This is a genomic window from Nostoc sp., assembly GCF_036917535.1.
Taxonomy (GTDB): Bacteria; Cyanobacteriota; Cyanobacteriia; order Cyanobacteriales; family Nostocaceae; genus Nostoc.
This window is the reverse complement of record NZ_JBALDA010000081.1, coordinates 1-57671: the sequence shown is the minus strand read 5'-3', so window position 1 is coordinate 57671 and position 57671 is coordinate 1. Positions and strand designations below refer to the sequence as shown.

Annotated in this window: 42 protein-coding genes; 22 read left to right on the top strand and 20 right to left on the bottom strand. The window is 39.8% G+C overall.

What is annotated here, in order from left to right; genetic code table 11:
- Positions 1-425 precede the first annotated feature (425 nt).
- From V7K56_RS25870 to V7K56_RS25850, 5 genes are all read left to right on the top strand, one after another.
- Positions 426-2162 carry an iron uptake porin gene (locus V7K56_RS25870; protein ID WP_334914983.1) on the top strand — a complete coding sequence of 579 codons (1737 nt, stop codon included), beginning with the start codon at positions 426-428 and terminating at the stop codon, positions 2160-2162.
- A gap of 381 nt (positions 2163-2543) precedes the next feature.
- A complete protein-coding gene (locus tag V7K56_RS25865; protein WP_334914981.1) occupies positions 2544-2981 on the top strand; it encodes an RrF2 family transcriptional regulator in 438 nt (145 codons plus the stop codon).
- Positions 2982-3183: 202 nt separating this feature from the next.
- On the top strand, positions 3184-4146 hold the full coding sequence (gene cysK / locus V7K56_RS25860) for a cysteine synthase A (protein ID WP_334914978.1): 963 nt from the start codon (positions 3184-3186) through the stop codon (positions 4144-4146).
- Positions 4147-4161: 15 nt separating this feature from the next.
- The gene (locus tag V7K56_RS25855) at positions 4162-4863 is read left to right on the top strand and encodes a J domain-containing protein (RefSeq protein ID WP_334914976.1); all 702 of its coding nucleotides are present in this window, start codon (positions 4162-4164) and stop codon (positions 4861-4863) included.
- Positions 4864-5005: 142 nt separating this feature from the next.
- A complete protein-coding gene (locus tag V7K56_RS25850; protein ID WP_334914974.1) occupies positions 5006-5878 on the top strand; it encodes a 6-carboxytetrahydropterin synthase in 873 nt (290 codons plus the stop codon).
- Positions 5879-5938: 60 nt separating this feature from the next.
- Here V7K56_RS25850 and V7K56_RS25845 read toward each other — a convergent pair whose 3' ends face one another.
- The 3 genes from V7K56_RS25845 to V7K56_RS25835 are packed head-to-tail and all read right to left on the bottom strand — an operon-like array spanning position 5939 to position 8425.
- The gene (locus V7K56_RS25845; protein ID WP_334914972.1) at positions 5939-6496 is read right to left on the bottom strand and encodes a Uma2 family endonuclease; all 558 of its coding nucleotides are present in this window, start codon (positions 6494-6496) and stop codon (positions 5939-5941) included.
- Positions 6497-6537: 41 nt separating this feature from the next.
- Positions 6538-7512, bottom strand: coding sequence for a PrsW family intramembrane metalloprotease (locus V7K56_RS25840; protein WP_334914970.1), 975 nt, complete (start codon positions 7510-7512; stop codon positions 6538-6540).
- Entirely contained in the window at positions 7505-8425 is a 921-nt protein-coding gene (locus V7K56_RS25835) for a class I SAM-dependent methyltransferase (protein WP_334914968.1), read from the bottom strand. The genes V7K56_RS25840 and V7K56_RS25835 overlap by 8 nt, the downstream gene beginning before the upstream one ends.
- A gap of 316 nt (positions 8426-8741) precedes the next feature.
- On the opposite strand from V7K56_RS25835, the gene mscL reads away from it, so the two are divergent.
- The gene (mscL, locus tag V7K56_RS25830; RefSeq protein WP_334914966.1) at positions 8742-9173 is read left to right on the top strand and encodes a large conductance mechanosensitive channel protein MscL; all 432 of its coding nucleotides are present in this window, start codon (positions 8742-8744) and stop codon (positions 9171-9173) included.
- 189 nt (positions 9174-9362) lie between these two features.
- Here mscL and V7K56_RS25825 read toward each other — a convergent pair whose 3' ends face one another.
- Positions 9363-11039 (bottom strand): DUF3352 domain-containing protein, encoded by a 1677-nt coding sequence (locus V7K56_RS25825; protein WP_334914964.1) that lies wholly within the window; start codon positions 11037-11039, stop codon positions 9363-9365.
- Positions 11040-12411: 1372 nt separating this feature from the next.
- On the opposite strand from V7K56_RS25825, the gene V7K56_RS25820 reads away from it, so the two are divergent.
- The 3 genes from V7K56_RS25820 (at position 12412) to V7K56_RS25810 (ending at position 17789) form a co-directional block, all read left to right on the top strand.
- The gene (locus V7K56_RS25820; RefSeq protein WP_334914963.1) at positions 12412-15033 is read left to right on the top strand and encodes a M1 family metallopeptidase; all 2622 of its coding nucleotides are present in this window, start codon (positions 12412-12414) and stop codon (positions 15031-15033) included.
- 500 nt (positions 15034-15533) lie between these two features.
- A complete protein-coding gene (locus V7K56_RS25815) occupies positions 15534-17300 on the top strand; it encodes an ABC1 kinase family protein (RefSeq protein WP_334914962.1) in 1767 nt (588 codons plus the stop codon).
- A 114-nt stretch (positions 17301-17414) separates the two neighbouring features.
- Entirely contained in the window at positions 17415-17789 is a 375-nt protein-coding gene (locus tag V7K56_RS25810) for a hypothetical protein (protein WP_334914960.1), read from the top strand.
- A 207-nt stretch (positions 17790-17996) separates the two neighbouring features.
- Here V7K56_RS25810 and V7K56_RS25805 read toward each other — a convergent pair whose 3' ends face one another.
- From V7K56_RS25805 to V7K56_RS25770, 8 genes are all read right to left on the bottom strand, one after another.
- Positions 17997-19031: an Npun_R2821/Npun_R2822 family protein gene (locus tag V7K56_RS25805; RefSeq protein WP_334914958.1), complete on the bottom strand. Its 1035-nt coding sequence runs from the start codon at positions 19029-19031 to the stop codon at positions 17997-17999.
- Between the two features lie 16 nt (positions 19032-19047).
- Positions 19048-19938: an Npun_R2821/Npun_R2822 family protein gene (locus V7K56_RS25800; protein WP_334914956.1), complete on the bottom strand. Its 891-nt coding sequence runs from the start codon at positions 19936-19938 to the stop codon at positions 19048-19050.
- A 3-nt stretch (positions 19939-19941) separates the two neighbouring features.
- On the bottom strand, positions 19942-20922 hold the full coding sequence (locus tag V7K56_RS25795; protein ID WP_334914954.1) for an Npun_R2821/Npun_R2822 family protein: 981 nt from the start codon (positions 20920-20922) through the stop codon (positions 19942-19944).
- A 3-nt stretch (positions 20923-20925) separates the two neighbouring features.
- Entirely contained in the window at positions 20926-21885 is a 960-nt protein-coding gene (locus tag V7K56_RS25790) for a glycosyltransferase family 10 domain-containing protein (protein ID WP_334914951.1), read from the bottom strand.
- A gap of 42 nt (positions 21886-21927) precedes the next feature.
- Entirely contained in the window at positions 21928-23145 is a 1218-nt protein-coding gene (locus V7K56_RS25785) for a glycosyltransferase family 4 protein (protein WP_334914949.1), read from the bottom strand.
- Between the two features lie 66 nt (positions 23146-23211).
- A complete protein-coding gene (locus V7K56_RS25780; protein WP_334914947.1) occupies positions 23212-25449 on the bottom strand; it encodes an ATP-binding cassette domain-containing protein in 2238 nt (745 codons plus the stop codon).
- 91 nt (positions 25450-25540) lie between these two features.
- Positions 25541-26713 carry a glycosyltransferase family 4 protein gene (locus V7K56_RS25775; protein WP_334914946.1) on the bottom strand — a complete coding sequence of 391 codons (1173 nt, stop codon included), beginning with the start codon at positions 26711-26713 and terminating at the stop codon, positions 25541-25543.
- A 21-nt stretch (positions 26714-26734) separates the two neighbouring features.
- A complete protein-coding gene (locus tag V7K56_RS25770; RefSeq protein ID WP_334914945.1) occupies positions 26735-28099 on the bottom strand; it encodes a glycosyltransferase in 1365 nt (454 codons plus the stop codon).
- Positions 28100-28520: 421 nt separating this feature from the next.
- Here V7K56_RS25770 and gloB point away from each other — a divergent pair, with 421 nt between their 5' ends.
- From gloB to V7K56_RS25755, 3 genes are all read left to right on the top strand, one after another.
- Positions 28521-29294: a hydroxyacylglutathione hydrolase gene (gloB, locus tag V7K56_RS25765; protein ID WP_334914944.1), complete on the top strand. Its 774-nt coding sequence runs from the start codon at positions 28521-28523 to the stop codon at positions 29292-29294.
- Positions 29295-29694: 400 nt separating this feature from the next.
- Complete coding sequence (gene rplI / locus V7K56_RS25760; RefSeq protein WP_334820240.1) at positions 29695-30153, top strand: 50S ribosomal protein L9; 459 nt, start codon at positions 29695-29697, stop codon at positions 30151-30153.
- Positions 30154-30279: 126 nt separating this feature from the next.
- Positions 30280-32244: a replicative DNA helicase gene (locus V7K56_RS25755; protein WP_334914942.1), complete on the top strand. Its 1965-nt coding sequence runs from the start codon at positions 30280-30282 to the stop codon at positions 32242-32244.
- Between the two features lie 75 nt (positions 32245-32319).
- Here V7K56_RS25755 and V7K56_RS25750 read toward each other — a convergent pair whose 3' ends face one another.
- From V7K56_RS25750 to V7K56_RS25740, 3 genes are all read right to left on the bottom strand, one after another.
- Positions 32320-32841, bottom strand: coding sequence for an FKBP-type peptidyl-prolyl cis-trans isomerase (locus tag V7K56_RS25750; protein WP_334914940.1), 522 nt, complete (start codon positions 32839-32841; stop codon positions 32320-32322).
- A 78-nt stretch (positions 32842-32919) separates the two neighbouring features.
- Positions 32920-33243 carry a phasin family protein gene (locus V7K56_RS25745; protein ID WP_273769398.1) on the bottom strand — a complete coding sequence of 108 codons (324 nt, stop codon included), beginning with the start codon at positions 33241-33243 and terminating at the stop codon, positions 32920-32922.
- 334 nt (positions 33244-33577) lie between these two features.
- The gene (locus V7K56_RS25740) at positions 33578-34015 is read right to left on the bottom strand and encodes a 2TM domain-containing protein (protein WP_334914937.1); all 438 of its coding nucleotides are present in this window, start codon (positions 34013-34015) and stop codon (positions 33578-33580) included.
- A 1115-nt stretch (positions 34016-35130) separates the two neighbouring features.
- On the opposite strand from V7K56_RS25740, the gene V7K56_RS25735 reads away from it, so the two are divergent.
- The 4 genes from V7K56_RS25735 to V7K56_RS25720 all read left to right on the top strand — a co-directional run bounded on the left by V7K56_RS25735 (position 35131) and on the right by V7K56_RS25720 (position 42335).
- A complete protein-coding gene (locus V7K56_RS25735; RefSeq protein WP_334914935.1) occupies positions 35131-35727 on the top strand; it encodes a hypothetical protein in 597 nt (198 codons plus the stop codon).
- 48 nt (positions 35728-35775) lie between these two features.
- Positions 35776-37587 carry a group II intron reverse transcriptase/maturase gene (ltrA, locus tag V7K56_RS25730; RefSeq protein WP_334914933.1) on the top strand — a complete coding sequence of 604 codons (1812 nt, stop codon included), beginning with the start codon at positions 35776-35778 and terminating at the stop codon, positions 37585-37587.
- A 71-nt stretch (positions 37588-37658) separates the two neighbouring features.
- Positions 37659-38510, top strand: coding sequence for a ParA family protein (locus V7K56_RS25725; RefSeq protein ID WP_334914990.1), 852 nt, complete (start codon positions 37659-37661; stop codon positions 38508-38510).
- Between the two features lie 420 nt (positions 38511-38930).
- Positions 38931-42335, top strand: a complete 3405-nt coding sequence (locus V7K56_RS25720; protein WP_334914931.1) for an EAL domain-containing protein — start codon at positions 38931-38933, stop codon at positions 42333-42335.
- Positions 42336-42409: 74 nt separating this feature from the next.
- Here the strand turns inward: V7K56_RS25720 and V7K56_RS25715 are convergent, their stop codons facing one another.
- The 4 genes from V7K56_RS25715 to V7K56_RS25700 all read right to left on the bottom strand — a co-directional run bounded on the left by V7K56_RS25715 (position 42410) and on the right by V7K56_RS25700 (position 48452).
- Complete coding sequence (locus V7K56_RS25715) at positions 42410-43561, bottom strand: histidine decarboxylase (RefSeq protein WP_334914929.1); 1152 nt, start codon at positions 43559-43561, stop codon at positions 42410-42412.
- 720 nt (positions 43562-44281) lie between these two features.
- Entirely contained in the window at positions 44282-44455 is a 174-nt protein-coding gene (locus V7K56_RS25710; protein ID WP_334914927.1) for a hypothetical protein, read from the bottom strand.
- Positions 44456-44687: 232 nt separating this feature from the next.
- Entirely contained in the window at positions 44688-47570 is a 2883-nt protein-coding gene (ileS, locus tag V7K56_RS25705; protein ID WP_334914987.1) for an isoleucine--tRNA ligase, read from the bottom strand.
- A 444-nt stretch (positions 47571-48014) separates the two neighbouring features.
- Complete coding sequence (locus V7K56_RS25700) at positions 48015-48452, bottom strand: hypothetical protein (RefSeq protein WP_334914925.1); 438 nt, start codon at positions 48450-48452, stop codon at positions 48015-48017.
- 177 nt (positions 48453-48629) lie between these two features.
- On the opposite strand from V7K56_RS25700, the gene V7K56_RS25695 reads away from it, so the two are divergent.
- Positions 48630-48878 (top strand): hypothetical protein, encoded by a 249-nt coding sequence (locus tag V7K56_RS25695; protein WP_334914923.1) that lies wholly within the window; start codon positions 48630-48632, stop codon positions 48876-48878.
- A gap of 221 nt (positions 48879-49099) precedes the next feature.
- Here the strand turns inward: V7K56_RS25695 and V7K56_RS25690 are convergent, their stop codons facing one another.
- On the bottom strand, positions 49100-49402 hold the full coding sequence (locus V7K56_RS25690) for an endonuclease domain-containing protein (protein WP_334914921.1): 303 nt from the start codon (positions 49400-49402) through the stop codon (positions 49100-49102).
- Positions 49403-49741: 339 nt separating this feature from the next.
- On the opposite strand from V7K56_RS25690, the gene V7K56_RS25685 reads away from it, so the two are divergent.
- The 5 genes from V7K56_RS25685 (at position 49742) to V7K56_RS25665 (ending at position 57430) form a co-directional block, all read left to right on the top strand.
- Positions 49742-52972: a CHAT domain-containing protein gene (locus V7K56_RS25685; RefSeq protein ID WP_334914919.1), complete on the top strand. Its 3231-nt coding sequence runs from the start codon at positions 49742-49744 to the stop codon at positions 52970-52972.
- 3 nt (positions 52973-52975) lie between these two features.
- Positions 52976-53350 (top strand): hypothetical protein, encoded by a 375-nt coding sequence (locus tag V7K56_RS25680; protein WP_334914917.1) that lies wholly within the window; start codon positions 52976-52978, stop codon positions 53348-53350.
- On the top strand, positions 53350-54723 hold the full coding sequence (locus V7K56_RS25675; RefSeq protein ID WP_334914915.1) for a hypothetical protein: 1374 nt from the start codon (positions 53350-53352) through the stop codon (positions 54721-54723). The genes V7K56_RS25680 and V7K56_RS25675 overlap by 1 nt, the downstream gene beginning before the upstream one ends.
- A gap of 625 nt (positions 54724-55348) precedes the next feature.
- Complete coding sequence (locus V7K56_RS25670) at positions 55349-57043, top strand: multicopper oxidase family protein (RefSeq protein WP_334914913.1); 1695 nt, start codon at positions 55349-55351, stop codon at positions 57041-57043.
- Positions 57044-57064: 21 nt separating this feature from the next.
- A complete protein-coding gene (locus tag V7K56_RS25665) occupies positions 57065-57430 on the top strand; it encodes a Lin0512 family protein (RefSeq protein ID WP_334914911.1) in 366 nt (121 codons plus the stop codon).
- Positions 57431-57671: the final 241 nt, after the last annotated feature.

Genomic DNA, 57671 nt, shown 5'->3' with positions numbered 1-57671 from the left:
GAGCCAGTGTGTTCTAACTAGCATGAGATTTATACTAGGGGTAAGTGGAAGAAGCGATTTTTGATGGCAAACTGCTAAGTGTCTAAAGTCTTCAGCAATTTAGCCTGTGTAGAGAGCGAATGACCCAAACCCTACTCCCTGCTTAGATATTTAGATAAGTATGTGTGACAGTTATTAAGGCGATCGCTCCAATCTTGCCATCTAGATCGGATGTTTTATAATGTTATGATATAAAGATATGTTTTTGCATAAGTTAATCACATAAGTTTTTAACCCAAAGTTAATCGTTTATTAGCTTTGCAAAAACTAAAATTGTAGTAGTGGCAACTATGTCTCATCCACAGGTTTGAATGAGATGTCACATTTTCGAGAATTAGGTGCAACAAAATCAATTATCTAAACAAGGTGTGAGGAGTAAGGTAAAAATGTCTAATCTGTTGTGGAAATCCTTAGTGGTTAGTCCAGCAGTTTTGGGAGCAACGTTGTTAGTTTCGACCGCAGCAATGGCGGCTCCAAACCCAACCACAGAAGTATCATCAGCTAAACAACTAGGTGTAACCGAAGTTGCCCAACAGCCAGAAGTATTGGCTCAAACAACCATAGATCAAGTTAACCGCTATAGTAACGAAGGTAATCAAAATAACTCTCAGTCCCAAGTAACATCAGTTTCTCAATTTTCCGACGTACAACCCACTGACTGGGCATTCCAAGCATTGCAGTCCTTGGTTGAGCGCTATGGTTGTATTGCAGGTTATCCAAATTCTACTTATCGCGGTAATCGTGCTTTGACCCGTTATGAATTTGCCGCTGGTTTGAATGCTTGTTTGGATCGGGTTAACGAATTGATAGCCACAGCAACAGCGGACTTGGTGACAAAACAAGATTTAGCTACCTTACAGCGGCTACAAGAAGAATTTTCCGCAGAATTGGCAACCCTACGAGGTCGCGTAGATTCTTTAGAAGCGCGGACTGCTGAATTGGAAGCGAATCAGTTCTCCACTACCACAAAATTAGTTGGTGAAGCCGTTTTTGCCGTTAGTGATGCGTTTGGAAGTAACACTGGTGACAACAACAACACTGTCTTCCAAGATCGGGTACGTTTAGACTTGCAAACCAGCTTCACTGGTAGAGATGTTTTACATACTCGTCTAGCAGCAGGTAATGCACAAGCCTTTTCACTAAGGGATAACGCTAATAATAATCTCAGTGCTCTCGGTGATGCGGAAGGCACACAAACATTTCAAATTGGTGCTGGTGATGGTAACAATAGTGTCAAAATAGACCGCTTGACCTATGAAGTTCCCATCGGTCCAGCCCAAGTTTACTTAGCAGCTAGTGGCGGTCGGCACAGCCATTATGCACCTGTCAATAATCCTTACTTTTTTGATCAAACTGACGGTGGTAACGGCGCTATATCTACCTTTGCTTCTGAAAGTCCTATCTATCGGATTGGTGGCGGTGCAGGTATAGCGATCAATCTACCCCTTGGTAAGAGTGGTGGCATCCTGGGAAATAGTTCGATTACTGGGGGTTACTTAGCATCACAAGCTAATGATCCTGGTGTTATTGATCTTAGTTCAGGTCTGATCGACGGCAGTTATGCTGCTTTAGGACAGTTAAACTTTAGTGTTGGCAATCGTTTAGCTTTAGCTGCTACTTACGTCCACAGTTATAATGCAGCTGGCGGTGCTTTATTTAACTCGGGTTCAACTTCAAACCCAGAGCTTGTTGCAGTAGGTACTAGACAAGGTAACACTTTACTAAATGCAGGTTCTAGTAACTCTTACGGTGTGTCGGCTGCGTTTAGACCCAGCGATAAGTTTTCAGTTAGTGGCTTCATTTCTTACCATGATGTCACAGGCTTTGGTGCTGATGATGATTATGAAGCTTGGAGCTATGGTGCTGGGGTTGCTTTAGTTGATTTTGGTAAACAGGGTAACGTCTTGGGTCTTTTTGCTGGTGTAGAACCCTATTCCCGTAACCGAGCAGTTTTTGCTGGTACTGGTAACGATGTACCTTATCATTTTGAAGGCTTCTACAAGTATCGCGTGTCAGATAACGTCTCCATCACCCCTGGTGTCATCTGGTTAACCTCTCCTGATCAAAATAGCGATAATGATGATGCATTTATTGGTACGCTCAGAACAACTTTTACCTTCTAGAGTGTTAACTATCCACTGACAATTTTGAACTCTATTTCTCCCCGCCATCAGGCGGGGTTTTTTGTTTTCAGTAGCAATAATCGATAAACCCCAGTAGCTAACCGGAGTATACTAGAAAAGTTAGGAGTTATGAGTTATGGCAGGTTTTATATAAATAGACCAGAGTAATGCCTACTCTACAAGTGACTTACGCCGTGAGTAGCTTTTTCTGAGCGGGCTTTTTTAGTAGAAGTTGGCGATATAAAGCTATATATTGCGTAAGATCTGAACTCTGCCAATTTGAGATTTTAAATTTTGGATTTGAGATTGAAGGAAAAATATCAAATCCAAATTGACTAACTTTTAATTCCTAATTCCTAACCCCTAACCTTATTGCTGCTTGTGGAACTATCCTGTAAATCGGAATACGCAATTCTCGCCTTATTAGAGATGGCCGCTCATTACGAAAGCGGCGAACCGCTGCAAATTCGACAAATTGCAGCACAACAAAACATACCCGATCGCTATCTAGAACAGCTACTAGCAACTTTGAGGCGTGGCGGTATAGTTAAAAGTCAGCGTGGGTCAAAAGGTGGCTATCTGTTAACGCGAGAACCCCGAAAAATCATCCTTTTTGAGATTTTGGAATGTTTAGAAGGCTTAGAAGCACAAGTTGGTGAAGAAAACGTTAATTCCAAAAGCACAGACAGTTCAGTTATAGAAGAAATTTGGCAAGAAGCAAGTCGCGCGGCAAATTCCGTCTTGCAAAAATATACCCTCCAGGATCTTTGTGAAAAACGAGATTCGCGGCATCAATCATATATTATGTACTACATTTAGTCAAGAGCAATTTGTCATTTTTTGATGACTAATGACCAATAGCTAATAACTAAATAATTCAAGTAGGAAGACACAAATAAACTTAACTATATCAGTCAAGGGCAAAATAGCTAAAAACCTCTTCCCTCCTGCCCTCCTGCCTCCTGCCTTGTCCTAATTACAATTATTTATGTCACTCTACTTAATAATTAAGGACTAATTTATGCGAATAGCTCGTAACATTACAGAACTGGTTGGTCGTACTCCTCTAGTACAGTTGAACCGTATTCCTCAAACAGAAGGATGTGTTGCAGAAATTTTGGTGAAACTGGAAAGTCTGAACCCATCAGCATCAGTTAAAGACCGGATTGGGGTAAGTATGATTAACGCTGCTGAAGAGGAGGGGCTAATTACTCCTTTTAAGACAGTATTGGTAGAACCCACTTCTGGAAACACCGGAATTGCCCTAGCAATGGCAGCAGCAGCTAAGGGTTATCGATTAATTTTGACAATGCCAGAGACGATGAGTGGAGAGCGTCGGGCAATGTTGCGAGCATACGGGGCAGAACTGGAACTAACACCCGGAATGGAAGGCATGAGTGGGGCAATTCAACGAGCGCAGCAAATAGTTAATACTACACTAAATACCTATATGTTGCAGCAGTTTCGCAATCCAGCTAATGCAAAAGTGCATCGGGAAACTACAGCAGAGGAAATCTGGGAAGATACCGATGGACAAGTCGATATAATTGTGGCAGGAGTAGGTACAGGTGGTACGATCACTGGTGTAGCAGAAGTGATTAAAGCACGCAAGCCTAACACTAAGGCGATCGCAGTTGAACCAGCTAATAGCCCAGTTTTATCTGGGGGACGACCAGGATCCCACAAAATCCAGGGAATTGGTGCTGGATTTATTCCTCAAGTATTAAAGATAAAATTGATTGATGAAGTAATTACTGTCACCGATGAAGAAGCGATCGCCTACAGTCGGCGTTTGGCAAAAGAAGAAGGGCTACTATCTGGTATTTCCAGTGGAGCCGCTTTATGTGCAGCAATTCGCGTTGCCCAACGTCAAGAAAATCAGGGACGTTTAATTGTAATGATTCAGCCCAGTTTTGGTGAGAGGTATTTGAGTACACCGTTGTTTCAAGACCTGGAGGCAAGATTGGCCGCTAGCGTCAGTTAACGATACATTGAATTAATGGTCAATTCTAAGCACGTTTTTAACCATTACGAAACTCTCAAAGTTAGTCCAAGTGCCAGCCAAGCGGAGATTAAGCAAGCTTATCGCCGCTTGGTTAAATTGTTTCATCCTGACAGTAATCAGGAAACAGCTGATCGCGAACAGATTATCCGCATCAATGCAGCTTATGAGGTCTTAGGCGACAACCAAAATCGCCGCAATTATGATCAAGAACTGCAAGATGACTCCCAAAAATTAAATAGCGATCGCCAACAGCGTACAGCATCAGCCCAACAGCATTACCAGACAAGACGAAAAACTGGACGAGATGTTGACGAGCAAGTTGAAGAATGGCTGCGCCAAGTTTATCAACCAGTTAATCGCTTGCTTTGTACCATTCTTTATTCGTTAGAAGAACAAATGGAACAATTAGCTGCCGATCCCTTTGATGATGAGTTGTTAGATGAATTTCAGGAATACTTAAAAACCTGTCGAGATGACCTCAAGCAGGCACAAACTACTTTTCGCTCCCTGCCAAATCCGCCTAGTTTAGCAAGAACAGCCGCTCACCTTTACTACAGCCTCGATCAAGTAGCAGATGGACTTGATGAATTAGGTTATTTTCCTTTGAACTACGATGAGCGTTATTTACACACAGGTCATGAACTATTCCGCATAGCTACGAGATTGCACTGTGAGGCACAAGCGTCTGTTACATAGTTATTGGGCATTGGGCATGGGTCAATATTGCTGGATATCAAAGGACAAATGACAAATGACAAATGACACATAACTTAGGAATTAGTTTATGCTGTAAACAGAAAAAGATTAAGAAATTTTAAATTCTGCTCATAGTGTACTCATGCCATGTATCGTTAATCGCCGCGCCCAGTTTGCAGCAAGTCATCGTTATTGGTTGCCAGAACTGAGTGAAGCCGAGAATATTGAGAAATTTGGTGCTGGTTCTAGATTTCCGGGACACGGACATAACTATGTTTTATTCATCTCCCTAGCTGGAGAATTGAATGAATATGGCATGGTGCTGAACTTGTCTAATGTGAAACACGTAATTAAACGAGAAGTTACCAGTCAATTGGACTTTTCTTATCTCAACGATGTGTGGGCAGAATTTCAACAAACTCTGCCCACGACTGAGAATATTGCACGGATTATCTGGCAGCGGCTAGCACCTCATTTGCCTCTAGTCCGCGTACAGTTATTTGAACATCCTGAACTTTGGGCAGATTATATGGGAAACGCAATGGAAGCCTACCTCACCATCAGTACTCACTTTAGCGCCGCCCATCGGCTAGCTCATCCTAACCTTAGTAATGAAGAAAACACTGAGATTTATGGTAAATGCGCTCGTCCCAACGGTCACGGACACAACTACCAGCTAGAAGTCACTGTCAAAGGGAAAATTGACCCACGTACTGGCATGATTATTGATTTAGGTGCCCTGAATCAAGTGGTAGAAGATTATGTGCTAGAGCCATTCGATCACACCTTTTTAAACAAAGATATTCCCTATTTTGCCGAAGTTGTACCCACTGCTGAAAATATCGCACTTTACATTAGTAATTTACTGCGATCACCTATTAAGGAATTGGGAGCTAAACTTTACAAAGTTAAACTGATTGAAAGTCCCAATAACTCCTGCGAAATCTACTGTACGGACTCTGAATCTGATTCAGTCAGCGTAACCGAGAATCAGCCAGTATTAGCACGAGTTTAGCCAATTGAAAATTAGGTATAGGACATAGGGAATATCTATCATCCCATGCCCAATGCCCACCTAGAAAAGTTTACTTACTAAGCAATTAAAACCTGGTAGCAAAGGACTTGTCAGTTCATCTTGATTAAATAAAGTAGCTGCTAACTTTAATGCAGCCTGTTCGCGTCGATAAACCTCAACTTTCTTCTGTACAGAATCGCAAATCCAATATTCCTGAACCCCTTGCACTGAGTACAGCTTTAGCTTTGTTTCCTTATCGCGTTTCTCGTTTTTTTCGCCGGGTGACAAAACCTCTACCACTAACTCTGGTGCGCCCGTGAGGTGTCCAGCTTCATCTAGCAAGTTTTTTAAGCGTTCATGACTTGCCAATACCACATCAGGGATCACATTGTCAGAATCTGAGAAAATAATTCCAGGTGCGATCGCAGCTTTACCTAAATCAGTTTCATCTGACCAAATATTAAGAACTGTAACAATATTGCCACAACTTGATTGATGATCCCAACTAGGTGATTTAGTCACAAATAGTTCTCCATCAATAATCTCATAGCGATTTCTGTGATCGCTAGCAAATAGCTCTAGGTCAGCAGTCGTCCAACGCACTGGAGTTGTTTGCATAGAAACCCCCTAGTTTTTCTTAAATGATACTTTTAAAAATACTAACGACGGGCGGAATGTCGCAAATAGCGATAAATGCCCCACGCTAAAACTCCAAAAAAGAGATTTAGTAAAAAGCGACTAAATATAAACCACAAAATATCACTGTCAAAAAGCTTTGATGGACTCAAAGGACTAACAGTCCTGACTAAGAGAAACAGCCCAAAAATAGCATTTCCACCTAGCATAAGAGCAAACAACACTAAACTCCTCTGCCAGTAACGGCGCTGGGGTGTACGATCCCAAATCAGGGTAATTACAGGTTTACCTTGCACTTTTCGCAGTAATTGTTCCAGTCGCCAAAACATCCACAACAAAAACGGGAATAAACCATAACTCAGGAAACGTAGGGGTAATGAGTAACCCCAAGCATTAGATAGGATATTAACTAAAGCATGACAGATTACAGAATTTAGCCAAGCCCTAAAAATAAACTTATTGTCTCTATTGAAGTTGTCTCTATTGAAGCGATTTTTAGAGGAAATATAGATTCCTAAAGCATATCCCCAAGGTGCAGAGAACATAGCATGGACTGGCGTGCCGATAGTACGTTCAAAAATTGATGCTGTACCGTGGAAAAGGTAAATCCAGTTCTCTTCGGCAGTAAATCCAAGGGCAACGGCTATGGTGAAGAGGAAAACCGTAGAGTGAAGTAATCGATACTTGCGTTGCAGATAGAAGGTTAGCATAAAAACCGCAGCCAACTTGCAGCCTTCTTCAATTGGGCCTATTTCAACAAGCTGCTGCAAGGCTGTACCAGGAAGCGATCGCTTAATCTGATGCCAGTCTACAAAAGAGTTCGCTACAATTTCAAAATCCCATTCGAGTCTAAGGGCTAAAAAACCAGATATTGCCCCAATGATAAAGAACATCAGTAACTTTAACACAGGTGGGGCAAATGGCATCCGACAGTAGTAGTAGCCTAGCAGCAGCAAGGGTGGTATTGCTGCCCACAACACTAGAGATAAATCAACCACTCACCTGAGCAATTGCTGTACGGTGACGGTGGGTATTGTTGGTGATAGTGGGAGTTTGGAAACCCGCCTCAACAATAGCCTGCTTAATGTCCAAAGCAAAATATTCATCTAAATACGGTTCAGTACTTTTGAGCAAAGTCAAAATGTAGGCTGGCATTTTTTTGTATACTTCAGATTTGGGATTCATATCCATGATTGCCAAGTAGCCACCCGGACGCAGCACGCGCCGCATTTCAGCTAAAATCTGTCGAGTTACTGATTGGGGTAATTCGTGGCACATCAGGAAAATGGAAACTAAATCAAAAGAGGCATCAGGTAGCCCGGTAGATTCAGCTTGGGCATGAAGCCAGTTAATTTTAGCTTGACGTTGTTGGGCACGGTAATTGGCAACAGCTAAAAAGTAGGGAGATAAGTCTAAGCCTGTAATTTTGGCATGGGGATAAATTTCTTGCATGGTAAATGTACTCAAACCCACACCACAGGCCAAATCTAGGATGTCTTGGGGTTGATTGGGGATTTGTACTTTGAGGATATCGTGGTAACTTTGGCGCAGTTTAGCATCTCCTTGTGCTCCGGCATCTGGCCAAATTCCGGCATGGACAGTATGAGCAGCAACTTCTAACTCGCAAGCAGCTTTCCAACTGAGGTTTCCACCTTCGTAGGCATGGAATGCCCGCAAATAGTATTCTGGGTAGGAAAGCTGAGGATTTTCTACTTGAGCTAGATCATCCTTCCAATCAAGCGCTTGTAGTGTTTCGACTTCTTGCGTCCAAGGCACACCAATTCTCTCAGCACGTTTAATCATCATTTGTCTAGCTTGATGCTTGGCTAGGTTAGCTAAAGGTTGGATTGCCAGTATGCCATTCACCAAGCGGGAAGCTAAACCAGGATTATTGTTTACAGCAACGGTCATAAATCAGTTTGCATTTAACAGCCTTTTCTACTTATGACATACTTGCTGGACGGCAGTCTAGAAATGAATTGAATTGTATAACGGCAGTCTGCCTCCTTTCGCTTGCCCCAAGCAACAAATATTATAGAAGGTTGACATTTGCAGAGTAGCAAAGTTCTGAAAAAATGAGAATTATGCTGGTTTACATTTTGTATTTATCAGAGAATTTTATTCAAAACTGGTAAAATTTTCATACTTAGCAGCATTTGTCTCAACAGGGATAGCAAAAAGCTGAGTGCCATTTATATACAGTAAGTTAAGCTTATTGGAGTCAAATATGGCCAGAGCAAGAAGAAGAGCAAGTGGCTTTTTAAAAGATTTTCAAGATTTTGCCCTTAAAGGCAATGTAGTTGACTTGGCGATCGCTGTCATCATTGGTGGTGCTTTTGGTAAGATTGTCACTTCCTTTGTTGAAGATGTGATCATGCCATTGATTAATCCCTTGGTTAGTTTTGCTGGCAAAGACTGGAGAACAATCGCCATTGGCCCGGGAATCAAGATTGGTCACTTTCTTGGCGCAATAGTTGACTTTGTAATCATTGCCTTAGTTTTATTTGTGGCAATTCGAGTTTTACAAAAATTCAAGAGACAAGAAGAAGTCGCCGATGAACCCTTGCCAGATCCTAACCTTGTAGCCCAAGAAAGATTGACTGGCGCGTTGGATAGACTCAACCAAACCTTGGAAACTCGGAATAATCAAGTTTTGTAAGTGAGGAGTGGGGGGACGAGGGAGAAATCAATTCAAAATTCAAGTTGCGCTTCTAGCGCACCAAAGGTGCGACTCAAAATTCAAAATTGAAGATTCAATGCCCAATGCCCCATGCCCAATGCCCTGCAAAAGCCTTGATATACAAAACTTTTGACTTTTGACTTCCGCCTTGCGGTAATGCCCAATGCCCTACTTTGCAGTCGGCTTGAGAGCTAACAACATTTCTAATTCACTAGTAGATTTATCAGGACTAATAGCGGTAAAACCAATACCACGAATGGAATTCAAAATGGTGATGGTATCGGCGTTAGACGATACAAAACTATTGATTAGGGGCACAGTTTTAGTTTTATCCATATCAAGGTAGAAATAGCCGCCGTTGGGCTTTTGCAAAGAACCAGTAACGGCTTTGAAGGCGTCGCTAGTGTCGAGAGATGGATTCTTGCGATCACTAACTGTGTCAGCAATCGGGCCACCAAGAGCTATAAATACAGTATCTTGATCTAGCCAACCATGTGCCAATAAAGCTCCTTGCCGGGGAATTTGCCATTCAGTTACGTCTTTACCACCGATATTTCTGTTGGCGACGTTGATTTGTTGAGTTTTGGCAAGAGTATCCAATTTGGTTAAGGTGGCTTCGGCAGTTTTGCGATCGCTAGTATCAAATACTAAAGCACCTCCAAAACCAACATTCGCTAACACTCCTTGATTTGATGGAATCGCACCAAAGGCGAATTCCCCATTCATCCAGCCAAAAATATCCTTATCTAAGTCTAGATCGGCGAATTTCAGTTGTCCTCGCGCTTGTTCTAGAGCTTGCTTCATTTCTGGATAATCTTTTGACTGTTCTACTAGCACTTCCCAACCACGGCTGATGCCATTTCCGCTAATCAGAGCAAAGGTATCGGCAGGAAATTGCCCAACTATATTCCCAGGACTTGATTGATACTGAAATTTATTTAATTGCGGATCTAAATTAGCGATCGCTTTTACCCGCACTCCCCCATCATCAACACCAACACCGACTACCACAGATTTTATCTGCTTCAGTTGTGTAAGGGTTTGTGGGGGTAACTGCTTTGCCTGCGGATTTCCAGCAGTTAATTGCTGTATCATCCCGGCATAGTCTGGTACATAAATTTGGGCGAGGCTGTTTTTAACATCCACTCCTTTAAGAATACTGCTAGCACCTTCTTTACTGGTAAAAGAAGACTGTCCCTTAAATGTATCAATTGCTTTTTCTACAGCTTGCTTTTCGGGGGCTAATACCAACTGACTATCATTTAAAACTACGCTATATGTCGGCTTGCCATTTTGTGTAGTTTCGACAATTTTTTGACCTTGATAGTCAGATTCCTGTAATTTCACTCCTTTTTGTGACTTCAATTTGTTAGCAAAATTCAAGGCGCTGAGTTTGTCCTTGATTCCCACCACTATCAGGATATTTGATTCCTGCTGTAAATTTGTTGGTACATTAGGTCCCCCAGAGGGTACCTTTAACTGTGCTGGTTTTACAGGATTTGGTGGCAATACAGCAATCATCACACCATCAGCCCAAGGCTTTATGTCTTTTTCATAAGAAACGTTACTGTCACTGAACATTTGCTGATTGAAATTTTCCAGACCTTTTGCCACTAACTTTTGTGCTTCTGGAGTGCCAAACTGCTGTAATTTTGCCCAGGCTTCAGAGTCAGTAGTAATATAAGTTGCCATCAGTGCTGCTGAAGGTACTACTTTAGCACTGTCTAGAGCGTCCGAACTACCTCCTGGTGAGCCTTTAAAGTACATATAAGCCGCTATACTTCCGGCGACAACAACAGCAGCACCAACAGCAGGAATGAGAAATTTTGATTTACTTTCTGGCATTTTATTATCCTCTTTTTGCTCAGATTGTCACCGAGATTTATACAAGTGTCACTGTAGAGTTTTCGGATTTATTAGTAATTTCCGCTAATCCATCGCTACTGGAGTTTAGACTAACCCATGACCAAAGGATTTAGCAGCATACTTGTTGACAAACTGCACATCTACCTCTGATTTGCTGAAAATTGTTGCTTTTGATATGCATCATTAATTGGAGCTTAATCAGAAAAATTCTCAATTAAATATGATGTTCAATCAGTAAATATCCAACTTAAAAGTGATTTTTCACTACAAATAGTGTTTCTGCACATTAAATACATATCGCTCTTCTATCACTTTCTCCAGAGTAAAAAACAATAATCCCTGCTAAATAAGACTTTCAGGTAAAACTGATGATTTTAGCCATAATGTCAGAAAACAAAGCTCCAAACCTAGTTTCTGTCTATTGTTTAAAAGTTGGCTGAGATTTTTATTTGACCAGAGTGATAAAAGAGCGATTAGCAATTTTATCTGATTTATAAAAATTGCAAGGCTAAGATTCCTGACTTCTCTAGAAAGTTGGGAATCTCGTTGTTTACGAATGATTTCAGATTGCTATAGCACTTGGATCTTGCAGTCCATCTATACAGCAAACAAGCTAGTACAACACGGCGTAAATAAACATACCATTCAAAATGAAGCGAAAGCCCGGAATATAAGACTTTTGACTTTTGACTTTTGACTTTTGCACAGCGGTACTAGCTATCGCTGATTTGTTAAAGAAGTTAAGAGGATTTGGAAAGCGCAACGTCAATCTACAAGCGTTTCCTTTGAGCGACTTTTGCAGGCACTCGCCAGTATGGGAGTTTTTACGGAGACACAAAATCAGTTATTGTACTCTCACACAACTGGTATTCTGCATTTAGTTTCAACTCCAGTTGGTATTTACTGATAAAATTAGTAATCCTATAAATTAGTGATCTAAAATTACTCTCAAAAATACTTCAACCAGATGAGGAGCGGATCTGCAAATGATATGCTGTTCATTTTAAACAAAGTAGCGTGTTTAGCAGCAAGCTATCCTAAGTTATAAAAATAATTAGGAGTATTTGTACTTAATGAGAATCTATCGAGGTGCAAGAGACTCTTGACTCAATGCCAAAAAAGTGCAAAACATCAAAAAAAGTAAATGCAGGATGGATGTGGAAAAAACCCAAGGATCGGTAGCCGAGCTTGGGAAGTTCGGGTGAGATTAATTTTTATCCCCCAATCCCAAGGGGGAGTTCTCACCTCCATAATGCCCTGTTGATTTGGGAAATACATCAAACACCGCTATTTTTCTTAACTACATTCAACCAAGCCAGACTTTTCAGGATTACAAGGTCATTAAGCATCAATGTCGCAGTCTTATTTTGATACAGATAATAACGGACACAAACCTTTTGAGTTACCGGGAGCAAGACCACACTACAACCCCGATCGCCCCGGACAGGTAGAGCATATTTTCCTCGATCTCAGCTTGGATATTCCCAAGCAAAGCTATCAGGGCAGTTGTAGCATTCGCCTCTTGCCAATCCGTAATGGTATTGATCGCTTGACTTTGGATGCTGTCAACCTAAATATCGAGTCTGTGCAGGTGGACGAAGTGCCACAAAATTTTGACTATGACGGGGAACAGCTTTCCATCCAACTTTCTCAGGCAACCCAAATTGGTCAACGCTTGCTGATTGCGATCGCTTACTCGGTAACAAAACCGCAACGTGGTATTTATTTTATTCAACCAGATAAGCACTACCCAAACAAACCCACCCAAGTTTGGACTCAGGGAGAAGACGAAGACTCTCGCTTTTGGTTCCCCTGCTTTGACTATCCAGGACAACTGTCTACTTCGGAAATTCGTGTCCGCGTTCCCAACCCTCTCGTGGCGATTTCCAACGGCGAATTGATTAACACCACAGAAGAAGGTGATTACAAAATCTACCATTGGTTACAGCAACAAGTTCATCCTACCTATTTAATGACTTTGGCAATAGGTGACTTTGCCGAAATTCAGGATGAATGGAATGGTAAACCAGTTACCTACTACGTAGAAAAGGGACGTGAGGAAGATGCTAAACGCAGCATGGAAAAAACTCCCCGCATGATCGAATTTTTGAGCCAAAAGTATGGTTATCCATATCCTTTTCCGAAATACGCCCAAGTTTGCGTCGATGACTTCATCTTTGGCGGTATGGAAAATACCTCCACAACACTGTTAACAGATAGATGTTTACTGGATGAACGCGCTGCCTTAGATAACCGCAACACTGAAGCTTTAGTCGTTCACGAACTCGCGCACCAGTGGTTTGGTGATTTGGTGGTGATTAAGCATTGGTCTCATGCTTGGATTAAAGAAGGGATGGCTTCTTACTCTGAGGTGATGTGGACAGAACAAGAATATAGTCTAGAAGAAGCAGCTTACTATCGTTTATTGGAAGCTCGTCGTTACTTAAGCGAAGATAGCAGCCGTTATCGCCGTCCAATGGTAACGCACGTTTACCGAGAAGCTATTGAACTTTATGATCGCCACATCTACGAAAAAGGATCTTGTGTTTATCACATGATTCGGGCCGAATTGGGAGATGAGTTGTTCTGGCGGGCAATTCAAACATTTGTCCAAGATAATGCTCATAAAACCGTAGAAACAATAGACTTACTCAGGGCGATTGAAAAGGTAACCGGACGTAATCTTTTGTTCCTCTTTGACCAATACGTTTATCGTGGTGGTCATCCCGATTTTAAAGTAGCTTACTCTTGGGATGGGGATGCTAATTTAGCAAAAATTACAGTAACTCAAACCCAAGCTGCTGAAGGTACAAATGGCAGTAAAGATTTGTTTGATTTAAAAATACCTATTGGTTTTGGCTATACCCAGCAAGAAGAAGTCAGGAGTAACGGAAAACTCAGCACTTCATTCTCAACACTCAAAACTTTCACCGTCCGGGTAAATGAACGCGAACAAAGCTTCTACTTTCCCCTAGAAAATAAGCCGCAATTTATTAGCTTTGATGTTGGAAATAATTACCTAAAAACAGTAGCATTGGAATATCCAATCGCAGAGTTAAAAGCACAGTTAGAATTCGATCCCGACCCGATTTCGCGTAGTTATGCAGCAGCAGCTTTGGCGAAAAAAGGTGGGTTAGAAGCAATCAAAGCACTGTCTGCATCGCTAAAAAATGACCCATTGTGGGGTGTGCGTGTGGAAGTAGCAAAACAACTAGGCCAAATCAATTTAGATCAAGCCTTTGATGGCTTAATTGCTGGGTTAAAAGATAAAAATGCTTATGTGCGACGAGCTGTAGTAGAAGCACTGACTCAATTCAAAACTGCTGAAAGCTATAAAGCTGTAAGAGGGTTAGTGCAAAAGGGCGATCCCAGTTATTACGTGGAAGCAGCAGCTTCTTATGTTATCGGGGCAATTGCATCGGCAAACTTGGAAGAAAAACCCAAGGAAGACAAGATATTAAAGCTGCTGAAATCCGTTTTAGAAGAAAAGGCAGGTTGGAATGAAGTCGTGCGGAGTGGGGCTATTGCTGGTTTAGCTGAATTCAAAACCTCAGAAGCAGCTTTAAATCTACTGATCGAATACACCAAACTTGGTGTACCACAACCACTACGTTTAGCCACAATTCGCGCTTTAGGAAAGATTTCTGTTGGTCAAAGTCCAGTTAATTTGGAACGGATTTTAGAAAAATTAACAGAACTAGCCAAGGAAACCTTCTTTTTAACACAAATAGCGGTAGCCTCAGCATTAGGACAAATGGAAATACTTAAAGCAGCTGGGATTTTGCGATCGCTAGCTGAACAAACAGCTGATGGGCGTGTACGTCGCTATGCTGAAGAAGAAATTTCCAGAGTGCAAAAGAATATTGGTTCAGAAAAAAACCTGCGTCAATTGCGTGAAGATTTCGACCAACTCAAACAACAAAACCAGGAATTGAGAAGCCGTTTAGAAAACTTGGAGGCCAAATCTAAATAGCACTACACGACAATTAAAAGCAGGTAATTGGTAATTGTGGCAAAGCTATTAACAATTACCAAGGTTTTAGTTGATACTGTAATTTTATTGTGGACACATAAAATATTTTATTTTCCACTTAAGTCACAGGTATAAATAAACATAACATAAGATCCCCGACTTCTAAGAGAAGTCGGGGATCTTATGTTATGAGCGATTACTGAGTTTCAATTTGCATATATAGGTACTTATATTTGTATTTATATAAATTAAACTTAATAAAAGATAAAATCATCTAAAACTTGTCCAAGTAGTTGTAGTTTTATAAAGTATAATTAAGAAAAAGATAAACAAATCTAGGCAGTAACAGATGCTAAAATCGCCTCGAACACTATTCCTAAAGGGTAGAGTTCTAGTTGTTTTAGATAAAAGACTACCGCTATCCTGAATTTGCAACTAACTTGTGAGTCAGGAGAAAAACAATCATTGTAAATTTTTCAGTTGAAGAGGCAAAAAAAGGCGTGGGTCAGTATCAACCTGCTCAACTAAAACTCTATAATCCAGATGCGATCGCTCGCTACTATAGTTATCGTCCTTGGCTAGCCTGGAGACGACTGCTGAGAATTATCTACTCCTTTGCAGGATTTATACTCAGTCTGAAGTGGGACGAGTGGCAAGATCGAGTTGAGCAGAACAAGGGTAAACGAGCTATCCAGTTGCGAGAACTGCTCACCCGCCTCGGCCCGACTTTTATTAAAGTTGGTCAAGCCCTCTCCACCAGACCAGACCTGATACGCAAAGATTTCTTAGAAGAACTGATAAAGTTACAAGACCAGTTACCACCTTTCGATAATGCGATCGCTTACCAGATTATTGAAAGTGAACTAGACCGTCCGATTAGCGAAACCTTTAGCGAACTGTCACCTAACCCAGTCGCTGCTGCTAGCTTGGGTCAAGTATATCGGGGTCGGCTCCTTAGCGGTGAAGAAGTCGCCGTGAAAGTGCAACGTCCCAACTTACATCCGGTAATTACACGCGATTTATATCTAATGCGTTGGGCAGCAGGTTGGCTAGCTCCTTGGTTGCCTTTAAATCTCGGTCACGACCTAACTTTAATTGTGGACGAGTTTGGCACGAAGTTATTTGAAGAAATTGACTATATTAATGAAGGTTGCAACGCCGAGAAATTTGCTAGCAACTTCCACAATGACCCACAAGTAAAAGTTCCAGCTATTTACTGGCGTTATACAAATACCCATGTTTTAACCCTAGAATGGATTAACGGCTTTAAGCTGACGGATACTCAACACATCCGCGAAACAGGTTTAGACCCAGAAGCAATCATCCAAATTGGCGTGACATCAGGATTGCAACAGCTTTTAGAATATGGCTTCTTCCATGCTGATCCTCATCCTGGCAATTTGTTTGCTGTACCCGATGGTCGTATGGCTTATATTGACTTCGGTATGATGGATCAGTTAGAAGAAAGCACCAAAGAAGCGCTGGTAGATGCGCTAGTGCATTTGGTAAATAAAGACTATACCGACTTAGCCGAAGACTTTGTAAAATTAGGGTTTCTGACTCCAGATACGAATATTTGCCCGATCGTGCCAGCATTAGAAGCGGTGCTAGGAAACGCTATTGGTAAAAATGTCAAGGATTTTAACTTCAAAACTATTACCGATGAGTTTTCGGAATTGATGTATGAATATCCTTTCCGAGTCCCAGCAAAGTTTGCTTTGATTATTCGTTCCCTAGTTACCCAAGAAGGTATTGCCCTTAGCCTCAACCCCAATTTCAAAATTGTTGAAGTGGGTTATCCCTATATAGCACGGCGGTTGCTGACAGGGGAATCGCCGGAATTACGACGGCGATTATTGAATGTGTTGTTCAAAGATGGTAAATTTCAGTGGCAGCGGTTAGAGAATTTAATTGCGATCGCTCGTACCGATAACAACTTTGATGTATTGCCCACAGCTCAGATGGGGTTCCAATACTTAATGTCGGCAGAAGGTAAGTTTCTGAGGCGACAGTTGGTGCTTGCTCTTACCGAAGATGACCGCCTGCACACCGAAGATGTGCAACGCTTGTGGAACCTGGTTAAAGATGACTTAAAACCGGATCGTTTATTAAATGTAGCGATCGGGATTTTAACAGAATTATCCAGAGAAGGTACAGCCGCTATTCTGCCAAAAGCGACATTACTTGGGTCTTTTGCTGAGAACCAGTCAACAATTAACAATTCAAAATTAAAGACATTTTCAGACAGGAATTTAAACCCCGACTGAAACTGACCGGAGGCGGAGTGGCTCCGACTCTGCGTTACATGTTTTGGTTGGGGTCTTAAACTCCTTGATTTACGATAAAAAATAAAAAATCTTTAATAGAAATTAGGAGTTTTTATGTACTATTTTCCTATGCAACCGCCTTATTTTCTTTTACTTGTTGGCTTTTTGAGTGCATTAACATCTGGTTTGGCATTATCTGGCACTTTGAAAGTAATTGTGCAGAACTGGCCAAGCGAACGAGCAGAAAATACTCAGCCACGTTCTTCACTAAAACAATTACTTGTACCATTTATCGGCATAACAGGCGGTACTTGTCTATTTATGTTTTCAGGTTTAGAGATATTTGGCTTTCCCTCATCCTTGGCTTTAGGAGTCGGTCTACCAATTAGTCTGTTTACTTGTTTGCTAGTTTGGTTGCAGTTAGGAAGTATGATGACCTTTATAGAACGCGAAGGTATGCAATCTTTAGATTTAGATTCTTTTTCTTAGAAGGAAGTGAGGAGTAGGGAAATAAAAAAATATTACTCCTTTAATCAATTCGTAATTACAACTTATTTTAATATCCGTCTGAAACTGTTTTTAATGACGAATTACATTACCCAGAGGTAACGAGTCCCTATAGCATTACGGGGACGTAAGCTATGTGCAGTATTAATTACGAGTTTCCTTAATCCTTCCCCAGATGATGAAATATATCTATTGAGTAATTCTATCCTTGAAATTGCGATACTTTAGCTTAATATTGCTGACTCTTTGCTGAATAAAACTACTAGTAGACTTTTGCAGAAGCATTAACTGGCTTGGACGCTTAAAGCTTTGAGGACGTTCTTCAGGTGATTTTAAATAGCGATAATGTAAGAAAACATCGCGGTAGGCAATATCAACATCTTCACCTCCACAAAGCCTCGTAAAATCTGAAGAAGATATACTCATATAGTGTAAGTACGTTAACTGGCGCCCTTGGTCGTATAAGATATTATCTACTACATCAAATTTAGAACTCCAGTGGTTTCCAGTTGCTTGTTCACAGTCATGAACAGCAAAGTTATAATATTGAATACCACTTCTCAACACCATATAGTTAAATAAAGATTGGTCAGGCCCTAAAAAAGCCATGACATCTGCCTCACCCGCTATTAATTTGTCGAATAAGTCTGCTCTCATTGCTGGAGGAAAAACATTTTTCTTACTGGCAAACCAACCAGCACAAAATATTTTAGACTGCAAGTTTTCTAAATTGAAAATTTGCGAAATTTTTTCTGACGAAACGTCAAAAATAAATTTTAAATCAGATTTATATTGAAAATCATTGGCTACCCAATCATAAATATCTAATTTTTTATATACATAATCTACAGGCCCCATTAACAAGGTATCTGCATCAAAATAAATAAATCTATCAAAAGGACCGTCCACAGCACAAAACTTGCGGTGCATTGATAGCTCGTAAAGTTCTGGAAAGCCCCACTCTCGCCAAGCTTTTTGCGCTCTAGGGTAATTTTTCCATATCTGAATAGCAAAGTTATCCCAGAAAGCAATGGAATTAGAATCTTCAAATAAGCTAACATTCTCTCTAGATGCAATCTCTGCTTTTACCTTGTCTAACCGATCGTTATATGGAAGTATACAAATAGGAATTTTCCTACCAGCATTGGCTTCTATACTGTTGAGCAACGCCACTAATTGGTCATAAACAACATCATTGGCTAGGATATAAATACCATCAATCATTGGGATACTCCTAATATTAAGTACGCGCAGAAACAAAGGGAAATAAACGGCGAGTAAGTTTGGGAATGAAGGCAAATTTACCCTCATGAAGATAGCGATAGTGTTCCCACAATTGCCAATAGGGACTACCAGTTTTCATCCGCGTACCAGCCCAGTGGAGATATTTGAGTCGTTGTCCTCGGTCATAGAGGGCATAATCTTGCTGTTGGAAATTTTGCGAACCTGCCCAACTACCAGGGCCTCCCCCAGGAATTTTAACGAGATTTCCACGTTTGGAAATTAGTTTGAGAACAAGATAATTTAAAATTGGTTGGTCTGTAACTCCTTCAGAAAAATCAAAATATTCGCGATGTGCTGCACACTCGCGTAAAGCTTCATCCATTTGTTGTTCGGTAATAATTCCTTTTCTCGAAGCCCAAAAACCGCTGTTGAAAACATCTTGAAGTTGGGCATCGGAAAAAATTTGCTGCTCTTTCACAAATGGGGAAAAAATATTTCGCAGTTTGTCATTAGCATGATGGTAATCACAGCAGAAGAAATCGACTTCTGATAGGTTGTCTAAATTGTCGGCAATTTTTTCAAAAACGACAATATCCGTATCAATATAAATAAATTCATCTAAAGGCCCAAACCACACCACCAATTTTCGCATTTTGTTGGGTAAGGCGAGGAAATCTCGGTCAAAAATGTCTCCGATGCGTTTGGTAAATGTATCAATAAATTCTAAATCTGGGAAAATTTGGACGTTGTGTAAGGTAGCAAGCTGTTCTGCTACCTTGTGGTAATTGTCATTAAAAGGTATGAGATAAATGGTAACTTCTGGGTCATAGTAACGAATGCTATTGAGTAAAGCAATAGCATTATCGATAACGCGGTCATTGGCAACTATATAAATGCCCCGGCTCATAAATTATCCTTGGTTAATTAACTTAAATTTTCGCAAAGCTCTTGTAAGTAAATTTGGTACTGGAGCGTCATTATAATTTTTAGGAGGATTGTTAAAGACTGGATGCTTTTCTGGTTCGTGTAAGTAACGATAATAGAGAAATAAATCTCGATAGGGAAACTGAATATTTTCTCCAGCACAGACTGCTTGATTGATATTAGGAGGAATTCCAATGTAGTGAATATAAGTTAGTCGATTACCGCGATCGTAAAGAATATGTTCTCGTTCCTCGAAGTGTTTGGAGCCAGCAGAGCATCCTGTTTTTTCATTATCTGGCAGTTGGGAAGCAAAGTTATAAATAGAAAGATTAGACCTCATTACCATATAGTTAATTAATGGTTGCTCGCCAGCACCACCATACAAAATTTCTGACTCTCCATTTTGCAAATGTGATATTAGCCAATCTCTTTTTTCTGAGTCAAATAGTCCTTGTTTAGCGCCATAAAAGCCTGAGCAAAATATTTCAGAATCAATGCGTTTTTGCTCAAAAACTTTTAGTAATTTAGGAGAATCAACATTATATATTTTACTAACGTCTATAAATTGGAAATCGTAGACTACAAAATCATAACTATCTAGCTTTTCAAACACCGCTGCAAGTGAGTTCATCACCAAAGTGTCTGCATCTAAATAGATAAATTTCTCAAATGGCCCATCAAAAGCGCAAAAACGACGGTGAGCGCCATAAAGACGGGATTTACTCCGATTCAATCGTTCTGGGGCTGCTGCAACCATAAATTGATCCCAGCGGTTGATTGATTCTTGGTCATCGTAAAGAAATACATTCGGGCGTTTAGCTATTTCGTCAGCAATTCGTTGTGTCCGATCGTCGAAAGGATAGATACAAACAGGAGTTTCTGGGCCTAAAATCACATCAATACTGTTGAGCAAAGCCACCAATTGATCGAAAACATAATCATTGCCAAGGGTACAAATACCATTCATAATTTAAGAGTGTTGATCGACAAAGTTTGATAACCAGTTAAGCAGATTTAATTTGTGTAAAATGATTTGACGTGCTTCTGCGATCGCATCTTTGGCAGCATACCAAGCATCAGGTGTAGCTGTCACTTCTTGGATGTAGGCAATGCCTTTTCCATCTAAACTAGGCAAGCGCAAAAAACTACCCGGTGGCAATAATTTATCCGCAGCCGGACCACCATAGTAAATTGGTAAACACCAAGCAAGTAAACTATCCCAAAGTTTTTCACTCACATACCAATTATTATCAGCATAGTTTTCAATTGCTAAATTGTAATAATATGGTGCCATGCCATACCATTTGTTAGTTAGTTCTCCCGAACTGTTCGCCCATTCTGGTAAGTTACGCCCATACAAATCAAATTTCATGCCATTAGATTGCAAAGATTGTAAAAAATCTAAACGCTGGCGATGATTGACTGTGCGGCTAATTCCCGAAGTAATCCAGCTACATGGGGCAACTTTTGGAGGCGGTGGCATTTCATTTAAATCTTGAAATGAATTTGAATGATACCAAATAGCAGGCATATAGTCAGGAATGGGAGCAAAATCATCGGGGCCAGAAACGTAGCCGCAATACTTCTGGGCTTCTTGATAATTATAATTAGTTATTTTTACAACCTCGTCTAAAGGCGGTTCTCTAAGTAAATAAATAATTCGCTCTTTATTGACACCACGCAGTAAAGATTCAACATTTACTACTGGTTTTTGTTGCTGTTTGCGAAAATTATCTAACCAAGATTTTTGCGCCGATGCTTGAGGAAAATCAAATTGATATAGCAACATAAAATCTGGCTTTTGTGCCATTTTTAACATTTGCATGTTTTTCCAAACACCAAAGTAGTGCGGAGTTTGTTGCCATAACCAATCTTTGTTTTTAGCAAGACCTGAATAGCTGCTAATCATCCCAACAGTTTTAATAGTCATAAATCGTATTTATTTGGTTTTTTTTAGTTAATTTTTGTACCGTTACCTTATAATTTGTGGACGCCAATCTTCTTCTAGGTAGCTTAATATCTTAGTAATTCTATTCTCCCAAGAAAATTGCTGGGCAAAATCTATACTAGCTGCATAACCCTCTATTTTTCTAGGATAAGTTTCTAACGTATGTTGAATAGATTGGGCAAGTTTATGCGGGTTATCTGGTATACACCAACTGGCAATCAAAGGTGATGTTTTGAATTCCATTAAAGGTGGAATCTCAGTTGCAACGATAGGAGTGCCAGCAGCCATATACTGAAAAAACTTAACTGGATTCGTGAAATCTGCTGATTTTCCAGCGCAGTGAGGATGAACCAAAATATCAGCTGCTTGAAACAAGCTGACTAATCGTTCCCGTGGAAGTATCCAGCCTAAGAATTTAACGTTTTCTACATTTTTGTCTCTGGCTATTTGTTGATATGCTTCTACTTGTGCTTCTGTACCTCCGGTGATTACAAACTGAATTTCTGGTAATTCTTTAGCAGAATCAATTAAAAGATCCACTCCCTTGAAAGGATACAAAGCGCCTGAATAGACGACTAAATGCTTACGTCCATTTATCAGCAATTCTTGTCGCCACTTTTCGGCTTCTTCGGGTTGTCTGATTGAAAATGATTGATTGAATCCGTTATGTAGCCAAACTACTTTTTCCGGTGGCATTCCATTTTCTATTAGGCTTTGCCGGATGAGTTCTGACTGAGTTATGGCTATTTGAAAATAGGGACTCTTGACAATTTCTTGCTCAAATTTTCGGTCTTGAAAGTAGTGACGTTCATAAATTGTCGGAACTTGATTTTTGACTGCGGCTTTAACAAAGTTCCAATCTCGCGTATGGACAACTTTAGTATGAGGTAGGATATGAACTGGTAAATAATATTTGGTTACTACTGTACTTGAGTTAGTAAATTTACCACCTATTTTATCGATAGGCCAAGGCATTGGTAATGCGGCAATTTTGAGCTTTTCTTGCACATCGTAAAATTCAAGAAATTCTTTGCCAGGTTTTTTAAGTTGATAAGGATAAATTAACGATAGTAGATTAACAGAAGAGTTTTTTTTATCTTGATAAATTAAAGCTGAGGAGTAGCCTAAGTTAGCTGCGGCGTTGGCACAAAGAACATCATGAATTTCGTGTGCTGTGTCCGGCTTGAATGATAGCTCTCCGGTGTAAAAAATATATTGATTTTTCTTTGAAGAATTTATCATTTTTTTGGATGATGGTTTTTTTTAAGATTGTGGTATAAGTATTTTTGTTCCTGACATTAACTAAAATCAAACTTGATTTTCAAAAAGTTTTAATATATCTAATAGGTAAATAGCAGATTGATAAGATTCTGCAATTAATAAATTTTGTTTTTGGGGTTCGGATTCTAATTTATCGGCTAGCAAGCGCAGAGAGCTAATCAGAGGATAGAGACGCGTGCGAAACTCATCCGAAATCTGGCTAAAGTTTTGATACTGATTATTTTCATCTTGATTTTGGTTTATATCTGACGATAACTGCCAGTTAATTTTCAGGTTAACTACATCGCTGAAGAGATCGATGGCGTTGAGAACTTTTAAGGCTGAGTTATATGATTGGTCAATTAATTCCTGCCGTTCTTGGGAATTGTCTACTAAATCGTCAACTAATAGTCCCAGGAAACCAATCATTGAGTTAAGCCTTGTACGCAGTTCGTGAGAAATGCGGTTAAAGCTGGGATTAGTGTTGGTGGATTCAGTCTGAACGGCAAATTGCATTGAGTAGAGGCGTGAATAGTAACCCCCTTTTTGTAAAAGTGTTTCATGGGTTCCCACTTCTACCACCTGTCCTTGATCTAATACGGCAATTTGATCGGCTTTTTGAACTGTGGAAAGGCGGTGAGCAATTACCAGGGTTGTGCGATCGCGACTTAAGTCGTCGAGTGCAGCTTGTACTAAACGTTCGGAAACGGTATCTAAAGCACTGGTGGCTTCATCTAAAATCAAAATTTCCGGATTTTGCAGTAGAGCGCGAGCGATCGCTAATCTTTGCCTTTGTCCACCAGACAACATGACGCCGCGATCACCAATTTGACTGTCAAATCCTTGAGATAATTTATCAATAAATTCATAAGCATTTGCTCGTTTGGCTGCTGAGATAATTTCATCTTCAGTAGCTTCAGGTCTTCCATAAGCAATGTTATTTCGCACCGAGTCATTAAAGAGAAATGTATCTTGACTGACAATTCCCATGTTGGTTCTGAGAGATTTGATATCAAAATCACGCAGGTCTTTGCCATCGATAGAGATACTACCAGATGTCGGATCGTAAAATCTGGGTAAGAGGTCTGCCAAGGTGGACTTACCAGCACCAGAACCACCTACTAAAGCGAGAGTTGTACCACGGGGTAAAAATAAATTTACATCTTTGAGTACTAACTTTTCATGACTGGGGTAGGCAAAAGAAAGTAAATTAAAACGTATTCCTTCTTTTAAGTTTATATAGATCGCATTACCGTTTTTCATAAACGGCTTGCGATCGCGACTTAAAAACTCACTCACTATTTCTACGCTAGTAGCACTATTGGCAAAGCTACTACGAAGACTATTTAACTGAGAGACCAAAGGCAACAGTCGCAGTAATACTAATAAATATGTTAGTAGTACCGTTGAAATGAAAGAAATCTGGTTGGCAAAGAAAGTTTTACTTAAGAATACAATCATCAGTAAGGCTATAACTCCCATCACCTCACTTATCGGCCCGATCGCTTGTGAGTTTACCTGAGATTCAAAATCTGCTTTTTCGCGATCGCGGATTAATTTGGTAATTTTTTGATATTCTCTGTCTTCATTGGCAGTTGACTTTACCAAACGAATTCCATTCAATGTTTCTAAAACACTGATGGAATAAGATGTAGACATTTCTGATAGTTGTTGACCAAATTTTTTCGCTCTACTAATTGTGTATTGATTGATTAATGTTATAAAACCCAACAAAATTGTTGCTGCAATTGTTAGCTGCCAAGAAATTGCTAATAATAAAGCAACGAAAACTAAAATTGTAATTATTAAAATAATTAAATTGATCATACTACCGATAGCACTAGAAGTGCGGGCAGTTTCCGAACCAAGGCGATTAATAATATCACCTACTTTCGTTTTTGAATAATAGTCAATATCAATATCTAGCAATAACTCTAAGCTAGCTTCGCGAATATCCGCATTTAATCTCCGAGTGAAAACACTCGATGTTAAAATACTAAAATAACTAGATAAGTTTTTTAAGAAAATTATAAATATAATTGTTCCAGCCATTCCCAAATTCCGAGTATTTTCGGGAAGATTATCAAATGGAAACATTACAGCTTTGAGAATCGGAGGAAAACCAGTTAAATCTACTGGTTGTCCGACAATTCTCAAAATTACTGGCACAATCAAAGTCACACCGACACCATTAAATAAAGCACCAGAAAATCCTAACAGCATCGTTAGGATAATTAAACCTGGATAGGGTTTGGCGAATCTTAGGATTAGTTGACCTTTAGACATTGGTTTTTATCATGATTTACTTAGTATTAACATAATTTATAAATTAATTAATGCTTTAATTAATTGTTTTAGTTACTGAGCAATTTATTGGTTATAAATGGGTAATTACTGACTCCATAGTAGATGCCATTTTCTCTACACTATATTTTTCTAAACATCTATTTCTCGCTTTTTTACCTACTTCATTAGCTGTTTCCAAATCTTGAAATATTAATTTAATTTGTTCTGCAATTTGTTCTGGAGAAGCTGGATCAACTAAATAACCAGCTTCATTTAAAATTTCCGGAATATCTCCTACTCGTGTTGCTAAAACTGGCTTTGCCATTGCCATACCATCCATGAGTTTAATCGGAAATTGTGCCCTTGCCACAGATGTATCTCGTTGAGGAACTACTACAATATGGGCCGCAGCCACGACTTCTGGCATTTGTTCTATTGACGTTTGAGGCAGCATAATAATCCACTTTCCCCAGTGCTCAATCAACTGTTCATCATAGTTATCGTAAGGATTACCACCAACAATCACTAGCCTGAAGTCTGATTCTTGTAACTGGTCAAGTGCTATTAAAACATCCTCTAGACCCTTGTGCGGTCTAGGCGCACCAGGGAACATGAGAACGCGGTATTCAGCTAAACCATACTTTTGGCGACTGATTTGCGGATCGTACTTTTGGGGATCAAACAAGCAAGTATCTTTGCCATTGGGTATATAGATACCACCAAAACGATTCAGCAAAAATTGAGTATCTGCTGTAATAGCGTCGGCATGATTGATCAATGACTCCATCCACTTTAAGTAAAGTGGATGATCTGGATTCCTTAAAGCACCTTCTTTTTTTAGAAGTTCTCTAGCTAGCTGTTTCAAATTAGGGCGATATTGCCACTCATCGCCGCCATACCAACTTAATTCCCAATCGTCAATATCTAAAATCACTGGTCTATGGCTGCGGATTTTGTTAATTAAAGCTACACCATAGCTTGTAGGTTTTGGTTTAACAGCACAGATAATATCTCCATCTATCTTATTTAAAATTTGCCTGACAGAACCGAACAATTGTGGATAATCGCAGCCTGGTAGACAGAAAATTGCTAGATCAGATGGTGGCTCTGGGTAAATATTTTTTCCAAATAAAAATCCTAATACTTCTACTTCATAATTTAATTTTTTAAAAATTTGACTTAGCAAATATGCTCTGTCAATTCCACCTTTAGAAAAGTTAGGCGTGAGGATTGAAACCTTTAATTTTTTATTTTGTTTATTCATAATAAATTAGGTGTCAGTCCATCAATATACAAAGTTTTTTTGATTTTGAGAAATTTTTAAGATTTCATGGTAAAGTGTCAGCATCTCTGAAGCAACAGTATCCATTGTACGTACTAGCTGGATACCTTGACGTAATTTAGCTAGCAAATCGGCGTCTTTGGCTAAAGTGGCGATCGCTTCAGTCCATGCTTGGACATCTTTTGCTGGAACTAACCAACCATCGATGCCGTGACGGACTAACTCAGCAATTCCTCCTAAATTTGAACCGAGTACGGGAATACCCATAGCTTGTGCTTCTAAAGCAACTATAGGCCCAGTTTCTAACCACTGCGATGGTATTGCTAGGATATCGAAACCTGCTAATGCCTCTGGTACTGCTTCGCGTGAAAGTGGTTCAGCAATCCGAATCCGGCGATCACGAGCAGCGATCACCATAACTTTTTCACGATTGGCAGCACCGTATTTTCCCGGATGAGTAGCATGAATAATTAACTCTACAGATATATCATTCGGTAGACTATGTACCGCTTCTACTAAAACATGTACCCCTTTAGTTTCTTGCCAGCGACCCAAAAAGCCGATTTTTAATGTATTTTGTAGTTTTGGTGTGACTTCGCGTTTGAAAGTGTTAGCAACACCTTGCCGAGAGACAGTAAGTTTTTCGGGGGGAACGTTGTTTGCAACAAAAGCATTGTATTGCCAATTACTCGTTACAACAATGCGATCGGCTAGTTTTGCTAGTTGCATCAAATTGCGTCTATGTTGAGACACTAGAGTAGGAGTGCCAAAAGTTTTACCAAGTAGGCGTAGCTTGAAATTTTTAGAGGTAAGTAATTTTGTTTCTGCTGCTACCCCAACATCCAAGGGAACTCGGCTTAAAGTCTTGAGCATCCAAGGTGCTACTTGCTTTGGTACTCCCAAACATTGACTACAATTAACAGAGTCAATCAGCCCATCACAAGGTTCTTCGTCCCAGCGCATCATTGTACCACGCAGACATATAGGCTCAGGCATGTGGACGGTGACAACAGTAGCCATCCCTAACTGGCGGGCGAGAGCAAGATGATGTAAACCGCAGTCAAATCGCCATGAGTGTTGATGGTATACATCGGCTCGATTGTTTTCTAGCCAATTAGCAAAAGTTTTAAAGCCTCCGTGGGGTAGCTGTTTATGTACCTGTATCTTACTGGGATTAGGAAAAACAGGATAACGATAAACTGAGATGCCATTGTATTCGTAGGTATCTTCCTCTGTACCTTGTTGAGGAGCAGCAACAATACTTTCGAGTCCATGTACTTGTAAGCCATGCAGTAGTGAATCTAAGTATACTTCAACACCACCTGATGAATCTGGAAAATACCAGCTAGTTGTATGGATTAGCTTCATCTATGAACCTACAAAGAAAAAATTGGAAAGTTCATTTTTTTTACCATGATTGATTGTTCTATTTTTCATTATTAACATCTATTTTTTATAAATAACCCGAAGTGAATCTATAAATTTCTATACTATTTAGTTAAGTATGAACAAATAAAAGTTTTTCAATTACTAATTTTGGGTTTTTGAGTAAATAAGACAATTTAGGGCAAAAATAACAGAATAAATCTAACTTAGCTTTTACACTTCTTCCCAGAGAAATTTTACTGATATGCCAGATCATAATTTATAGTTACTTAGCATACTTTTAAGTATTATTACGGTTGTATACTATCATAGTATTCATGGACTTTCTCAACCTTTTCTCACTGAGATATTTAAGATTGCTGATAGATTCCAAAGTATTTACTGGAAAGGGAGATATTAAGTAATGCAAGTAATCAGGCTTGAGGCACTCTCAGATAATTACATATTTTTGCTAGTAGATCGCCAGCAACAAATTGCTGCTGTTGTCGATCCAGCAGAGGCTGAACCAGTACTAAAGCAACTTGCACAGTTAAAAGCTGAGTTGGTAGCGATTTTCAACACACACCACCACAATGACCATGTAGGTGGCAATCAGCAATTAATAGAATACTTTCCGCAACTAACAGTCTACGGTGGCGTCGAAGATCGCGGGCGAATTCCGGGACAGCAGGTGTTTTTGCAAGAAGGCGATCGCGTTGAGTTTGCAGGCCGCATAGCTGAAGTTATTTTTGTTCCCGGACATACCCGCGCTCATATCGCTTACTACTTTCCCCCTGAAAAATCTGGTGAGACAGGCGATTTATTTTGCGGCGATACTTTATTTTCTGGCGGTTGCGGTCGCTTGTTTGAAGGAACACCAACTCAAATGGTAGACTCTTTAACCAAATTGCGCTCTCTACCAGATAATACGCGTATATGGTGTGCCCACGAATACACTTTAGGAAATCTGCAATTTGCCCTAACTGTAGATGGCGACAATGCCGACTTACAAAAACGCTTCAATGAAGTGAAAAATGATCGAAGTCGAGGAGAAGCTACTATCCCTTCACTGCTGGGAATGGAAAAGCAAACCAATCCCTTTTTACGTTGGGATCAGCCATCATTACAATCAACTGTTAAAGGTAGCAATGGAGTACAAACTTTTGCGCGGATGCGGGAAATGAAAAATAACTTTTAGGTATTGGGCATGGGGCATTGGGTATTGGGCATGGGGCATTGGGCGTTGGGAAGAGACTTGGGGACAAGGGGAAGGGAAAGACTTGTTGCAAATTCTAACTTTAGTCACTTTGTCCTCTTGTCCTCTGCTCCCCTGCTCCCATTCCTCCAATTTTCTAGCGCTAATAGTTGCGATCGCACCCTTCCTTTCGCTAGGATCTGTAAGCTTTAGGGTATGAGCAAAGCTACTTGGGACAATATACTCATTTCAGGAGTTCTAAGTTCTGAAAAAACACTCGTTATTCAGGACTGTTTAATCAGCACTGGCTCAACCCATGCTATTGCTAACAGCACTGTTTTAGTGAGCTATGCTGCCCAAACCCGCCCAAATTAATCAGATTTTACAGGAAAAACGAAAAACGATGGCGAAACGCGTGCAATTAGTTTTAAATCAGGATATCAGCAAGCTGGGAAAATCTGGCGACTTAGTAGAAGTAGCTCCTGGCTACGCTCGTAACTATCTGATTCCCCAGAAATTGGCAACCAATGCCACTCCTGGTATTCTCAAGCAAGTAGAACGCCGTCGTGAGCTAGAGCGTCAACGGCAATTAGAACTTAGACAACAAGCTCTTGAGCAAAAAGAATCTTTAGAAAAAGTTGGCAGCTTGACAATTGCCAAGCCAGTTGGTGAAAACGAAGCAATTTTCGGTACTATTACCACCCAAGACGTTGTAGATGCAATTAAGGCAGCCACCGGTCAGGAAATCGATCGGCGTGGAATTACCATCCCCGATATTAACCACCTTGGTACTTATCAAGCCGAAATTAAGCTGCATTCGGAAGTAGCGGCGCAAGTCGATATTCAAGTAGTCGCTAGCTAACTCACCAGAGGGATGAAGGGATGAGGGGGATGAGAGAGAAAGAGAAACTCGTAACTCTTAACTCCTAGCTCCTGTACAGACGCGATTAATCGCGTCTCTAGCAAAATCTCAAAACTAAAATCGTTTATGGCTGAAGAATTGAGTTTTCAAGGGCTAGGTAGCGATGCCTACGGGGGTAAACTACGCCTACCACCACAAAATATTGAGGCGGAAGAAGCGATTTTGGGGGGTATTTTGCTAGATCCAGAAGCGATTAGTCGAGTTAGCGATCGTCTCCTTCCCGAAGCTTTTTACATTAGCCCTCACAAAGATATTTATCAAGCAGCTGTGAGGCTCCACGCCCAAGGTAAACCTACAGACTTACTTTCTGTCACCAGTTGGCTGACTGACCATGATTTACTTGCTCGAATTGGTGGGAGAAATAAATTAGCAACTCTGGTAGACCGTACAGTGTCAGCCGTGAATATCGACGCCTTAGCAGGGTTAGTCATGGAAAAATACCTGCGGCGACAGTTAATTAAAGCTGGCAATGAAATTGTACATCTTGGTTACGAGACAGAAACCGAGTTACCAATTGTTTTAGATCAGGCAGAACAGAAAGTATTCTCAGTTACTCAAGAGCGTCCCCAATTGGGTTTAGTTCATATTTCTGATACTCTAATTAATAATTTTCAGGATATTGAAGATAGAAATCAAGGTATCGCCTTACCTGGGATTCCCTGCGGATTTTACGATTTAGATGCCATGACCAACGGCTTTGGGCGTTCTGATTTGATTATTGTCGCTGGCAGACCATCAATGGGGAAAACCGCATTTTGCTTAAACCTTGCTCATAATATCGCCGCTTCTTATAAGTTACCAGTTGCTTTTTTCAGCTTGGAAATGTCCAAAGAGCAACTGACACAACGTCTATTAGCTAGCGAAGCGCAAATTGAAAGTAGTTATCTGCGGACTGGTCGCCTGAGCCAAACACAGTGGGAACCTTTAAGCCGTGCTATTGGTATCCTCTCTGAAATGCCAATTTATATTGATGACACGCCGAATATTACAGTTACACAAATGCGTAGTCAGTCAAGAAGACTGCAAGCTGAAATAGGAACTGAATTAGGATTAATTGTAATAGATTACTTGCAATTGATGGAAGGAGCAGGTGATAATCGCGTACAAGAATTATCAAAAATTACGCGTCAACTCAAAGGTTTAGCACGCGAATTATCTGTACCAGTTATTGCCTTATCTCAGTTGAGTAGAGGGGTGGAAGCACGTACTAACAAACGCCCAATGTTATCTGATTTGAGAGAATCTGGTTGTTTAGCAGGCGATAGTCTAGTGACATTAGTAGATAGCGGACTGCAAGTACCAATTAAGAAATTAGCAGGTAAATCTGGTTTTGCAGTTTGGGCGTTGAACGAAGCTACAATGCAGCTAGAAAAAGCAATTGTTAGCAATGCTTTTTCCACTGGTGTAAAGCCTCTGTTTACTTTAACAACTCGATTGGGTCGAAAAATCCGTGCCACAGGTAATCACAAGTTTTTAACAATTAATGGCTGGAAAAGACTTGATGAATTAACTCCTAAACAACATCTATGTTTACCAAGACATCTCCCTAGTCCTGGTAAACAAACCATGACTTATGCTGAAGTCGCATTATTAGGGCATTTAATTAGCGACGGTTGCACATTGCCACGTCATGCCATACACTACACCACTAGAGAGATAGATTTAGCTCAGAATGTTGCTTTTTTGGCAACAGAAGTTTTTGGAGATTCAATTGTTCCTAGAATTTCACCTGAAAGTGATGTTTATTGGGACGAGATACTTTCAATTGAATATAGCGGCGAGGAAGAAGTCTTTGATCTTACAGTTCCTGGTTTGCATAATTTTGTTGCGAATAATATCATTGTCCACAACTCAATAGAACAAGACGCCGATTTAGTAATAATGTTGTACCGCGATGAATATTACTCTCCCGATACTCCTGATCGCGGAATTGCAGAAGTAATTATAGCTAAACACCGTAACGGGCCTACAGGTACTGCGAAACTTTTGTTCAATCCTCAGTTTACAAAGTTTCAAAATTTAAAAATTTAGCCATTGAATTGGGGACTAGGAATGGGAGACTGGGAGAAGCCAATGCCCAATGCCCAATGCCCCATGCCCTATTTTCTACTTAACTCCCAGCAATTCCACTTCAAAAATTAGAGTTGCATTGGGTGGAATTACGCCACCAGCACCACGAGCGCCATAACCCAATTCAGATGGGATGATTAACTTACGAACACCGCCTACTTTCATGGTGCTAAGTCCTTCATCCCAACCTTTGATTACCTGTCCAGCACCGATTTTAAAGCTAAAGGGTTGGCCGCGATCGCGTGAACTATCAAACTTAGTACCATCTTCTAAAGTGCCGACATAGTGAACTTCAACCGTTTGTCCAGGTTTAGGAGTCGCCCCAGTCCCCTCTTTTAACTCCACATACTTTAATCCAGAGGGAGTGGTTACGGCATTAGCATCAGACATAGTATCACTCGCAATTAAGATATTGTTTTCAGTTACAGTTGTGGACGCTGGCGGCGTTTGGGTTAACTCGGCAGCAATGGCAGTATTCTGTTTACTGCCTACTTGCCCCACAACCAAAAGCACAACACACACCAGCATGAAAGCCACGCTGAGGAAAATTGGTTTCAAAATCAGTTCTCCTTACTTAGGTATCCTGGCAAAAAGATTACCAACAGGACACATTTAGTTTAAATCAGAAAGGGCATTCTAACGCCAAAGCTTATTTTCTAAATCGCGTAATTGACGCTCTAAACGGTCTATTCTACCCCTCAACTCGTCCACTTCTGACTGACGAGCCACCCCCAAATCCTGCATCATATTTCGCATTTGCCGTTGCATTTGGACATCGAAGTTTCCCTGTTCCGACTTTAACTGCTGGGCAATATCATCTATTACTGCCTTGGCTTGCTCAGGATTGAGCTTACCATCTTTAACTAAATCATCGCTGACTTGCCGCAGTTTTTCTGCGACTAAAGACGTTGTGCCAAGGCCTACCATCATTAGCTGTTGCAACCAGTTATTGTTGTCCATACTCCCTTCCTCTTACTTATTAACCAGCCGACCCTTGCTCCTGAGTGTAGGCAATCAAGCTTCTTAAAGCTTAGTTATTCTAGCCTACAGCTCTATTTTGGCAAATTGGCAAGCACAAAGATCAAAGGACGTGGTTATAGAACTCTTCAAGTTTAAGGTTGCCCAAATTTACTTATTTTTGCGATGTTAGCGGCAATTACCCATAAATTCCAAAACTCACACTCACTCTTTGCGGTGAATGTGAGTAGTTCATGGGAAGATTTTATCTAGAAAGAGGCACAAATTTGGGCAAAAGCGATCGCTGAATATCTGAGATTGATCGTTAAAGGAGAAGTTAAATTTGTGTACGCCATTTCTGAAAAGCGATTTCATTATCCTCTGATTTACTCTGATAAACACTCCACCAATGAAAAAATAATCCTAACCCCCATCCTAATACTGGGAAAATAGCCCAAAAATAACTAGGACTAGTGATTAAATTTAAAAGAACGAGGAATAAATTCACCGCTAGGAAATAAGCAAAGTGTGTCCAAAAAGCTCTGCGTCGGAAAGTATTAAATGTGCGTCGTGAACGTTCCTCTTCTTGTTGAGCCAGCCACTTTTGTTCAGTTGTTTCCAAAATATTAGAAGAAATACCTAACTCAGATGCCATTTCTGAAAGCTGTTCTCGTGAAAATTCACCTTCCTGTTTACGAGTGAGTGCTTTTTGCAAGATTTGTTGGACATCTTCTGAGAGGTTGTTTGAAAAGTAGTTAGCTGTGATTTTAGACACTTGTTGATCCCCCCTAGCCCCCTTAAAAACGGGGGAATTAGAATCAAAGTCCCCCTTGAAAAGGGGGATTTAGGGGGATCTAAAACTATTTGATACATCATTAAGGACTTTTCAAACATCCTCTGAATCATAAGTCATTTTAATTACCTTATAAGTTTGTGTGTAAATGCGTCTTTGATTTCACGAAATTATCGATCAGCTTCGTTCAATTCAATTAGCAAATGCATCCACATTTGGCACTTAATATTTAGTGATATTCACAACACTATTATTTTCTCACAATTGATTTAGGGCTACTGTATTTGTCAATACCTCTATAATTACTTTGATGAGAGCGAGCTGTTACGGCATTAAGCCAAACATTGTCATTATGGAGTAAAGGAGACTGGTAGCCCGATTCCAGGTAAAGAGTCAACTACATGTTGCTGCCTCAATCGAGTAAAAATCGCTGAAATCGCTCTTTTGAATTTCTGAAAATATTAAATTTAATGGAAGATTTAAAATATTAGTAGAGGTGTACGCTACTTAGTAGTCTGTCAAGTTTAATTTGATCGGTTGGTAGTTTGTGCTTTATAGCAATTCCCATTCAGATGCGGTACAACGTTATACGCAAGGTATAAGGACACGGTATGCCGTGCCCCTATGGGTGTACCTCACGTAAACAAGAACTGCTATAACGCTAACTACTGGCGTGGCAAGGCTAAATTGTTGCAAAAAAAATTTGTAGGTTGGGGAGCCACTGCGTTGGACGGGTTTCCCGGCTTGTTCGCTCTTAGCGAGTGGCGTTTGAGGAACGAAATTCAACACTCCGATCAATGTTGGGTTTCGCGTTGCTCAACCCAACCTACATCTAATGCACTATTTTAGCTGTGTCACGCCACTACAAACAATCCGCACCTCTCAATTATTTCTTGACAGACTAGTGGGAATGCGTCAATAGAGGACTCAATCAATGGGATATGTAATTGCTACTGCCAATATGAAAGGTGGAGTTGGTGTGCGGCTCGTTGCCGACTGAATAAGCTTTAAAGCTTAGAAGTCAGCGTGAAAGTTCTAAAGAGATAAAACTCTGAATATAACTTTCACAACTCAATGTCTGAGTCAGGTGATTACGAATGAAAACACTAGATGAAGCTCAACAAGTTCAAATAACTTTACAAAGAGCAGGTACGGAAAACCGTATCAAATCGGTGTTGATTACCGTAAAATTCCTACCCTCTCAGTTCCAGGGAGAGAAAGCACACAGCAATCCCGTATGGGATTCCCAGCCAGGAGAGAATGGTTATCAAAGCTGGTCGGTGCATGGGGTGAAAGTGGTCAAAGCTGCCAGCCTAAAACGAGTGGTGGAGACTGCAAGCAGTGTGGAACCGGTAAACGAAAGTGAATCTGTCGTCAGAATCGTCGTTACACCAAAGTCCTGCGCAATTAGGCTGAAACGCGGGGAGCGAAATATGCTCAGAAGTCTGGTGGATAGAAAACCTGTATCTATCCACAACGGGGTCAACCTTACCAACAGAGAGACTCAAGGAACCAAAATACTTCCGGCGAATAGACAGATACCGAAGCCACAGAAAAACGGACATTGGGAACGAGTAAAACCGATATTTTCTCTCGAAAAGGTCGATTATCGAGCAGCTAACCAAGCGCATGGAATATCGGGGAAGGATTGTACTAGAAGCAAAAGGTCTGTTGTAATGACAGACATACGCTGACGAGTACACATTTCATTGGGATGTAAATATCAAGTAGAAGTCGAAAACATGAACCCTTTGAGGTATGAATGGAGCGATATAAACTGGGCAAAATGCCGCAGTATAGTCTTCAAGCTTCAAAAGAGAATTTACAGAGCCTCTAAATGTGGCGACCTCAGTAGTGTGCGTAAACTACAAAGACTGCTAGTAAATTCATGGTCAGCCAGATGCTTGGCGGTCAAGAAAGTTACACAAGAAAACAAAGGCAGGAATACTGCGGGAGTTGACGGTGTAAAAAGCCTTACCAACAAAAAAAAGGTTTGTCTCACAAACGAACTGAAATTAAATGCTAAGGCACTTCCCACTCGACGAGTTTGGATACCCAAACCTGGAAAGAAAGAACAAAGACCGCTAGGAATACCTGTCATCAAAGATAGAGCGTTACAGGCATTAATGCACATGGCGCTAGAACCAGAATGGGAAGCCCACTTTGAAGAAAATTCATACGGTTTCCGTCCCGGTAGAAGTTGTCAGGATGCAATAGATGCGATTCACCTTAATCTCAAAGCGCAGAATAAATATGCGCTTGATGCAGATATCGCTCAATGCTTTGATAAAATTGACCACAAAGCGCTACTTGCGAAAATCAACACGTGTCCTAAATTCCGTCGCCAGATAAAGGCTTGGCTCAAAGCCGGGGTCATCGACAGGAAAACCTTCTCAAATACTAAAATGGGAGTGCCACAAGGAGGAATAATTTCCCCTTTATTAGCAAATATTGCGCTTCACGGTTTAGAAAACATAGTCAAAGACTGGGTTGAAAATAACGTGAAAATCAAATCTCCTGGTGGTAAAAGTTTAGGTAGGAAAGAAATACGACAATCTGTAAGCGTTATTCGCTATGCAGACGACTTTGTGATTATGCACAAAGATTACAACATCGTATTGAAATGCAAAGAAGTAGCCGAAGAATTTCTAGCAAAAATGGGGCTGGAGTTAAAACAAGCAAAGACTAGAATTTGTCATACTTTGGAAAAGTTGAATGACCAAGAGCCGGGATTTAACTTTCTCGGTTTTGAAATCAGACAACACAAAGTTGGGAAAGACCAAGGAGGGAAAATACCCTTTGCGGGCGCTTACCAAAATAAAAGATGCAAAGACTACAAAACCATAATTCGTCCATCAAAAGAAGCGGTCAGAAGGCATTACAACGACCTAAAAGTTGGGTTAAAAATGCGTATTAACCAATCGGTTGATACAGTAGTAGCTTTCTTAAACCCACGAATACGAGGATGGAGTAATTATTACAAACACGTAATATCTTCTCAAGTATTCAGGCAGATAGATGACTGGCTTTATCAAAGATACTGGCGCTGGTGTAGAAGGAAACATCCTAATAGGGGTTCCAAATTTCTCAAGCGTAAATACTTTGTGAATGGCAATAGTGGTAATTGGGTTTTAGCTGATAAAGAAAAAGATGAACTGTTCTATGCAGTATCGCATAGAAATACAGCAATCATCCGACATATTAAAGTCCGACAAGACAAAAGCCCCTACGATGGTGATTGGTCATACTGGGCTTCCCGGTTGGGAGAATACCCAGAAATCTCACCAAAAGTTGCCACACTACTGAAGAAACAGAAAGGTAAATGCTCCGGTTGCGGACTTTACATTAGAAGTGAAGATGATTTTGAAATTGACCACGTTATCCCCCTGATAGAAGGAGGAAAACGAACCATTGAAAATCAACAAATTCTTCATAAAAGTTGCCACAAAAACAAAAACGGCGAAGATATGCAACGGATTATAGCTAATCAAAGCTACAACCCCCAAAGCACAAAACGTCGTATTAAGAGGTACAGACAAATATTCTGCCAATGAAATGAGGAGCCGCTTGAGGTGAAAGTCTCACGAGCGGTTCTGAAGGAGAGGTGACATAGGGCGACCTATTCATCGACTCTAACAAAACCACCCTCACCGTCAACTTAGCTACCTGTTTAGCTAAAAATCATGGCAAGCGGGTGCTTGTCCTTGATTTAGACAGCCAAATTAGTGCCACACTCAGTTTGATGTCGCCTTTAGATTTTGCCAAGCTTCGTAAACAAAGTAAGACATTTAGGTATCTGATAGACGAAGTTATCAATCCAGACCCACAAGCAAAACTTACAATTCAGGATATCATTCAATCACAGGTTTGTAATCTTCCCGGACTAGATTTATTACCAGGAGACATCGATTTATATGATGAATTTGTTGTTTCAGAAATGCTGCATCAGCAAGCAACTGCTTTGGGCGAACAGGACTTTGAAACGATTTGGAATCGTTTTGAAAGGGTCTTAATTAATAATATTTTAAAACCAGTACATCAAGAATATGATTTTATCCTTCTCGATTGTGCCCCTGGCTATAATCTTTTGACTCGTAGCGCTTTAGCTGCCAGTGATTTCTACATACTTCCTGCGAAACCAGAACCATTATCTGTAGTGGGTATTCAACTCCTAGAAAGACGGATTGCCCAATTAAAAGATAGTCACGGACATGAAACCAAAATAGATATCAAAATGTTGGGAATTGTATTTAGTATGTCCAGCGCTAATCTACTCACTGGCAGATACTATAAACAAGTAATGCACCGCGTTGTAGAAGATTTTGGTGTCGAAAAAATTTGTAAGGTACAAATACCAGTTGATGTCAATGTTGCTAAGGCTGTTGATAGTTTTATGCCAGCTGTTTTAATTGCTTCCCAATCAGCAGGTTCAAAAGCTTTCTTGCAATTAACTCAGGAGTTGTTGCAAAAGCTATAGCACTAGTTAATCATTAATGAACAACATGATTTTCGACTTGTTAAATTAGAGATAGAAATGTAAAGACGTAGGAATGCTACGTCTTTACAAGGGTTTCAGGCAATGAATAATTTATTTTTGGAGATGTCTATGTTTATTAAGTAAGTCGCAAATCTGAACCTTTCAATTTTTATAAAGGTCTGAAGAAAGAGAATTTATACTTACTTGGTCAGAAACAAGCTACATGGAATAAGTCTCAAATCCCAATTTAAAATTCTCTATTCAAGAAAACTTTTTAGGCATGAGATCAATCTAAAATCCAAAATCCACAATTTAGTAACAAATAAGTTATCCTTTCTTAAAGTTCAGCAGTTATACGGAAGCTATAATTGGTGAGTTCAGCTATTGAGTGAAAAGGTCAGTAAATCTCACTAAGAAACAATGGTTAGTAACGATTCTGCACGGGCACAGAACAATCAGCACTTGCTAATGCGCCTACCACGGACTCTGAGTTATCTTGAAACCTGGGGCTTCGGGTTAACTGGTCATGTTGGATGGATTGGTACTGCCCCCATCATTCATGCAGCGTTAGGCCCGAAAGCTATCTTAGTTTGGTCTTTTGGCACGATTATTTCCTTTTTGCTTAACTTGCAGGTACAAAGTCTAGGTAGACATTGGTCAGATGTTGCTGGAGGAACACCAAACTATACCACAAGGCTATTAAAGAACTTTCCTGGCTTAGGCCGTTACGTAGCATTAGGATACTTTTTTAGCTGGGCAGCAGCACCAGCACTGTATGCAATTATTCTCACTAACTTAATTAAAGACAATTTTGAAACATTACATATTTCTTGTCCAGAAATTTGGTTAAAAGTTTTGTTTACAGCAATTCCTTTTATTTTAGCGTTCAGTGGTACCCGTGCTTTGGCGCTTCTGCATTTATTTTTTGTATTCCCAGCGATTTTATTACTGTTATTGTTTTGTGTTCAAGGCATATTATGGTTAGTCTTCTCATCTGCTAATTTTAATTTTCTTCCAACTAGCACGCATAGCCTGACCTTTCAAGAATGGGCAAAGTGGTTTTTTCTAGCTAGCTATTCAATTTATGCTTGTGAAACCACTTCTTCTTTTGTTGCTGATAGTCGCCACCCATATAAAACTTTAAAGTTTTTAACCGTAGCTGCTTGGTTAATTCCTCCGGTGTTTCTAGGTGGTTCTTGGGTATTAATGTGTTCCCCTCAAAATCCTAAACGTGATGAAGTTTTATTCAATTTAGTAAGGGCTTCTGAGCCTTTTTGGGGTGAATCTGCTCCCTTCTTAGTAACACTTCTGATTACTATATCTTGCCTTCTAAGTTCTGCTACAGCAGTTTCTAACTCTCCTCGGATATTATACCAGCTTGCCTTAGACAGACAGCTTTCTCCTATATTTGCATTATTTTCCCGTCAAGGTGTCCTTGGTCCTGCTATTTTATTGACCTTTCTACTCAGTTTGCTTTGTCTAAATTTAGGAAATATATCTCAACTTGTTACAGTAGCAGGAACCTGTTATCTCATGTCCATTATGGGGCTACATCTGGGATTATGGGTGTGTCGGGGCAAACCATACGTGTTATGGCCTTGGTGGTCACTTGGTTTTTTCTTACTAGAAGCAGTAGTTCTAATAGTGGGAGGTTTAGCTTGGAATTGGAGAGATTTCTTAGTAGGATTATTATTACCTATTATTCTGATGATCGGAGATGTAGGGCTACGTCGCTTAAGATTTGCGCTATTACACCCAAATTGGTGGATACAGCGTTACGAAATTAAGTCTAGTAAAAACAATCCAGATTTTGTCGTATTACAAGTGATTGTTTTAGTATCATTAATTTGTATTACTGCTACAATCAGTTGGGTTATCCGCGATTTTTTAGATAGATTTTTTAATAATCCTCAAAATTATTTTCCTAATAATCCTCAAAATTCTTTCCTAGCGATTTTATTAGTGACGCTTTCTTTTACAGGGGTTGCGATCGCTTGCTGGACAACTTTACCACAAATTATTGCTATTGATGAAGCACGCAAACAAGCAAGAAACCTATTTATCACTACTCTCGATACCGTTCCAGATACTGTTTTAGTATTAGATGAAGATGGTACAATCTCTCAGACAAATGCTGCTGCTGAAGAATTATTTCAAACAAGTATTCAACAGTTACTTGGGCAAAACTTGAATCAACTTCTAATATGTTATCGTGGCAAACCGGAGCAATGGTCTATTAGGAGTGAGCAAAGCTTGAAAATTAACCAAGGTTTGCGAATTGTTGAATCGACGATTTCACAGCCATTTAATTCTCTGCTACGGGAGTATATTGTTATTGTCCGTGACATAACTAAGCGGAAGCTAGCAGAGGAAGAATTAGTCCAGTATCGTTATCAGCTTGAGCAGTTAGTGCTAGAACGCACTATTGAACTTATTAGGGTTAATCAACAACTTCAACAAGACATTGTTAAACGTCAAGAAGCACAAGAACAATTACTGCACAATAGTCTTCATGATGGGCTAACTGGATTACCTAATCAACGATTATTTATGGAGCGGGTGCAGCAGGCAATAGAACAGGCTAAACAGCAAAATAATTATTTATTTGCTGTACTTTTCTTAGACCTAGACCGCTTTAAAGTTGTTAATGACAGCCTTGGACATCTACTAGGAAATCAACTTTTGATTGCAATTTCTCATCGGCTAAAGTCAGTTCTGCGAGGCGGAGACATAGTTGCCCGTTTTGGCGGAGATGAGTTCACAATCTTAATTGAAGAAATTGAGGATATCAATACCGCCATACAAGTCGCCGAGCGAATTAAAAAGGTGCTAGCTTTGCCATTTCAATTAAATGAGCATCGGGTGTTTACTAATGTTAGTATTGGTATCGCTTTAAGTAGAGCAGATTATGAGCAAGCTGCGCAGATTCTACGTGATGCTGATGTGGCAATGTATTGTGCCAAATCACTTGGTAAGGCACGTTATGAGGTTTTTGATCCAAAGATGCACGAAGGTGCAGCTTTACTTTTAGAGTTAGAAACTGCTTTAAGAAATGCGCTGCTCAAGCAAGAAGAATTTCGCCTTAATTACCAGCCAATTATTTCACTAACAACTGGTAAAATCATTGGATTTGAGGCACTGATACGTTGGTATCATCCAGAACGAGGACTTATTTCTCCTCAAGATTTTATTCCCTTAGCTGAAGAAACTGGAATGATTGTTAGTATCGGTCAATGGGTGCTTTATGAAGCCTGTCACCAAATACACAAATGGCATAAACAATTTCCTACCTCACAACCTCTGACGATTAGCGTAAATTTTTCTGGTAAACAAATTACGCAACCTGATGTGTTTAAACAGGTTAAACATATTTTGCAGCAAACTGGACTTGAGCCATGCTGTTTGAAATTGGAAATTACTGAAAGCTTGTTGCTGGATAATTTTGAATTAGCTACCACTGTACTTTCTCAATTAACAGGGCTGAATGTCGAGATGCACATGGATGATTTTGGGACTGGCTATTCATCTTTGAGTTATCTGCATCGCCTACCAATCAAAACTATTAAAATTGACCGCTCTTTTGTCACTAGTATAGGTAGTCGAGGAGAAAATTTAGAAATTATTCGAGCGATTGTGACATTAGCCCATAATTTAAATATGTCTGTAACAGCAGAAGGCATAGAAACTGTAGATCAATTAGCACAATTGAAAGCTTTACAATGTGATTATGGGCAAGGGTATTTTTTCTTACCACCTATGGAACAGGCAGAAGTAGAAATACTCCTTGCTGCTAACTTGTGCGGAAAAAACTTTTTAAAAAGATAAAATCTTGGGAGCAAATTCTGTTTAAAGAAACACTTTGTTAAACTGGGTAATTAATTTCACTTGGCAATCTATTCTTAGTGTAGTGCTGACTGTAGCTGAAAATTATCTACATTATCAAGCAATCCTTCTTCTAACAACAGTTCGTTAACAAAAATATCAATTTTATGCCGATCAATATTTTGCATGACTACAATGTGTACCCAATTTTCAAAAGTTGCTAACTGCCACTTTTTAATTAACCTTTGAGAAGGTTTTTGAAACACTACGGTATTGGAAAATTTATTGAGCATACATGGATATTCTCTGATTTTAAGTTGTTGAAAAAGATATTGGGCATTATTTATACAGGTCTTTGCTTCTTTCGCTAATCCATCATAACCTCTTGTTTTCATTGCATACCAGAGAATCAGAGGGGTATGACCGTTTCTAGACCCCAGAATTGTTGTATCTGATGAACCAATATATTCAATTGCTGTTTCAACTTTTTCTACCCATTTTTTCTTGGTTAAAACTACACCACAAGGCAAGGGAGAACCAATGAATTTAGCAGAAATAGCTATACTATCTATGGGTTTTTGAAAGTTAACTTGCAGAGCGCCATCTAGAAAGGGTAATATTAATCCTGAAAGTGCGGCATCACAATGAATGTAGTAATCTTTAATCTGATTGCGCTCTAAAATTTCAATAACTTTGTCTAAGTTATCAATTGCACCTTTGACAGTAGTCCCAATATTTAAATTTAAAATCGCCGGATAATTACGATTTTCCCTAATGAGTTGTTCAAAATGTTCATAATTCATTTCTCCATTAATTTGTGAGTTAACAACATTGTGTTGGATGCGGAATAGTTTTGCTGCTTTGGGTATGGAGTAATGAGAGTCTTGTGATGAGTAAAGAATGCCATTAGGGTAGATTTCTCTTGCTAAGAACATCCCATATAAATTACCTTCAGTTCCGCCAGCAGTAATATAACCCCAAAACTGATTTTCTGGAATTTTATAGAGGTGAGCAAAAAAAGATAATACTTCTTGCTCAAACTTACGAGAATGAAGACCAAAATCTGGTTCAATGTATGGATCTCCAGCATTATTTAACAGAAAATTGAAAAATTTGCTGATCGCACTGTAATCACAACTTAAATTATATGGATAGCCTGTATGAAAGTGCGATCGCTGTTCTATTTGCAGCAGAAAATCAGCCAATTCCTTAGCAATTTTATTTGACATATCTTTGTATCTCTTAAATTTTGATTGAGTTAATGGATGTTTTAAACTAAATTACACGTATTAATCCATACCTTCATGTTTTCTTAATAATGCTTTCTAATAGAAGATAATACAGTGTTATTACTGATAAATATTCAGTAATAACACCCATTTTTTTTGTGCAAAAGTATATTATACTTAGAACTTCTGCATAATACGAAATAACTATAATGCGTATTACGTAAAATTTCTTTTCAGTCGCTGACTGCAACCTGATTCAATCACATATTTAACTTTGTGCCAGTTGCGTAATTTCTGGGATTGACTCGGCTATCCAAATAAAGTGCGCTTATGCGGACTTCATCAAGCTAAAAAGGTATTTCTATAAATTAAATATGCATTAGCGTTCTTCCATCAATCTTAGAAAACAATATATCGAAGCAGAAAACTTAAACTATGACTAAATCAAAGTTTGAGGCTTTATTTTCTAATATAAATTCCTAAATGTAGCCAAAATTTGGAAAGTAAAGTCTCATAAACCTTGCAGCGATTGCTTTTTCCAAGAGTGATGCAAGAGGGTTAACGTTCTTCCAAATAAAAAAATACTCAACTACTTATTGTGAGGTGGGCGTCTCTCCATTGGTGTCAAGTTAAGGCAGAAGCCCAAATGTCAAAGGTATATTCATCGAATTCGGGATGTCGTTTATTGAATTCGGGGTGTTGTTTATTGAATTCGGGATGTCATTTATTGAATTCGGGCAGCCGTTTATTATTTTTGTTCAATTTTAATTTGAGGAGGATAAAACCTAAACACAAAGCGAAAAGTCGAGCCAGCGCCTTGGGCGGGTTTCCCGACTTGTGGCGACTGGCGTCGGAGCGGCGGCTTGGGCCGTTGGCGTAGCCCGCCGCAGGCATCTGAACTTTTCAAGACAAAGACTTTTCACCCAGTCCCCAGTCCCCAGCTATACTAGTTGACCCCAGTGATTTCATCTTAACTTGACACTAATGTCGTATTACCCTAAGCCAAAGGCGGGCAAGATGCCCGCCCTACAAGTAGTAGTAACTTATTTGTTGAAAGTCCCTAAATGCATTTAGGCATTTTTAGATTAGTGATTTCTAGTTTGCTAGCGCCGTGAAATTTTTGCTTTTAGAACTTTCCAGCTAAGGCTGCAACACAGCGATCACAAATTAAGGGATGTTCTGCTGATTCTCCCACATAAATAGAGTAGTTCCAACAGCGATCGCATTTTTGCCCATCTGCATTCACTACCCCAATTCCCCAGTCTTGCGTCTGCGCTGTATATTTCAATCCTTGCAACCCTTGAGCAGAATCTAATAATTCCACTTGGGAAGTCAGCAATAAATACCGCAGTTCGTCAATCCCGTTACCCTTAACTGGGTTAAAGGCTTTGATAGCATCACCTAATTGTTTGTCAGGTATATGAATCAAAGCTTTCGCTTCCAAGGAAGAACCAATGAGTTTTTCTATCCTGGCTTGTTCCAACACCTTATTAACATCGGTGCGGAGTTGTCGCAGTACTGACCAAAATTCCGCTAAATCTGGATTACGCCATTTTTCCTCAACCTGCACCCAACCAGCTTCAAACACTGATTTGTAAGGTGTTTTGTAAGGGAGATATTGCCAGATATCTTCGGCAGTATGACATAGTACTGGAGCGATCGCTCGTGCTAAATTATCTATTGCTATCTTCAGCACCGTTTGACAACTGCGACGGCGAAAAGCATTTTTTGCACTGATGTACAATCTATCTTTGGCCACATCTAAATAAAAGTTGGATAAATCCACCACGCAGAAATTCTGCACTGTTTGGAAAAAGCGGAAGAATTGGAAACTCTCAAAGGCTTGAGTGACTTCCTCAAATACTTCGGTGATGCGGTGTAGCATATAACGGTCAAGTTCTGGCAATTCCTCAAAAGGAACTGCATCTTTTTCCGGGTCAAAATCATCCAAGCTACCCAACAAAAACCGCGCTGTATTGCGAATCTTACCTCTAACATCATTCATTTGCTTAATGATGTTTTTGCCAATGCGAACATCGCCGGAGTAGTCAACCGATGATACCCACAATCGCAATACATCTGCACCGTAGGGCGGTTCTACTTTTTGATTTTTCCCGCCTTCAATGATTGTATTTGGATCAATCGTATTTCCTTCTGACTTACTCATCTTTCGGCCTTGTTCGTCCAAAGTGAAGCCGTGAGTTAAAACAGTTTTGTAAGGCGCAATGTCATTTACTGCTACGCTGGTAAGCAAACTGGATTGAAACCAACCGCGATGTTGGTCAGAACCTTCTAAATATATATCAGCAGGATAACGTAACTCTGGACGCTGTTGGACGACAGCCGCCCAAGATGAGCCAGAATCAAACCATACATCCATTGTGTCTGTACCTCTGCGGTAAGACTTGCCATTTTGGCGATAGGATTCGGGTAATAATTCCTCAACTGAAAGTTCCCACCAAGCATCGGAACCTTTTTCGGCGATGATTCCTTGGACGTGGTTGATAATTTCTTCATTCAGCAGTGGTTCTCCCGTGGCTTCATCGTAGAAAACGGGAATGGGTACACCCCAAGCACGTTGACGAGAGATACACCAATCGGAACGTTCCGCTACCATTGGTGTGATCCGATTTTCACCTTGGGCTGGAATCCATTTTACAGTTGCGATCGCCTCTAGCGCTTCTTCTCTAAATCCTTCCACGGAAGCAAACCATTGTTCAGTGGCGCGGAAAATCGTTGGCTTCTTCGTCCGCCAATCATAAGGATACTTGTGGGGGTATGGTTCTTCTTTCAACAAAGAACCAGCCGCAGCCAGTGCATCAATTACCGCTTGATTCCCATCACCCAAAACATTCAACCCAGCAAATTGTCCCGCTTCTTCGGTAAAGTTGCCATTGTCATCTACTGGTGCAAGGATGGGCAAACCGTAGCGTTGACCAACAATGTAATCTTCTTGACCATGACCGGGAGCAGTATGTACCAACCCCGTACCCGATTCAGTAGTGATGTAATCACCGCCGACGACAATCGGACTTTCGCGGTCATATAGGGGATGACGATAAGTAGTATGTTCTAAATCATTTCCCTTAAAGGTGGCTTTTACAGTTAACTCAACTCCCAACGTTGAAGATAAACGTTCGACTAAATCAGCAGCAACGATGAGGTATTTAAAATTACTCTGCGCTTCTCCCTCTGGGTGGGAAACTTCCACCACTGCATAATTTAAATCTGCATTTACCGCTATAGCCAAATTCCCCGGAATTGTCCAAGGTGTAGTCGTCCAGATAGCCACACCCAAATCTGAGAGATATTCCGCCAACAGTGGTTTTACAGTTTCCGCCAAACTTGTAACCAGAAAAGCTGCATAGATACTGCGGGAAACATGACCTTCAGGATATTCCAACTCAGCTTCAGCCAAAGCGGTATGAGAACTAGGACTCCAGTGAACTGGCTTTAAACCGCGATAGATATAGCCTTTTAAGAACATCTGACCAAACACGCCAATTTGAGCCGCTTCATAAGTCGGCTTCATAGTTAGATAAGGGTGGTTCCAATCACCCCAAATACCGTAGCGTTTAAAATTATTGCGCTGGTCGTTTACCGTAGCTAAGGCAAATTCTTCCGCTTTCTGTCGCAGTTGTAAAGATGTTAAGTTTTGCCGTTCTGCTGACTTCATGTTCTGCAAAACTTTTAACTCAATCGGTAATCCGTGACAATCCCAACCAGGAACGTAACGAACTTTACGCCCTTGTAACATTTGGTAGCGATTAATAATATCTTTGAGAATTTTATTTAAGGCATGACCAATATGGAGTGAGCCATTAGCATAGGGAGGCCCATCGTGCAGTATAAATAATTCGCCAGGGTTATTTTCAAAGAGGCGATCATAAATTTTATTTTCTTCCCAAAATTTTTGGATTTCAGGCTCACGCTTGATGGCGTTTGCCCGCATATCAAAATTAGTCTTGGGTAGGTTTACAGTATCTTTGTAACTTCCTGATTCGGTCACAGTCTCATGCCTAGAATTAGGTGTGCAGGTTTTATCAATTATAGAAGATGACATGAAAACCAAAATTTGCTTTTTGAGAGCGAGTTTGATAAACCTCTCTCTACCTTGAATTTTCGTTAATAAAGTTGCAAATATAAAGATAGGACTCTTGCACAAGGGCGTAGGCGTAGCCCGTCGTAGACATCGCCACTATAAAATTCAGATGGATTAAAACAGTGAACAGTGAACAGTTATCACGGCGTATGGTGGGGGATTTAAACCCACCACCAACGCCTACCACCAATTGGTGAGGGGCGGTTACCCAAGGATAAACACCATTATCTTTACTGATAACTGATAACTGATAACTGTTAAAGGTAGGTTGGGTTTCCTTACGTCAACCCAACTTACATTTAATACACAAATTTAGCCTTGACACAGCACTAGATTTATGCAGGAAGTGGATTATTGCAGCAAAGGAGTTGTGCCGTTACCGTTAATTGACGCATTCGCAATTGCAGCTTGAGTAGGTTGACTGGCAAGAACCGCTACAACTGGAGCAACTTTTGAACTAGATTGTTTATTTCTTTTTCCATTAGAACCGCCAGCTTTGGAATACTCTATACTGTTTCTGCCGTAGATAGTTGCAACTCCACTTAGCATTCGTTCAGACATTTCGGAGAGGGCTTTATCCAGCTGGGTTACTGTCTTACGCGATTCTTCAAGATTGGACACAAGCGTGTTATGAGCTTCTAATGTCGCACGGGTGGTGTTGATGAGATGGTTATAGGCTTCAATGGTTAATCCATGTCCTAAATCCAGATTTTCATCAACAGATTTAAGCAAGGCGAGACGAAGTTGGGCTTTGTCAACAGCAGCAGAACCACGAGTTCTTAAAGACATAAGATATCCTTTTTTTTAAGAATTCCTTTTTCAACATAGTGGAGTATCCTTTTGCCTGAGATGGGTAGTTTTGTGGATTTATTTGATTAAAGCTTCAACGAAATAATTACAAGTTTGTCTGTATTTTTACTCATTTTTCATATCGATTTGTTGTTTGAGAATAAGTGCAATCAGCAAATGCGAACGCCAAATCAACAAATGCGAACGCCAAATCAACAAATGCGAACGCCAAATCAACAAATGCGAACGCCAAATCAACAAATGCGAACGCCAAATCAACAAATGCGAATGCCAAATCAACAAATGCGAACACCGAATCAACAAATGCGATCGCCGAATCAACAATTGCGAACACCGAATCAACAATTGCGAACACCGAATCAACAATTGCGATCGCCGAATCAACAATTGCGATCGCCGAATTAACATTAGAAAGGGGAAACTAGAACATCTAATTCCCTCCTTTTTATAAGCTACGGTGTATACACAAGTTGAATTACCCCCCTTAATCCCCCCTTGTAAAGGGGGGAAATAAGATTTCCGGTTCCCTCCCCTTTATAAGGGGAGGGTTAGGGTGGGGTAACTTCCCTCAACCTACAAATAACTTCCCTAATCTTCTCCACCACACCATCAATATCTTGATAAATTTATGGATTCGTAAATCTTAAAATCTTCGTACCTTTTGATTCCAAAAATGCTTGGCGATCGCGGTCATATTCTGGAACTCCATCTTGATAGTGACTATCACCATCAATTTCTATGGCAAGTCTCAATTCCGAAGAATAAAAATCCACTACAAATCTATCAATACTGTACTGTCTGCGAAATTTACAGCTTTCAATTTGTTGATTTCTAAGTTTTGCCCAAACTATTTTTTCAGATGGAGGCATATTGTTTCTAAGAGTTTGCCGTTTTTGCTTTTCTGAGGTTTGGTTATACAGTTTTGTCATCAGCATTTTCATATTTCTGGACTATGCTTACTATTCCCTGAATTACCCCTCTTAATCCCCCCTTGGAAAAGCTACCGTGTATACACAAGTCGAATTACCCCCCTTAATCCCCCCTTAGAAAGGGGGGAAATAAGAAATCTTGTTCCCTCCCCTTTACAAGGGGAGGGTTAGGGAGGGGTAATTCAATAACCTGCGTGTACACCGTAGCCTTTTTAAGGAGAATCTAAAACTTTTCATCCCCCTCATTTTTCAGAAATTGAGGATAATACTGTTGAAGCTTCATCAAGATGGATAATACTGTTGAAGCTTCATCAAGATGCATCTAACTCACACCTGCTCATGAACGAACAGCGTTTACAAGCTTATTATCAGCTAATTCAAACCCTGCTAAGTTGTTCTAGCGGGGAAGAACCAGAGATATTAGCAGCGAATACAGAATTGCTAGATGCTGACTTTGTGCAGGTTGCTGTAGTAGCAGCAGAGTATTTTGCCCAGCAGGGAGAGGAAAATACTGCCGAGTGGTTAAGAAACTTAGCAACATATCTCACTACCCCAGAAACTACCCCCATCACTCAAGAAGATATAAAGACTTACGGGCAATTTTTAATAGAAATACTGCAAGCAACAGCAGACAGCAACGGCGATGCTCAAGTAATTTATCCATTGCTGGCAGCAAATACCGATAAACTCAATGATATTTTTGCTGAATTATTGCGTGACTGGGCAATAAATACCTTAGCAGAAGCAGAAGTAGATACAGTAGAGTCCATTGCTTACATAATTTTTATATTTAGTAATCGGATTAGCAATTTTCCTTTGGGTAGCAAAGCCAGCAACATGGAAATTGCGATCGCAGGCTACGAAATCGCCCTAACTGTATATACCAAGAGTGCCTTTCCTGAAAAATGGGCAATGACGCAAAATAATCTGGGGATTGCTTACGGTGACAGAATATTAGGAGAACGAGCCGAGAATATTGAAAGTGCGATCACTGCTTATAATCAAGCACTCGAAGTTAGAACCCGCAGCGCCTTTCCCCAAGAATGGGCAAACACACAAAATAATCTAGCAATCGCTTATATTAACAGGATAATGGGCGCTCAAGCGGAGAATATAGAACAAGCGATCACTGCTTTTTCTACAGCCTTGGATGTTTACACCCGTAGTGCTTTTCCTCAAAATTGGGCAACGACATTAATTAATTTAGGCAATGCTTACCTTAAGCGAATATTAGGTGAGAAAACAGAGAATATAGAACAAGCAATTACAAATTACTCTTCTGCCTTAGAAATTCTTACATATAATGCTTTTCCCCTAAACTGGGCAACAACACAAAATAATTTAGGCAATGCTTATTTAGACAGAATTAAGTATGATAAAGCAAAGAATATAGAACAAGCAATTGCTGCTTATACTTTTGCACTAACAGTTTATACCCGCAGTGATTTTCCCTTAGATTGGGCAACAACACAAAATAATTTAGGAACTGCTTACAGTAGAAAAATTGAGGGTGATAGAGCAGAGAATCTGGAAAAAGCAATTGCTGCTTATTCTGCTGCACTGGAAGTATATACACGCAGTGACTTTCCTCAAGATTGGGCAACGACGCAAAATAATTTGGGAATTGCTTACTCTAATAGAATAATAGGTGAACGAGCCGATAATCTGGAAAAGGCAATTGCTGCTTATACTGCTGCACTAAAAGTTTATACTCGCAGTGCTTTTCCCCTAGATTGGGCAACAACACAAAATAATTTAGGCAATGCTTATCTAGACAGAATATTGGGTGATAAAGCAAAAAATATAGAACAAGCAATAGCAGCTTATACCACTGCACAAGAAGTCTATACCGAAAATACTTTTGCTAAACAATGGGCAATGACGCAAAATAATTTGGAGATTGCTTACGGTTATAGAATAGTTACTGACAAAGTAGAAAATATAGAACAGAAAATTGCAGTTTATATTTCACGAACAGAAGCTTTGTTCAATATTGGCAATACTTACCAATATTTTGCAGAATTTGATTTAGCATATACAACATACGAGTCGGCAATTATAAATTTTGAATATCTACGTGAAAATCTTATCAAGAATGAGGTAAGAAAACGTATTTTGTCAGAAAGATGGAGCAAACTTTATCAAAATATGGTGGAAGTTTGTCTTCATCAGGAAGAATTTACTAAGGCAATAGAATTTATTGAACGTAGTAAAACCCGCAATTTAGTAGAATTACTAGCCAAAGCAACATTAACAAGTCCACAAAATTCGGCTTTAATTGGTGGCAAAATCTGCTTTCAAGAAATTCAAAATCTCTTAGATAACGAAACTGCAATTATCGAATGGTACATTTTTGATGATTGTTTTCGAGCTTTCATTATTACCCACGACAAGGATAAACCAGCAATTTGGTCTTCTAATCAACAAGACTTAGATACCTTAATCGATTGGAGAAAGGAATATCTGGATGACTACGACAACCAGCAAGATCCAGATAAAATTCAATGGCGGAATCAGCTAGAAGAACGCCTAAAAAAGTTAGCAGAAATTCTGCATTTTGAGGAAATCTTAGACCTAGTACCTAAACAATGCGACAGATTAATCCTCATTCCTCATCGCTACTTACACCTTTTTCCTCTCCATGCTTTACCTGTTAAAGAATCATACCTAATTGACTTATACCCTAATGGCATAGGCTATGCACCCAGTTGTCAAATTCTGCAACAAGTCCAACTGCATCAACCTTTTGAGTTTCAATCTTTCTTTGCCATCCAAAACCCCACAGAAGACTTATACGAAAAAGATTTAGGAGCAGTTACAGCTATCAAAAAACAGTTTGCTGATGCTGATCCTTATATTATGAAGCAAGACAAAGCCAAAAAATCAGCAATTTTGCTCGGCATTAATGAAAATTATAATAATGTCACACTACATGAAAAATTGCTCAAAGCTAACTATGCCTTTTTCTTCTGTCACAGTTACTTTAATTTTAAATCTCCCCTAGATTCTGGTTTATTATTGACAGATTGTTTTGTTCCTTCAGAATTAGTTAAGAAAGACCCTAAACGTTATATACCCGTACCTGGAGATAAAGATAAAGCAGTAGACTTGACAAAATGCCTAACTTTGGCAGATATCATTACTCATGTCAAACTAGAAAACTGTCGCCTAGTTACTCTTTCTGCTTGCGAAACTGGTTTGACCGACTTCACAAGTACTAGTGATGAATACATTGGTTTACCCAGTGGATTTTTGTTAGCAGGTAGCACCAATGTAGTCAGTAGCCTTTGGGCTGTGAGTGCTACAGCTACAGCATTATTGATGATTAAATTTTACGAAGAGCTAAAGGAGCAAAGTAATATTGTATTAGCTTTAAATACAGCACAAAGTTGGTTAAGGGATACCACAGTCAAAGGCTTTCAAGATTGGCTGAGTAACTGCTCACTAAGTCTAGTTTGGCAAGCACAACTAAATCAATACTTTGCTGATAATCATAAAAATGCTTCAGCCAAACCCTTTGAATCACCTTTTTATTGGGCTGCTTTTTGTAACATAGGTAAAGGAGTTTAGAAAATGTCAGTTTATCAAAATAGCATCCAAGCTTTTATTCAAGTCCTTGACTCTCAATCAAATTTGATTCCTATTCAAGACTGGCATGAATTACAGCAACTATCTGGTCAGTTACCAGAAGACAATGAAGAAATATCAGAAATTTTAGAAAAATGGTTGCAATCAGAATCCCGTAATCAACTTCTAGAAGCTTACAAGCAACACCTGAAATCACTGACTGCTGCATCTCCTATTGATGTAGATATAAACATAGGAATAGCTAATAGTAAATCACAGACTCCAGCCAATCAACCTAGTGAATCATCAAAGGAACTTGTAGATAACGCCATAAAAAACAACTCTCCTTTGTTTGAAAACACTAAACCCAACAAAAAATAGTGAAGAATTTCAGCCTCAGTCTCTATGCTTTTCATCTTTGCCACACCCTAACTGAACTTCCCGGCGAAGTTGTGACAAATGCTAATCTGTTGTGGGAAAATCTAGTGAAGGTGGGTGAAACTTCGCTAAATTTTGTTGAGTTGAAAGATTTACGCTCGAATTTGATTTGTTATCAAAATGGTGAATACAACCCCAAGCGGGAACAAGGAAGAAAAACAGAATGGTTAAGTGTTTCTGGAAAAGACGTAGATTTGGGTAGTCTCCCCACAACAGAAGGCTTTAAAATTAATGCTAATCTTCAGCCTTTCTTACTTAACGATACCTACGCAGTTGATTTAACTCTGTTTCCAGAATCACCAAACATCCCCATAGACATACCACAACTGCAACATTTTAAACCAAGTTCCCTACTACCATCTCATATTCAAGCATCTTTAGGACAAACATTATTGATTTATGGAGAAGTAGATCCAACTGAAGATTGTGATACACTAGCTGAAAAGTTAGCCATAGCCTTAGTAGCTGGCACAAATTTAAATCCTGTACGATCGCAACAAGGAGAACTGTTTGGTAGTTTTTTATTTGAATACCAAGCACTTGACGCAGATAAACCAGATAATCCTGCTAAACAAAGCCATATTTTAATACTCATTAATAATAGTCAAGCTGCAACAGCAACACTTGCAGTAAAAGCTTATGATTGGTTGCTAAATTTATTATGTAGCTACCATAAAATACTTTACATTTATCAACTAGCACGTCAACGCTACCGAGAAGCGAGAACAATTTATAGTGATTTAGAAAATAAAATTAAAGAATTTAACAACCTGATATCTAAAAATAAAACACAACAATTATCTGGCTTAAAAAGCTTAATGGGAGAAATACCCCAAAAAAACTTTGATTATACCAGATGCTTGCAAGATTTACAAACACACCACACAGCAATTACTACTAATATTACTAATTACAGAATTTGTTTAGAGAAGATTCAAACTATTGATAGCGGGAATAGCCTCCAATCCTGGCAAGATTTTATTAATAAAGACTGTAAGAAATGGCAAGAACAAATACAAACAGATATTAACTATCTGACTCCAGGTAAAGAATTGTTTGGACAATTTGTTGATACTATCCGAGGTATAGTAGAAACGGGACAAGCCGAGCGCGATCGCTCCCTAGAAAACAAAATCCAAGTACTAGGCATAGGTTTTGGCGGTGGTGCGATCGCTTCTGGCGTATTCACAACACATATTGATAAAATTAATCTCCCGTTAATACATAAACATCCCCTTTACGCATCGTTAACTTTAAGCATCATTGCTACCTTGATATTTATCGCTTTAGGTTGGCTGATTACCAAACGTAAATAAAGTAAATTCTTTGGAGAAACTATACAAAGAAAAGACATGACGACAGAACAGTTACAAAACTTGATCCGTAATCCTCTGATAAATTAAGGGACTTTAAGAGCTTATTGTCTGCCTTTTTAAAGGGGGTTGGGGGGATCAAAAGTCTGTAGCGCAACTCTAGAAGACTTGTGTGTACACCGTTTGGCTCTCAACCAGAGGACTAATCAGGAATTTTGCGGAGTTTGAGAGTTAATCAATAGAAAGTAGTATATTTTTCTGGCTTCGCTTACTGCCTATCCAAAGGTTTCGTTTAATTAAAAAAATATTCTCTAAGAAAAAGTCAACTATTGCAAAAAATAAATCATTTTTTTGAGTTCTAAATAAGCTATGTATGTTTTAGGTGTAACTCACAGAATTTTATTTAAGTACACTAAAAATTATTCCTAGTAAAAAACTAGACATAAACAGCATTTTGTAATCGGATTTCCACCAGCTTACTATCAATAATAATTTTTGAAGGAGTAGATTAATTATGACTAGCAAATTGTTTCTAACTAAGTGGAGGCGAAACTTCAAACTGTATCTTTCCTTTATCTTTTTTGTAATACTACTGGCTGGAATCATCTTTTCCAAATTGAGTTTAACTATGGCTGCTGATTCGCGGTTAGATCCAAGAACTCAACCAAAGTTCATCAATTCGCTGCCGTCTCTAAGGAGGATAGATGCTACAAAGGGTGGTCACTTCGATGTAGAGATGGGAGAAACTAAGCAATGGCTTGGACTATACAGCAGTCCTGGTGCAGATCGCATATATGGTACAAAGGATGATGCACGCTTGAATACAACAGTTTGGGGGTATGGCTCAAGAGGGCAAAAGGCTGTTACTTACCCAGGTTCCACATTCGTGACACGAAAAGACGTACCGATTGAAGTGCTGTGGGACAACAAACTACCAAAAACCGGACATCTTTTTCCAGTAGATAAGAGCATCATTACAAAATCGGTTGCAAACGCTCTTTCCAAAGGGCTTGTACCTACAGTGACACATGTGCATGGTGGTCATACTGAGTGGACTAGCGACGGATATTCCGAAGCTTGGTTTACCCAAGATTTTTCCCAAACCGGACCCAGTTGGGTTAAAAAGAACTATAGTTATGCAAATGACAATGAGCGGGCAGCGACACTTTTATATCACGACCATATTCTCAGTAACAATCGTTTAAGTGTATATGCTGGTCTTATAGGTTTCTATTTGCTGAGGGATAACAACGAAATTAATTTAATTAATCGTAACATTTTGCCTAGTGGTGATTACGAGAAAGAACTCATCATCCAGGATCGAGATTTCACTGCCAAGGGTCAGCTTTATTACCCACCTGGTTCAAATTATTCAAAAGCTCCATACCCAAGTGTAGTGCCAAATTTCTACGGTGATTTTATCTTAGTAAATGGCATGGCTTGGCCAAAGCTGGCGGTCGAACCCAGAAAGTACCGTTTACGCTTGGCAAACGGTTCAAATTCGCGCTTCTACAACCTAAATTTCAACGATTCAAAGGAAAAATTTTACGAAATCGGCACTGAGCAAGGTTTATTAGAAAAACCAGTCGCGCTGGAAAATTTAGTTCTTGCTCCCGGTGAACGCGCTGACGTAGTTGTTGACTTCAGTGGCGATGCAGGAAAAGAGTTCATCATCAGAAACTTCGATGATAAAGCTGATTTGGAGCTTACAGGTCAGATAATCAAGATTGCGGTGCAACAACCCCTTTCAAATATTCCAAATGCGACAGTCGATACTAATGAAAGTGATGGACTGACAACACGGTTGCTACCAAACAAAATTATACCTCCTGCTCAAACCGGACTGACTCGGCAACTAGTTCTTTTTGAAAATACGGATGAATACGGTCGGAAGCTGCTAGAACAAGGTACATTGGCTGATGGCTCATTGCGCTATGACGAACCAATTACTGAAAAACCAAAACTTGGCACAACTGAAGTTTGGGAATTATACAACACGACACAGGAGCCACACCCAATTCACTTGCACTTGGTTTCCTTCCTGATTTTAAATCGACAAAATTTTGCTGGCAGTGCAATCCCAATTATCAAAGACTCTCGTAAGACTAAGCTATTTCTACAAAATGCTGGTCTACTCGGCAATCCTGAGCCTCCACCACTTTCACAGAAAGGTTGGAAAGACACCGTAATTGTTAACCCAGGTGAAGTTGTTCGGATCATTGCCACCTTCGATAAACCGGGGTATTATCTCTGGCACTGTCACATCTTGGAACACGAAGACTTCGATATGATGCGACGCTTTCAAGTTGTGGCAAATCCCTAGAAGGATTTATTGGAGGTAGCAATGACGCGTAAACGCTTGATTATCGAGATGGGGATGGGAATAGATCAGCACGGACAAGAACCAACAGTAGCAGCATCTAGGGCAGTACGAAATGCGATCGCTCACAATGCCTTACCTGGTGTTTGGGAAGTTGCAGGTTTAAGTCATCCCAATGAAATGATTATAGAGATTCAAGTAGCAGTGCCATACCCAGAACAAGTTAGGGAAGAAGAGGTACTCGCTGTACTACCATTTGGGCGAAAAACTCTCGTTGTAGAATCTGGGGGGATGATAGTTCAAGGGCGGGCGATTCCCGAACTCAACGATAAAAATGACGAAATGTTGATTGCGATCGCTGCTGTAACAGTTCTGGTTGAAAATGAGTGATTAAGGTCAATACCTAAAATCGTGACTTTTACATTAGTTGTGCTTACAAAGTTGCTAGTGAATAAGAATTTTTCTATGCAGTAGATTAGCGTTTACATCCTACTTTGTGACGACGCGGCATTCACAAATACGATCTATCTGCTTTGACTCACATCTTGCACCTAACCGGATAAACCTGTAAAAGATAAATAAAGAGCGCAAAATATAACAGTAAAACAAGAATATTGCTGAAATCTCAAAA

What these genes read in the sequence shown, in the direction of transcription:
- V7K56_RS25820 (WP_334914963.1), top strand. Translation starts at nt 12,412, where the DNA reads ATGTCGCAGTCTTATTTTGATACAGATAATAACGGACACAAACCTTTT.
- mscL (WP_334914966.1), top strand. Translation starts at nt 8,742, where the DNA reads ATGGCCAGAGCAAGAAGAAGAGCAAGTGGCTTTTTAAAAGATTTTCAA.
- V7K56_RS25745 (WP_273769398.1), bottom strand. Translation starts at nt 33,243, where the DNA reads ATGGACAACAATAACTGGTTGCAACAGCTAATGATGGTAGGCCTTGGC.
- rplI (WP_334820240.1), top strand. Translation starts at nt 29,695, where the DNA reads ATGGCGAAACGCGTGCAATTAGTTTTAAATCAGGATATCAGCAAGCTG.
- V7K56_RS25855 (WP_334914976.1), top strand. Translation starts at nt 4,162, where the DNA reads ATGGTCAATTCTAAGCACGTTTTTAACCATTACGAAACTCTCAAAGTT.
- V7K56_RS25870 (WP_334914983.1), top strand. Translation starts at nt 426, where the DNA reads ATGTCTAATCTGTTGTGGAAATCCTTAGTGGTTAGTCCAGCAGTTTTG.
- V7K56_RS25665 (WP_334914911.1), top strand. Translation starts at nt 57,065, where the DNA reads ATGACGCGTAAACGCTTGATTATCGAGATGGGGATGGGAATAGATCAG.
- V7K56_RS25735 (WP_334914935.1), top strand. Translation starts at nt 35,131, where the DNA reads ATGAAAACACTAGATGAAGCTCAACAAGTTCAAATAACTTTACAAAGA.
- V7K56_RS25800 (WP_334914956.1), bottom strand. Translation starts at nt 19,938, where the DNA reads ATGAGCCGGGGCATTTATATAGTTGCCAATGACCGCGTTATCGATAAT.
- V7K56_RS25685 (WP_334914919.1), top strand. Translation starts at nt 49,742, where the DNA reads ATGAACGAACAGCGTTTACAAGCTTATTATCAGCTAATTCAAACCCTG.
- V7K56_RS25795 (WP_334914954.1), bottom strand. Translation starts at nt 20,922, where the DNA reads ATGAATGGTATTTGTACCCTTGGCAATGATTATGTTTTCGATCAATTG.
- V7K56_RS25715 (WP_334914929.1), bottom strand. Translation starts at nt 43,561, where the DNA reads ATGTCAAATAAAATTGCTAAGGAATTGGCTGATTTTCTGCTGCAAATA.
- V7K56_RS25755 (WP_334914942.1), top strand. Translation starts at nt 30,280, where the DNA reads ATGGCTGAAGAATTGAGTTTTCAAGGGCTAGGTAGCGATGCCTACGGG.
- V7K56_RS25720 (WP_334914931.1), top strand. Translation starts at nt 38,931, where the DNA reads ATGGTTAGTAACGATTCTGCACGGGCACAGAACAATCAGCACTTGCTA.
- V7K56_RS25780 (WP_334914947.1), bottom strand. Translation starts at nt 25,449, where the DNA reads ATGTCTAAAGGTCAACTAATCCTAAGATTCGCCAAACCCTATCCAGGT.
- V7K56_RS25695 (WP_334914923.1), top strand. Translation starts at nt 48,630, where the DNA reads ATGCGAACGCCAAATCAACAAATGCGAACGCCAAATCAACAAATGCGA.
- V7K56_RS25700 (WP_334914925.1), bottom strand. Translation starts at nt 48,452, where the DNA reads ATGTCTTTAAGAACTCGTGGTTCTGCTGCTGTTGACAAAGCCCAACTT.
- V7K56_RS25710 (WP_334914927.1), bottom strand. Translation starts at nt 44,455, where the DNA reads ATGCCTGCGGCGGGCTACGCCAACGGCCCAAGCCGCCGCTCCGACGCC.
- V7K56_RS25805 (WP_334914958.1), bottom strand. Translation starts at nt 19,031, where the DNA reads ATGATTGATGGTATTTATATCCTAGCCAATGATGTTGTTTATGACCAA.
- V7K56_RS25810 (WP_334914960.1), top strand. Translation starts at nt 17,415, where the DNA reads ATGTACTATTTTCCTATGCAACCGCCTTATTTTCTTTTACTTGTTGGC.
- V7K56_RS25670 (WP_334914913.1), top strand. Translation starts at nt 55,349, where the DNA reads ATGGCTGCTGATTCGCGGTTAGATCCAAGAACTCAACCAAAGTTCATC.
- ltrA (WP_334914933.1), top strand. Translation starts at nt 35,776, where the DNA reads ATGAACCCTTTGAGGTATGAATGGAGCGATATAAACTGGGCAAAATGC.
- V7K56_RS25835 (WP_334914968.1), bottom strand. Translation starts at nt 8,425, where the DNA reads ATGACCGTTGCTGTAAACAATAATCCTGGTTTAGCTTCCCGCTTGGTG.
- V7K56_RS25770 (WP_334914945.1), bottom strand. Translation starts at nt 28,099, where the DNA reads ATGAAGCTAATCCATACAACTAGCTGGTATTTTCCAGATTCATCAGGT.
- V7K56_RS25825 (WP_334914964.1), bottom strand. Translation starts at nt 11,039, where the DNA reads ATGCCAGAAAGTAAATCAAAATTTCTCATTCCTGCTGTTGGTGCTGCT.
- V7K56_RS25850 (WP_334914974.1), top strand. Translation starts at nt 5,006, where the DNA reads ATGCCATGTATCGTTAATCGCCGCGCCCAGTTTGCAGCAAGTCATCGT.
- cysK (WP_334914978.1), top strand. Translation starts at nt 3,184, where the DNA reads ATGCGAATAGCTCGTAACATTACAGAACTGGTTGGTCGTACTCCTCTA.
- V7K56_RS25775 (WP_334914946.1), bottom strand. Translation starts at nt 26,713, where the DNA reads ATGAATAAACAAAATAAAAAATTAAAGGTTTCAATCCTCACGCCTAAC.
- V7K56_RS25785 (WP_334914949.1), bottom strand. Translation starts at nt 23,145, where the DNA reads ATGATAAATTCTTCAAAGAAAAATCAATATATTTTTTACACCGGAGAG.
- V7K56_RS25690 (WP_334914921.1), bottom strand. Translation starts at nt 49,402, where the DNA reads ATGACAAAACTGTATAACCAAACCTCAGAAAAGCAAAAACGGCAAACT.
- gloB (WP_334914944.1), top strand. Translation starts at nt 28,521, where the DNA reads ATGCAAGTAATCAGGCTTGAGGCACTCTCAGATAATTACATATTTTTG.
- V7K56_RS25680 (WP_334914917.1), top strand. Translation starts at nt 52,976, where the DNA reads ATGTCAGTTTATCAAAATAGCATCCAAGCTTTTATTCAAGTCCTTGAC.
- V7K56_RS25845 (WP_334914972.1), bottom strand. Translation starts at nt 6,496, where the DNA reads ATGCAAACAACTCCAGTGCGTTGGACGACTGCTGACCTAGAGCTATTT.
- V7K56_RS25790 (WP_334914951.1), bottom strand. Translation starts at nt 21,885, where the DNA reads ATGACTATTAAAACTGTTGGGATGATTAGCAGCTATTCAGGTCTTGCT.